Consider the following 57,671-nt stretch of genomic DNA (forward strand, 5'->3'; position numbering starts at 1 on the left):
ATATAGATAAATGATGAAAATAAATATCCAAAAATGATAACTTCATATTCCTAGCAAATAGGATAAATCATCAAGTGATGACATGCAGATTATGTCAATTACACAACTTTATGTTTATAATCTGTATGTAATATGCTTTAAAAAAAATAGCAATACTAATACTGGACTATGATTAACAATATCAATCAATAGCTAGTAGAAAAAAGTTGAGAAATATTATTTGTGTTGAGATGGATTGGCACTACTTATAATAGTGGTGATATATGCAATCTGTAGTGTGAAAAGGTTAAGATATCACCATAATTTGAAATATAAAGTAGCTATGCAAGCAGAATATCTGAAGCGTCGTCAGCAGTTGATGTCAAAACTTGGTAATGGTACGGCCATTTTTCGCAGTGCGCCAATGGCGGTGATGCACAATGATGTGGAGTACAATTATCGCCAAGATAGTGATTTCTTCTATTTGACTGGTTTTAATGAACCGCAAGCTGTAGCTGTGTTAGCGCCTCATCACGCAGAACATCAATTTGTGTTGTTTGTTCAACCCAAGGATCGGGAAAAGGAAGTTTGGACTGGTTACCGTTGTGGAGTGGAAGCAGCTAAAGAACTGTATGGTGCTGATGAAGCTTACCCGATCGCCGAATTGGATGAAAAACTACCCCAGTATTTAGAAAAAGCCGATCGCATTTTTTACCATTTGGGACGCGATCGCAGTTTTAATGACAAAGTTCTCAAACATTATCAAAGTTTACTCCGCACCTATCCTAAACGAGGTACAGGGCCGATCGCCATTGAAGATACCAGCCCTATTTTAGGTAGCATGAGATTAATCAAAAGTCAAGCCGAGTTGGAATTGATGCGCCAAGCAGCTGCGATCGCTACAGAAGCGCACAGTTTAGCACAGCAAGTAACTGCACCCGGACGTTATGAATATGAAATTCAAGCGGAAATTGAGCATATTTTTCGCTTGCGGGGAGCGATGGGGCCAGCTTATCCTTCAATAGTCGCGTCTGGTGTGAATGCTTGTGTGTTGCATTACATTGAAAACGATCGCCAAATGCAAGATGGTGAATTACTGCTGATTGATGCTGGTTGTGCATACAGCTATTACAATTCCGATATTACCAGGACATTTCCTGTTGGTGGGAAGTTTACAGCAGAACAAAAGATATTATATGAGATTGTCTTAGAAGCACAAAAACAAGCGATCGCTCAAGTTCAACCAGGTAATACCTTCAACTCAGTTCACGATAAAGCAGTGCGCGTTCTCACAGAGGGTTTAGTGGAAGTGGGTATTCTCAAAGGTGAAGTTGATAAACTAATTGAAGAAGAAAAATATAAACCATACTATATGCACCGTACCAGCCATTGGTTAGGCTTGGATGTACATGATGTCGGCGTATATCAGCATGGCGATAACCCACAGATTTTACAACCAGGACAAATACTCACCGTAGAACCAGGACTTTATATCGTACCAGATACCAAACTGGCAGAAGACCAGCCAGCAACTGATCCGCGTTGGGTGGGGATTGGAATTCGCATTGAAGATGATGTGTTAGTTACCAGCACCGGACATGAGGTGTTAACTGCTGGGGTTCCGAAAGAAGTGGATGAAGTGGAGAGACGATAATAATTCTCCAAACAAGCGTTACAGGAAATATGGTAGGGTGGGCAATGCCCACCATATCTGAGTTTTTGGGACATTTCATTTGTATAGGAATTTGTATAGGAATTTGTGTAGGAGTTGTGAAAAGTATTTTTTTAATGGAACCGCCTTCTCTGCGAGAGGCTTCCGCCAACGCGCAGCGTCTCGCAGAGAAGACGCCAAGGACGCAGAGGAAGAACGATAGAGAATTTTACGCATGATTTAGAAATGCTAGAGAGTTTCTAAATATTTGTACTCTTTGCATCTTTGCACCGATCTATTGACTCCTATAGCTCTAATTTGAATTTTGTCTAACTAAGTTAAATGATATTTATTGAACTTGTATTACAAAACTTTGGCCCCTATGCGGGGAAACAGGTCATCAATCTTGACCCAAGAAATCATGAAAATTCTCGTCCCATAATTCTTTTAGGTGGGATGAATGGCGGCGGAAAAACGACTTTAATGGATGCTATTCGGTTGGCGCTTTATGGTCATCGCGCTCAATGTTCTACCCGTGGTAATTTAAGTTATAGTGATTTTCTGACTCAATGTGTTAATAGTAAAACTGACCCAGTTGAAAAAACTCGGATTGAATTAGTTTTTGAACATGTTGAAAATGACCAGCCGATAAAATATCGGGTGGTGCGGACTTGGGAGAAAAATCCGAAAGATGGTAAAGACCATTTGGGAATTTTAGATGCTAATGAATGGTTGGATACGGCTTTAGTGAATATTTGGGATGAGTATATTGAAAATTTATTACCTTTAGGTATATCTAATTTATTTTTATTTGATGGCGAACAAGTTAAAGAACTAGCAGAACAGGAAACACCACCACCAATTGTAGTCGATGCAATTAGCGGACTTTTAGGATTAGAGTTAGCCGATAGATTAGCTGTTGATTTAGATATTTTAGTTAATCGCAGACGCAAGGAATTGGCTGACACTAAAGAATTAGCAAATTTGGTAGAAATTGAAGAGAAGTTACAAGGGTTACAAGAGACTTATAATCAAAAATTGCAATCTATAGCTTTTCTGCAAGATGAATTAAAAGCTGCTGAAATTCGGCAGCAAGAAGCTGTCAATAAATTTATTTCTGAAGGTGGTAAAATTGCGGGAGAACGCAGTCACTTAGAAAAGCAAAAGCATGAAAAAACTACAGCAGTGGAAACAGAACGTCAAGGAATGTGCGATTTAGCTGCTGATGTTTTACCCTTAGCCTTAATTACACCATTATTAAATGAATCTCTCAGTCAAGGAGAAGAAGAATTTCGGATTCAACAAATGCAGGTGGCTCACGATTTATTAGTAGAAAGAGAGCAGAAGTTACTTAATTTTATTAATCAATTAACGATTGCTGAATCAGAAGTTAATCAAATTCAAGAATTTATCAAAAAAGAGAATCAAGATTTAAATCAAGCAGTTACCGCCGAACCTTGGCTATTGGCTGATCGAGAAAGCCTGAATCAGTTAGATAATGTGATTCATCATTATCTAGGTTATGTGAAAACTCAGGCTAAAGATAAAATTAAATTTCTCCAGTCTCACGAAGAAGAAATTATCACTCTGGAACGACAAATTCAAACCGCAGCTTCACCCGAAGAATATCAAAGACTGGCTGATGAATTACAACAAGCACAACAGGAAGTTGCTGATGCTAAGGCGGCTTATGAATTAGCAAAACGCCGTTTAGTTGAATTAGAAACCGAGATTTACACTACCAAAAAAGATTTAGAAAGCTATACAGAAACAAGTCTAAAACGGCAAAATAAAGAACATATTATTGAATCGGCGGCGAGAGTGCAAGAAACACTCAAGGTTTTTCGCGAAAAATTAACTTTAAGAAAACTGAATAAATTAGAAGTTGAAGTTACAGAGTGCTTTCGTTACTTGCTCCATAAATCTGATTTAGTTCATCGCGTTGCTATCGATAGTAATACATTTAGCCTGTCGCTTTACGATTTAAAAGGTAAACCAGTCCCCAAACATCGCCTTTCTGCTGGGGAAAAACAACTATTAGCGATCGCTTTTTTATGGGGTTTAGCGAGAGTTTCCGGTCGTCGTTTACCAGTAGCAATTGATACGCCATTAGGTAGGCTTGATTCTTCGCACCGCAGTAACTTGGTAGAACGTTACTTTCCCTCCGCTAGCCATCAGGTAATTTTATTATCTACGGATACAGAGATTGGTAAACAAGAAGTACAAATATTGAGAGAAAATGAAGCGATCGCTCACGAATATCTTTTAAAATATGACTCTGTGACTCGGCAAACAACAGTATTAGAAAATCAATACTTTTGGTAAGTAGATTATTTTACATTTGATTTGTATCTATGCCCATACTGACCGTAGAAACTCTCTGCTTAGAAGCAGCAATATTTTCAGCATCCGAGTCTCAACACTCAGAATCTCTACTTTATGGAGTTACAGACGGTAAAGCAGTTGGAACATATCTGGAGCAAAAATTTAAGCTTTATCTAAAAGAAAAATATGAGTTTTTGCAGGGTAATTCAGCAAGCGGTATAGATTTTCCCGGATTATTAGTAGATGTTAAAGTGACCAGTATTAGACAACCACAATCGTCTTGTCCCTTCAAATCTGCACGACAGAAGATTTTCGGTCTTGGTTACTCACTAATTATTTTTGTTTATGACAAAACAGACAATAGTGAAAATCGCACCGCAACTTTGAGTATCCTACACACCATTTATGTCAGTGCTGAAAGGACAGCAGATTTCCAAATGACTCGGGGAATTCGCAATATCATAGAGAATGAGGGTAACAAAGATGATCTCATTGCTTTCATGCTAGATAAAAATCTACCTGTTGATGAAATTGAAGCAGGAAATATTGCGGATGAGATATTGATAAATCCACCAATTCAGGGATTATTAACTATTTCCAATGCCTTGCAATGGAGATTGCAATATAGCAGAGTTATCGATCGCGCTGGACAAGAAGACGGTGTAGTTGCTGTTTATAGGTTGATTTCATGACTCAAACTTTCAGGTCAAAAATAGAATATGGCGATTTTCAAACTCCTATAGAGTTAGCTGAAAAAATTTGCCATAAACTAGTTGAACTGGGTATTAAACCTGACATAATTATTGAGCCAACTTGCGGCTTAGGCAATTTTATTAAAGCTTCTACACATATATTTCCATCTGCAAGAAAAATTATTGGCATGGAAATTAATCAAAATTATATTAACGCGATTAACAATGAAGAATTGCTTTTAGCAGACAAAAGAATTAAAGTTCAGCAAGCAGATTTTTTTCAGTTTGATTGGCAGTCATTAATCAGAGAAAACCAAGAAAATATTTTAGCAATAGGTAACTTTCCTTGGGTTACTAACTCACGACAAGGAGTAATTCATGGTGTTAATTTACCCTTGAAAAGTAATTTTCAAAAGCTGAATGGATTAGATGCAATTACTGGCAAAAGCAATTTTGATGTTTCTGAATGGATGTTAATCCGTATAGTCCAATATTTACAAAAATACCATGCCTATCTTGCCATGTTGTGCAAAACTTCTGTCTCAAGGAAGTTACTGAATTATATTCATGCTCAAAAAATTTCTCTAGAATATTGTGCCACTTACAAAATAGATGCAAAAAAGTATTTTGGCGCAAATGTTGATGCTTGTTTACTATTATGTAAATTTGATTCAATTTCACATAATTATTTTTGTGATGTTTTTAATAACCTTAAAGATAAAAATTACCAGCGAATAGGCTATAAAGACAACATTCTAGTTAAAGATGTATTTGTTTTCAATAAGTTAAAAGATTTATATGCTCTAGACTCAGGAGAAAAATGGCGTTCTGGTATTAAACATGACTGCTCAGATGTAATGGAGCTATCTAAAATCAATGATATTTATATAAATGGATTAGGAGAAATTGTTGATATCGAAGAAAAATTTATTTTTCCTTTAATTAAAGGATCTAATGTTGCTCAAGGTCGAACGCAAGTTACCAATCGATATGTTTTAGTTACTCAAAGATTTATCGGTGAATCAACTGAATATATTAAAAATATAGCACCTAAAACTTGGAATTATTTAGAGTTTCATGCAAATTATTTAGATGGAAGAAAAAGTAAAATATATCATAATAACCCACGCTTCTCTATATTTGGTGTCGGAAATTACACATTTCTTCCTTGGAAAATAGCAATTTGTGGATTATATAAAAAACTTAACTTCCAACTCATTGGAACGATCGATAATAAACCTACTGTTTTTGATGATACTGTTTATTTTCTGGCTTTTGACAATGAGCAATCAGCCGAGCAAGCTTTAATTATTTTAACTTCTACCTTAGCTTCTGATTTCTACTCTTCACTGATTTTTTGGGACGAAAAACGCCCAATTAAGTCTAGTATATTGAATAAATTAAATCTATCTGCCTTAGCACAGAGATTGAACCTGGTGCAATCGCTTCAATAAATTAAAATGAAAAATGACAATCATTTAAAGAATGGCTCAGACCATTTAAACCTCAAAATCTACCCTGTTGCAGGGTGACACTATAAAAAGCTTGATAAATTTTAATTATGGAATCGCCAATAGAAAGAATAAAACTTTCCCAAACCGCTAAAGAGCAACTGGTCAAACTCCGCCGCAGCAGCAAAATTGACCAATGGAATATATTATGCAGATGGGCTTTTTGTCGTTCTCTCGCAGAACCAACCCCACCTTCCCCCGTACCCATTCCCCAAGATAGCAATGTGGAAATGACTTGGCGGGTATTTGGTGGCGAAATGTCAGATATCCTCCTTCTCGCACTCAAGCAAAGGTGTCACAACGACGGTTTCCCCACCGATAAAGAAACCCTCGCTAGTCAATTTCGCCTGCATTTACATCGGGGAATTGGCTACTTAGCTGGCGATCCAAATATCAAGAAAATTGAAGATTTAATTGTACTGGCACTGAAAGATTGAAAGGATATTAATTAACTGTTGACTGCGGTCACTGAAGCTCTGTCGAAGTGTTGACTGTTGACTAAATATTATGCCTGAAGCGTTAGAAATCGAACGTCATCGAGCTGCGATCGCTCGCACTGATATCTCTCGTCCGGTACGATTAGCTATAGAATGGGCAATTCTCAATCCTGAAACTACTTTTTTTGACTACGGTTGCGGCTATGGTGGTGATGTCCAGCGCGTAGCCAATTTAGGTTACAGCAGTGGCGGTTGGGATCCTTATTATTATCCTGATGCATCAATTACTACAGCCGATATTGTCAACTTGGGTTATGTTCTTAACGTCATCGAAGATCCCCAAGAAAGGCGAGAAAGCTTAATTAAAGCTTGGGAACTCACGCGCAAAGTTTTAATTGTTGCTGCGCAGGTTTTAATTAACGCACCCAGCAAAACCCAAATAGCTTACAGCGATGGAATTGTCACCCGACGCAATACGTTTCAGAAATATTACGAGCAAGAAGAACTAAAAAGTTACATTGATGAGGTGCTGAATGTCGATGCTGTACCTGTAGCTTTAGGTGTCTACTTTGTCTTTCGCGATGAAGCCGAAAAGGAAAGTTTCAAGGCTATTCGCTTTTTTACTCGCAGTTCTACGCCCAGAGTCCGCATTCCTAGCAAGCGATTTGAAGATTACCAAGAACTACTTGCACCATTGATGGCTTTTTTCACCCAACGGGGAAGACTACCAGTCAAAGGGGAATTAAGTAACGAACAGGAACTACTGAGTGAATTTGGTAACTTCCGCCGTGCTTTTGGCGTAGTATTACAAGCTACCGATGAAGCCGAATGGGATGCGATCGCTTATCGTCGCTCGCTTGATATTCAAGTTTACCTCGCCCTCACCCACTTTGAAAAACGTCCCTCATGGCATAAACTAGCACCAGAAATCCGCCACGATATCAAAGCCTTTTTTGGTAGCTATGAAGAAGCTTGTGGCGTTGCTGACCAAAAACTCTTTAGCCTCGGTCAACCCAGAGTCATCCAAAATGCTTGCGACAAAAGTAAAATCGGTAAACATACCCGTGGCGCTTTGTATGTCCATGTTTCCGCTTTAACAGAAATTGATGCTTTACTGCGAATTTATGAAGGCTGCGCTAGCCGTACCATCGGGCGTGTAGATGGTGCCACCTTAATTAAATATTGCACTGATAAACCGCAAATTTGCTATCTGTTTTATCCCGACTTCGACACCGACCCGCACCCAGCCTTAAAAGCCAGTATCATAATTGACTTCTTGACTTTAAAAATCACTCACCGCGACTACCAAACCAGAGACAATCCGCCAATATTGCATCGTAAAGAAACCTTTGTTAGGCCTAACTACCCACTCTACGAACAATTTGCCCAACTTACCCAACAAGAAGAAGAATTAGGACTCCTCCAGCAGAAAAACGAAATTGGTACCCGCGAAGGTTGGGAAAAATGTCTAGCTAGCCACAAAGTAGAAATTCGCGGACATCAGGTTTATCGGAATTAGTCAGTTGTCAGTTGTCAGTGGTTAAAAAGTCAACAGTCAACAGTCAACAGTCAACCATCAACAATTAACTTAACCCCAACTCCTGTTTTAATAACTCTGGCACATTCACCGCTTTCTCTAATCCCCGCACAGTCTCCCATTGTTGCTTTTCACCCCAGGTCATTTCTTTTAGGTTAGCTTCGGTGACATCAGCATTGCTGAGAATGGCACAACTGAGGTTAGTGTGGCTGAGATCTGCACCATTGAGCAAAGCACCGCTGAGATTACTACCGCTAAGATTAGCTTGATTGAGGTTGGCATAGCTCAGGTCAGTACCAAAGAGCATGGTATAACTCAAGTCAGCACCACTGAGGTCAGCATCACTCAGTAGGACACCACTGAGGTCAGCATCATTTAGTATCACTCCACTGAGGTCTACACCACTGAGATCGGCACCTAAAAACATTGCTCCGTTGAGTTTGGCATAGTTGAGTTTAGCCCCATTTAGCTTGGCATAGCTGAGGTCAGCAGCAACTAAAATCGCATCACTCAGATTTGTACTGAAGAGAATAGTGTCACTCAGGTTGGTGCCGTTAAGAATCCCATGACTTAAGTTAGCACCACTGAGGTCAGCGCGACACAGATCCGCATGACTTAGGTTCACACTACTGAGTTTGGCTTCGCTGAGGTTAGCACTGAAAAGAATTGCATGGCTGAGGTCAGCATTGTTGAGGTTAGCATCCTTAAGATTAGTACTACTGAGGTCAGCATGGCTGAGGTTGGCATTTTTAAGGTTAGCGCTGCTGATATCCGCATGGCTGAGGTTAGCGCGACTCAGGTCAGCGTGGCTAAAGTTAGCACCAGTGAGGTTGGCACTACTGAGGTCAGTACGGCTGAGGTTGGCATTTTGCAAATTAGCACCGCTGAGATTAGCATCGCCAAAGTTAGCACCACTGAGATCGGCATTACTAAAATTCACGCCTGTTAAATTGGCATCTCCTAGGTAAGCACCACTAAGGTTAGCACCGCTAAAGTTAGCACCGGTTAAGTTAGCATTACCCAAGTAAGCACCGCGAAAATTCCCACCCTTGAGGAATTCACCGACAATACTAGTGAAATTACCAATTTCAATGGCATCGCTATAGTTTATTATCCGCAGTAGTTCGGAGGTGAAAAAACTTTCTGTATCTGGTTGGCTAGATGGATAAAAAGTAATTAGCTGCTGAAGTTCCGCGCGCTCTTGGGCGTAGCGATGTAACTCCAGTAGTAAAATTAATACATTTAATCCAGTATATATATCTACTTGCCTCAGTCCGATATTGATATTTTGTGCTAACAGAGTTAACATTTTTTTCTGAGGTAAGTTATCATCAGGTGCAGCATCAAGAAACTCACCCTGACACCAGCGGCGATAAAATTCCTCTAGACGTTGGAATAAAAGCAGTGGATGAAATTTTTTCCGAGCAATTAGTAACTTTATTACCTGTTCAACTATGTCTGGTGTTAAGGCTGCATGACCAAGTAGATCGTAAATCTCTGCATAAAATTGGCGATGCTTGGGGGGTAGGTGGGGCGCGATTAGTCCGTACTTAGCTGATGGGATTTCACTTGTCAAAAGCGATAACCCATTACCTGATCTCCCCCATTCTTCTAAGCTTTTTTGCAATTTTTGAAGTAATAAAGAGTGTTGTAAATTATCTTGAACAGATCTAGGCTTTTTATCTAAATCTTGAGAAATTTTTGTACTAGGAAAAAGTTTTGCAGCCTCTACAGATTTTAACTGTGGCATATCTGTTAACTTTATACCCCTAGCATAATTGTTTAAACGCTTCCACATTTGTGACAAATATGACATTTTTTTATTTCGTATTACTATCTAGTTATTGATTTATGAGGGATAATCTAAAGGTTTTATTAACTCACATGCTTTGCGATCGCAAATACACTCGTATGTTTTTTAACTTTCTATAGCCAGGTATTTTTCAGTAGCAGCTTACTTGATTGCAGCCTGACTATTTTTCTCTATATAAATTGAAATTGCCAACTTGATCCGTTGTCTGTTTACCAGTAATTTCATTGATTTATTCCAGATTGTTATACTTTCTTATCAGCAAGTTTACTAGTCTGATGTCAGAATAATACGTACTGTAGGCTACAGATACAATTGTTAGCAAAAATACTACAGGAAAACTGGTCAATAGCATTGAAGAATAGTAACGATAACTTAACTGAAAAGTTTACTGCTGCATATCAGACAGCTAATAATATTTTTTAAGTTAGCTCAGTTAGATAACAGCAAAGCCAATTGACTTTGCCAATAATGAAAAATAGCTAATGATTGTTGTCGGGGGTAGATTTGATGAATAAATTAAGCCTTTATGTAATTTTGTTGTCTGGTTTGTGTTTTGGAGTAACAACTGCTAGTGCTAAGTCATCGTCTGTTAACAAACTAGATACTGAGTTACACAACCAACAAAAAGTAAATATGTTTGGTGTAACTACTGTTACCAAAGGAGTTACAGCGCCGTTTCCTAGTAGCAAGCCAACTTTAGAACCGTCAAAGAAAGTAAATAATTCTACTGGTAAACTTGCTTTACAAGCATCGCCGTTACCTAATGCTTTGGGTAAAAACTCAAAGCAAGTTTGGGTGATTAATCAAAATCAACCGCCACAGCAGCAACCATTTAATTGGATAGTTCCCAATCCTCAAGAAGTGGGAAAACAACCGTTATTAGTAGCGCAAAAAACACCAGAAAAGCCAAACACAAAGCCAAACACATCGAGTAAACCACCGAAAAAAGACGATCTAGAAGCGTTTGATGAAGTCATCAAAGATACAGAAAAGCAACAAGGACTATTTACTCTTTATCGCCAAAAAGAAAAAAATAAAATTTATTTAGAAATTCAGCCAGAGCAACTAAATAAAAATTATCTAGCTACGTCAACCTTGGAATCGGGGATTGGCGAACAAGGTATTTATAGTGGGATGCCTTTGCAGGACTTTTTATTTTATTTCAAACGCATAGACAATAACTTACAATTTACTGTACGAAATGTTAATTTTCGTACCAAAGAAGGAGATCCCCAGGCGCGATCGCTCGCCCGGTCTTTTAGCGATTCTATACTGTATACTATTCCCATTAAAAGCATCCATCCAGAACGGAAAACCCTGCTGATTGACTTAGGCGATTTGTTACTGACAGACTTAGCTGGCTTATCTTTAAGTTTGGGTATTCCTGGCGGGACAGATCAATCTTATTTTGGTAATGCCAAAGCCTTTCCAGAAAATATAGAAGTGCAGACAGTGTTAAATTTTTCTGGTGGTGGTAGTAGTAGTAGTCGAGAGAGTGAGATGCTGAATTTTGAGTCACTCGCAGACAGTCGTGGCTTCACTTTACGCATCCACTATAGTCTTTCTCAACTGCCAAATAACAAATATCAACCACGCCTAGCAGACGAGCGCGTTGGCTATTTTATCACGGCCTATCAAGACTTATCAAAAGACGATCGCGGCGACCCATTTGTCCGCTATATCAATCGCTGGAATTTGGAAAAAGAAGACCCCCAAGCGCCCATATCTCGACCGAAAAAACCAATTGTTTTTTGGATAGATAATGCTGTCCCTTATGAGTACCGCGATGCGATTAAAGAAGGGATATTAATGTGGAATAAAGCATTTTTGAAAGCAGGATTCAAAGATGCCATCGAAGCCCGGCAAATGCCAGATAATGCCACTTGGGACCCTGCGGATATTCGCTACAATACAATTCGCTGGATTAATACTATAGATGGCTTTTTTGCTAGGGGGCCATCCCGCGTTAATCCCTTGACTGGGGAAATTTTGGATGCAGATATTTTAGTAGATGGCAGTTTTGTCCGTGTACTGAAAAATGAATATCGACAAATAGTACAACCCAATCAAGTACAAGGACGTACTTCTTTGACGGCGTTGATGCAAGGTCATGCACTTTGTGCCAATAAATTAAGTAAAAAAGCTGAAAATAATCCTCAGCAGCAGCAAAAGCCGATGTTAAGGCGTTTAGCTAAAATGGCTGGAGAGTCAGATTTGTGCTACGGGATCGAAGCAGCTAACCAGTTTGCTTTGGGTGCAATGGCGATGACTCTTTTAGAAGACACCACAACTACCAAAGAACAGCTTAAAGAGTACATCCATCAATACTTACGCTTAATTATTGCCCATGAAGTAGGGCATACTTTAGGATTACGCCACAACTTCCGGGGTAGTAACTTGCTCCAACCAGAAGAAATGAACGATAAGCAGATTACCACTAATAAAGGTCTGACTGCTTCGGTGATGGATTATATTCCCCCCAATATTGCACCCCAAGGTACCAAGCAAGGCGATTATTTTCCCAGTATGGTGGGGCCTTATGATGATTGGGCAATTCAGTATGGCTATATGCCAACTCAAGCTTCAACTCCCATAGCCGAAAAGCCGATTTTGGACGAAATTGCTAGTCAATCCGATCGCCCAGAACTAAGTTACTCTACAGATGAGGATCGCTATGACCTTGATCCCACAGCCAACGCTTGGGATAATAGCAATAATGTCCTCCGCTATGCCCAATGGCAGTTAGATAACTCTCGCGTTATGTGGGATCGTCTAAACAAACGTTATCCAGTGGCGGGTGAGAGTTATAGCGATCTCAGCGATCGCTTTGGCTCCGTATTGGGTAACTATTTTCAAAATATATTTTATACCACTAAATATATCGGTGGTCAGTCCTTTTACCGCGTCCATGCTGGAGAACTCCCAAGCAAAGCAGGTGTTCGCCAACGCAGGTTACCATTTGAGCCTGTACCCGTAGAAAAACAACGCCAAGCCTTAGAAACTTTGCAAAAGTACGTGTTTGCTGAAGATGCGTTCAACTTTTCACCAGAACTGCTGAATAAATTAGCCCCTTCCCGTTGGTATCATTGGGGCAGCTATCCCTTGATTGGGCGTTTAGATTACCCCATTCACGATTTGGTTTTGACCTTGCAAAGTGCCGTATTGGTGGATTTACTTTCAGGTGATCGCCTTTCTCGTCTCAAGGACATCGAACTCAAGAGTCCCCAAGGTAAAGCTTTGAGTCTGCCAGAATTATTTGATACCTTGCAAAATGGCATTTGGACAGAAGTACTCAAACCCCAAGGCAAAACCCTAAAGATTTCTAGCCTGCGCCGTGGCTTGCAGCGCGAGTACGTAAATATTCTAAGTGATATTGTATTACGTAGAGAATACGTACCAGAAGATGCACGTACCTTAGCCTGGTACAAAATTCGCCAACTCAACGAGAAATTAGCAGGAGTAAATTCTGATGATGAGTATACGAAAGCGCATATTCTCGAAACACGCGATCGCATTGAAAAAATCTTGAATGCGCCGTTAAGGAGTAATTAAAAGGGCATTGGGCATTGGGCATTGGGCATTGCTCAGTGTCCTTGTCTTTGCTTGTACAGTAGTTTGCGAAATACAGTAGATTGCCAGTTTGTGAGGTACAGATGATTGTTGATTGTAGGGGCACTGGCAATGCCATGACCTCTAGAATAGATTAATGTGCCACAAAGGTTGTTTGATTTCTTCTTAATCAGAAAGCAATATTTGCAATTAAAACATAGGGAAAATTGCTAGGGCACAACATTGTTGTGCCCATATTTTTTAACTACTTAAAGCCTTTAAAAACCGTTGTAAACCCTTAAGTACACTGGGCTTTTTCGCGGGTGCAGTATCGGTTGCTGTTTGCGGCTGTCCTTTCATCAGGATGAGATCTAAGTCATCACCAGATGGCTTTTTCGGTAGTTCGGCAATTTTTTCATACTCGTCACCCTTTTCTACCCAAACTGACCACTGTTCCGGATAGCAACGAAAGACGGCAGTTTGGTCATCTACTGGGCGTAAGTAGTAGCAAGATTCTATGTTGCCAATAAAACGCTGACGCACTTGTCTGGCTGCATAACCCAAGCCGACAACACCGTAATCTTCTAAGCGAGGATTTAAGAAGATGGCGGGGCGATCGCCAATTTCTGCCATTAACTTTTCCATTTGCGGTACTTCTACAGAAGTTGGCGCAATAAACAGAAAAATTTCATCGTCTGGTTTAATTTTGGTACTAGGTGCATTAGCTCTACCCGTACCAATATCTGTAATTTTAAATGCAGCGTCTTTCCATTGGTTGCGCGCCAAAGCAGCCGCACCCGCATCAGCAAAGAAAACCTTCAAGCCTGAACCATATTCAGCAAATACAGGTAGATAATCTTCCGCTACTAGCATAAATTTGAGTTCAGGAAACAAAAACTCAACTTGTAGGCGAGTTTGTCCATCTGCTAGGGCTGCTTGGGTAGCTACGCGAGATTGGGCGATCGCTTCTTCAAGACTTTTAGGAAGTTCACTCATAGTCTGGCTCTTACTCTGGCTCTTAATTTGGTGTCTACTTTCATTGTTTCAGGATTAGCGATCCAAGTTAGCAACCCTTTGTTGCTAAATGTAGTTCAAATTTGTCACCCTGAAGCTTAAAAATTGAGTCAGTCTTGAGGATAGTTAGATATACAGCCTATAGGAAGATTAAATCTGCAAAATTTTTGACTAAATTAATCTGGGATGTCTGTTTAAGCACCAGGATATAACAAGGCTTGGCTCAATGCTGGGCCTTTTTTTTATTGGTCATTGGTCGTTCTTACAAAGTTGAGGCAGTCCGTTGGCGGGGGAACCCCGCTCAGACTTTGCGCTTTGTCATTTGTGATTCGTAATAGAGTTAGTTAATTAAGAAAGGCTGACTTAATATAGGCGATCGCACATCTTGCATCTCAGTATTTATATTTAGCTAATAATTTTTTAATAAACATTTTATTTTAGCAATAACATGAAAAATCAAGTTTATTAGCCTGCGGAGGCAGGCTTTGTTTGTATAGCCTCACCCTTATAGGGTGTAGGTGTAAGATAAGTAGAACGGCGCAAAAAAACAGAAGTATATAACAAAAAGTTAAATTACCTAAAAACCGCTTCCCAAGGTCATGGGGGCTTCCCCCATAACCGTGCTGACTCACCTTCTGCTCTCAGCATAGCTGCCTTTTCATCAAGACAATTTTTAACACCGACTTACTTATCTAAACAGTGGTTGGTTGTGAGAAAAGTTTCTCCCAGTCAATGACAGCGGGTCTTGTCCCTTTACTGATCAATTCATAAATTTGTCTTGCAGTGACTGGCTGAAAAAGGCATTCCACACAAGCTGAAGCCACATCAATTCGGCTGCTATCACCTGCAAGTTTATCACCTTGAGCAATGACCACACCGAACTTACCGTCTGTTTTGGCTTTGAGAAGAGTGTTAAGGTCGTATGAGGTATAAGGGCCATCAATCAAACGTCCGGGACGAATAATTGTGTAAGGTAATCCGGAATTAATTACTGCTTCTTCACCTTTTTGTTTTGCATCCAGCACACCAAAGCTATTAAGAATATTTAAAGGGAACTCATTTTTACGTGTAGTACCGCAAGAAGAAAGTAAAACAAACCGCTGAAGATTGCGAGGTGCTGCTGCTACTAAGTTACTCACACCTTGAGCATCAACTTTTTCGGGGCTGTTCTTAGCTCTAGATTCACGCAACTTCGGATCGAGCAAAAGCTGCACCCATTCAATCCAACTAGGACTGGGGTCAAACTCCCATCTACTAGAAGGAAAAGCACTAGTACCAGTACAAGAGATAATATGAGTAACATTCGCCATTGCAGCGGCTAGTTTAGCGGCGTCGCGAATATCACTAACAGCAATTTCCACGCGATCGTTAAACATCTTTTGAGCTTTTGCGGAATTCCTTGTGAGGATGCGAACCCCTAAGCCTTTCTCTAGTAGTTCACCTACTACCAATTGTCCTACTCCACCAGTGGCACCAGCAACCAGCACCAAATCTTTGACAGAAGAAGTCATAATAGCCCCCAATATCTTTTCTATTGCTTAATTTAATTAAAAATGTTGTGTAGGCCATCGCTCGCAAGGCATTACTCAAGCATTACTAAATTATTGCAATTCTTAGCCCATTTATTTTTGTCTAATTTTTTATCGTTGTTTATTGACGTTTTCTCAATCTTCGCGCCACCAAAACCCGAACAAATCCGCCCCATCAATCAACTTGCAGCTTAACTCTATGAAGTTCATCGATCAATGAGTAACCCTTGAAAATATTGACTTTTATTCTCAAAAGTTCTAGATTGCTTTAAGGATTTACTTGCAACTAATTTGCAAAATTTTTGAGAAAAGTTCTTAATGGAGAGTGAGCAATGAGTGTGAGGAAAAAGGGCTTGTTGGCTGCTGGGGCTGCACTAACTGCCCTTGCAGGTGTATTATTCAGCGCATCTGGGGGATTAGAGGCAATTACTACTAATTCCATTCTTAATCAACAAGCACCTACTTTGCTTGCCCAAAAAATTAATTCCTTGACAGTAGTTTTTCCTAGCAGATCTGATTCCACTGATTTGCAAAATAAAGCAAACGCGGTAGGCGCATTTTTATCTAGAGAATTGGGAATACCAGTTAAAGCACAAGTAGGGGATGATACAGCTGCGGTAGAAGCATTAAGAGCTAATCGCGCTGATGTAGCTTTCTTGAGTAGCCGTCCAGCGTTGAAAGCCGAACAATTAGCCAATGCTCGCTTGTATCTAGCTGAGGTGCGTGATAACTATTCTGGAAGACACACGTATAGCTCAGTATTTGTAGTGCCCAAAAATAGCCCCTTAAAAAGTAGAAATAACGCCAAAGGCACCCTAGAACAATTGCGGGGTAAAAGAATGGCGTTTACTTCTCCTACTTCTGGTTCTGGGTTTATTTTCCCCACTAGCGAATTAGTTAAACAAGGATTTGTACCTGATAAAGACCGTTTAAATGGTTTTTTCGGTCAAGTTAGCTATGGTGGTAATTACAGCAAAGCACTGCAAGCTGTTCTGCGCGGACAAGCGGATGTGGCTGTTGTCTCAGAATATGCGTTAAATCCTCCGTATATTACCGCAGAAGAAAAAAATCAGTTGCGCGTACTGCATAGAATTGCTGGCGTACCTGCTCACGGTATCGCCATTGACGATGATGTTCCCGCACCCATGCGCGAAAAAATTATTAATTCCCTACTCAAGTTAAATCAATCACAAAACAATCAGCTACTACGTAATTTATATAACTCGACAGAATTGGTGAGAGTAGATCACAATCGCCACCTAGCACCAGTTCGGGATGCACTGACACGCATTGGTATTGAACCGTAGTTGATAAAGGGCATGAGGCAGAGGGGGACAAGGAGGACAAGGAGGACAAGGAATTTTAGATTTTAGATTTGCGATTTTGGATTCCAATCTAAAATTTAAAATCCAAAATCCAAAATTGTTTCAATGCCCAATGCCCCATGCCCCATGCCCATTTTGATAACCTTAGATACTGGTGGAATTAATTTCGGGATGAACGATTATGTAATTGAGTGCCATAACTTAGAGACAGCTTATGTAAATTCTCTGAATCGCCCTATTCTTAATGGCATTAATTGTCAAATTAAACGGGGCGAATTTGTCGTGTTGTTGGGACTTAATGGCGCTGGTAAATCTACTCTACTGCGATCGCTTGTAGGATTAGTACCCTTAGTTAAGGGTGAAATTCAAATTAATGGTGTCACCATGACACCCCGCACATTACCAGCAATCAGGCGTGATGTGTCGATGCTATTTCAAGGTGGCGGGTTAATTCGCCAGTTATCTGCTATCGAAAATGTGCTTTGTGGACGCTTGGGTACAAAGACAACTTGGCAAACTTTATTTGGCTTTGGGCGACGCGATCGCCTTTTGGCATTAGATTTATTAGAACAGTTAGGTTTAAAAGATTTAGCTGAACAAAAAACCAGCCAACTCAGTGGGGGACAACAGCAACGAGTGGCGATCGCTCGTGCTTTAATTCAGTCACCACACATTCTCTTAGCTGATGAACCCATCACCGGCTTGGATGTTATCGCTTGTCAACAAGTGATGCAGACTTTATCAGAATTGCATTCTCAAAAAGGCATGACAATTGTGACGGTTTTGCACGATCTGGGGATAGCAGCAGAATATGCCCAAAGAGCGATCGTTGTCGATAGCGGATGTATTGTTTATGAGGGTGCTTGCGACAACCTGCAAGCAAAATTTGCCCAATTATCCCAAGTGTAGAGTATAAGCGCGCAAATATACATTATGAATTACTTATTTAATTCCAATCCTCTCCGGCGCTACCCTTGGGTAAGTTATTTCATCTTTCTGTTAATAGCTGTTGTAATTTATACTTGGGCATTACAAGGACTCAAAGTCGATTTTGCCTTAGTTAGCAACAGCTGGCCTTATATTACTGATTTTATCTCCCGATTATTTCCGCCAGATATAACAGTTTTAGATATAGCGATTCAAGCACTAATTGAAACTGTACAAATGTCACTGTGGGGAACCACTATCGGGGCAATTATTTCCGTACCAATTGCTGTAGCTAGCGCCAACAACGTAGCGCCAAAATGGTTGCAATGGCTAGCAAATTTACTCCAAAATGCCGTCCGTTCAGTTCCTTCAATTATTTTGGGGTTAATTTTTGTCGCCGCAACTGGATTAGGCGCACCAGCCGGTACTTTAGCTTTGGGAATTTATACTATCGGCTACCTGGCTAAATTTTATCAACAAGCGATTGAAGCCGTTAACCCCCGATCTATAGAATCTTTAGAAGTCATTGGTGCATCTAAATTACAAATTGCCCAATACGGGATTTTACCCCAAGTACTACCTTTGGGATTAGGTTATACATTTTGGATGTTTGAATATAATATCCGCGCCGCTTCTGTTTTGGGTGTAGTCGGTGCAGGTGGTATTGGCTTTCAGTTGAAAAGTTACATTGACGGTTTTGAGTACAACAAGGCTACAACCATGATGCTAGTACTTTTAGTAGTAGTCACAGTTATTGATGCGTTTAGTAGCCAACTCCGCCGTCGCCTTGATTCTATGTAGAAATTCGCGATAGAAAGCTTCGCTTTGACATTAAAATAATGTTTGCGAAACATAAATTATTTTTAAGGGCACAACAATGTTTGATGGTTGTGCCCTTACTTATATCTTTGGCATTGTTTTTTCAAATTGTGATTACTCCCAACATTGATTGACACAAGTACTAGTTTTGCAAATATTTCGCAAAAAATTTGCAAAACTATAGTACCCAAAATAAAAAGGAAACACTAAAAAATTTCTTGTAATATATTCTCATTAACGAGTGGCAATTCCACTAGCTATAGATTGTATTGGAATAGGTACTTCTGTGACTTCTTCTAATTGGCGTTCTGTATTGCGATCGCCAAAATGTTTATCCATGATATTGGAGACTTGTGCTGCACTAATGCGAGTGTAACGGGTTTTATCGGGCATAACTACGTTAGGGCCTGCTTTGCAGTTTTTCATACAGCCAGTACCTTTGATGGTAACTTGGTCTTCTAAACCGCGATCGCTCAAAGCAGCTTCCAAAGCTTGACAAACGCCCTTACCACCGCGCTTCATACAGTCAGATTTTTGACATACCAAAATCGTACTTTTCCCCTTACTTGGCTTAGCGCTAGCTTCCGTAATTGATGACGGTTTCGGTGGATGAGAGATAGGTGAAGGGATACCCATCTGTGTAATTGTCTCATTTGCCACATCTTGGCGCGCCGCCATCACCCGTTCAGCTTTAAATGTGACTTCACCTGTTGCTAATTGGTGCTTTTTCTTACCCACAATTTGCAGCCAAGTACCTCGTGGTAAGCGCAAATCAAAAGCAAATCTTAAATGTTTCGCCAATTTTATATAACATTCACCCTCGGCAGTCCATATCTGCAAGCCTTTAAGCTTATACCCATCTTTAATCACAAAGTCCATAAACCTGCCCTCAAGGCAAAAATCTGATACTTGCTGATTGTGGGATTCACTCATGTTTTTCACCTCATTATGTTGATTAGGACATAGTATTCAACGGGAAATCTTCAGCGGTAGCGACTTTGCCAGCATTTCTCTAGACTCCAAACCAGGTCTTGACGCTTAAGTGTAAATTGACGCATCAAACTCCAAAGTTGAACAGCGGCTAGGGAATTGCTGATTTCAACTTTCAACGGCTGGTTAGGCTCACACCAACAAGGAATATCTAGTTCCTGTAAACGTTGATACACCTGCCAGCGGTCTACCCAATTCACCTCTAAAACATGCTTGCTTTCGACTTCTGAACTAGACGGTTTCAAGAAATGTACCCTCAAAGTGCAACAAACTTGCAGTAACTACCGAGCTTTAATTCGCTGCTGTTTCCCATTTTTGGGAGTTCAGCCTCTTAAACCAGGATAACTTAAGTGCAAACAATTCTCATTTATTTTAGATAAGAATCTCAAATACTTGCAATGACCTGCCATTAAATAGGCAGGTGAGTAGGAAGCAGGGGCGACAAGAAAGACAACTGTACGGGCGGGTTCACAGATATCTTCGTCGATCAACGACGATCTAAATAAACCCGCCCCTACTGAATAATGACTATCAACACACTTTACGTAATGAATAATTTTAATGAGAAAAATTTAAAATTCCATGAAAATTATTGAAATTGCGTTTAATTTTTAGAGTGTTAATATGTAGAAACTCAGCAGTTAAACCTAACTGATAAAAGCGAGGAGAACCATGTCTGAAACCACAACAGTATTACGAAACTTTGGTGATGTTTATGACAATCCTGTATTGTTAGATCGCAGTGTAACTGCACCTGTTACAGAAGGATTTAACGTTGTTTTAGCTAGTTTTCAAGCACTTTCATTGCAGTATCAAAAACATCATTTTGTCGTTGAAGGTGCAGAATTTTACTCATTACATGAGTTTTTTAATGACAGCTACAAAGAAATCCAAGATCATATTCATGAAATTGGCGAGCGCTTAGATGGATTAGGCGGTGTACCAGTTGCTACCTTCAGCAAATTGGCCGAATTAACTTGTTTTACGCAAGAGCCAGATGGCGTATATTCTTCGCGTCAAATGGTAGAAAATGACCTGGCCGCAGAACAAGCTATTATTGGCGTGATTCGTCGCCAAGCTGCTCAGGCAGAGAGTTTGGGAGACCGGGGTACACGCTATCTCTACGAAAAAATTCTGTTAAAAACTGAAGAGCGGGCTTATCATTTGTCTCACTTCTTGGCTAAAGACAGCTTAACCCTAGGTTTTGTTCAACCTGCTCAAAACTAAAACTCTCATAATTTTCATCAGTTGCTTTTAACAGCATAAAAACTAGGCAGAAATAAGTCTTAAGAAAATATTAATTTTTGCAGAGAGTAGAATTACTACATCTCTGCAATTTTTAATTATGTATACCGATTAACAAAAGATTTAAAATTATAAAATATTCTTAATTAGCTACTTAGGAATATTTTTATTTAATGTTACCGTAATTTAATTACTTATCAACTATATATTATGTACAAACTTCAGAATCTTTTGCTAAAAATTGTCATTTTCCATAAAAATTAGTCATTAGTCATTGGTCAATAGTCAATAGTCAGTAGGGGCGGGTTTATTTGGATCTTTGTTAATAAATGAGGATATTGGTGAACCCGCCCCTACAGTCGTCATTTGTCTCCCTTGTCCCCCTGCCTCCTACACACCCTCCCTGTCATCAAACTTAGAAAACTTGATAATAAAAGGCGTGACCAGGGATAAACAATCTTAAAATAATCAGGATTTGTATTCTCTTACTCCATCCCAACGACTATGCCCCGCCGTCAAGATCTCCGGAAGATACTGCTTTTAGGTTCTGGCCCGATTGTTATCGGACAAGCCTGTGAATTTGACTATTCTGGTACTCAAGCTTGTAAAGCTTTACGTGAAGAAGGTTATGAAGTGGTGCTGGTGAACTCTAACCCAGCAACTATTATGACTGACCCGGAAACAGCCGATCGCACTTATATTGAACCGCTTACACCGGAATTAGTTGCCAAAGTTATCGCTAAAGAGCGACCTGACGCTTTACTACCCACTATGGGCGGACAAACGGCGCTGAACATTGCTGTAGCTTTGGCGAAAAATGGTGTTTTAGACGAGTATGGTGTGGAGTTAATTGGCGCGAAACTCCCAGCTATCGAAAAAGCGGAAGATAGAAAACTCTTCAATGATGCAATGGCGAAAATTGGGGTGAGTGTCTGTCCCAGTGGTACAGCTTCATCTTTGGAAGAATCTAAAGCGATCGCTCGTCGCATTGGGACTTATCCTTTAATTATCCGTCCTGCTTTCACAATGGGTGGTACGGGTGGCGGTATTGCTTACAACCAAGAAGAATTTGAAGAAATGGCGCAGGTTGGTATCGATGCTAGCCCAGTTTCCCAAATTCTCATTGACCAATCTTTACTTGGTTGGAAAGAGTACGAATTGGAAGTCATGCGAGATTTAGCAGATAACGTGGTAATTATCTGCTCCATCGAAAACCTTGACCCGATGGGTATCCACACCGGCGACTCGATTACCGTAGCACCAGCCCAAACCCTCACCGATAAAGAATATCAACGGCTGCGGGATATGGCAATTAAAATTATCCGCGAAATCGGTGTAGAAACTGGCGGTTCTAATATCCAGTTTGCCGTGAATCCAGTCAACGGGGATGTGGTTGTCATCGAAATGAACCCCCGTGTATCTCGCAGTTCCGCCCTAGCGTCTAAAGCTACCGGCTTTCCCATCGCCAAAATGGCGGCGAAGTTAGCTGTCGGCTATACCTTGGATGAAATTAAAAACGATATCACCAAAAAAACCCCGGCATCCTTTGAACCGACAATTGACTATGTAGTTACCAAAGTTCCCCGGTTTGCGTTTGAAAAGTTCCCCGGTTCGGAAGCGGTGTTAACTACGCAAATGAAATCCGTCGGCGAAGCCATGTCAATCGGGCGGACTTTCAACGAATCTTTTCAAAAAGCCCTGCGTTCCTTAGAAACCGGGCGCGCTGGCTGGGGTTGCGACAAAGCCGAAAAATTACCCAGTGGCGAACAAATTCGCGCCCAATTACGCACGCCGAACCCTGAGCGGATTTTTGCTTTGCGTCATGCTTTATTACTAGGGCTAACTAATGACGAAATCTACGAATTAACAGGAATTGATCCTTGGTTCCTCGATAAATTGCAACAAATTCTCGAAGTTGAGAAATTCCTCAAACGCACGCCGTTGCAGCAATTGACAAAAGAGCAGATGTATGCAGTAAAACGTGAGGGATTTAGCGATCGCCAAATTGCCTTTGCGACCAAAACCACCGAAGATGAGGTGCGGACATATCGCCAACAGTTAGGAGTCATCCCGGTTTACAAAACTGTAGATACCTGCGCCGCCGAATTTGAAGCGTTTACGCCTTATTACTATTCCACCTACGAAGACGAAACGGAAGTTTTACCCACCACCAAGCCAAAAGTGATGATTTTAGGTGGAGGCCCCAACCGCATCGGCCAGGGAATTGAGTTTGATTACTGCTGTTGTCACGCCGCCTATGCCCTCAAAGGTGCGGGGTATGAGACGATTATGGTCAACTCTAACCCAGAGACAGTCTCTACAGATTATGACACCAGCGATCGCCTGTACTTTGAGCCATTAACCAAAGAAGATGTCCTCAACATCATCGAAGCTGAGAACCCTGTAGGCATCATCATCCAATTTGGCGGGCAAACACCCTTGAAATTAGCTGTACCTTTACAAAAGTATTTGCAGCAGCTAGAAGCCGGGGAAAATTCTGTCATTCCTAAAATTTGGGGAACATCGCCAGATTCCATTGATATGGCAGAAGATAGGGAAAGATTTGAGAAAATTCTCAACCAGTTAAATATTGCTCAACCACCTAACGGAACCGCCCGCAATTACGAAGACGCGCTGATTGTCGCTAAACGCATTGGTTATCCAGTGGTAGTACGTCCCAGCTATGTATTGGGGGGAAGGGCGATGGAAATTGTCTACTCCGATACAGAATTAGAACGCTACATGACCTTTGCCGTACAGGTAGAACCAGATCACCCGATTTTGATTGATAAATTCTTAGAAAATGCCATCGAAGTTGATGTAGATGCGATCGCCGACCACACTGGCCGCGTTGTGATTGGTGGTATTATGGAACACATCGAACAGGCGGGGATTCATTCTGGTGATTCTGCTTGCTCCTTACCTTCCATTTCCCTTCCCCCAGCAGTGCTAAATCAAATCCGCACTTGGACAGTACAGCTAGCACAGGCGCTTTCAGTAGTTGGGCTGATGAATATTCAGTTTGCTGTTGTTGGTGCTAGTAGCTATTCGCCGCAAATTTACATTCTCGAAGCCAACCCCCGCGCTTCTCGTACCGTGCCCTTTGTATCTAAAGCCACAGGTGTGCAGTTGGCAAAACTGGCATCCTTAATTATGTCCGGTAAAACCTTAGAAGAGCTAAGCTTTACCCAAGAAGTGATTCCCCGTCACATAGCAGTTAAAGAAGCCGTACTGCCATTTAATAAATTCCCCGGTACCGATACCATATTGGGGCCAGAAATGCGCTCCACAGGTGAAGTTATGGGAATTGACAGCGACTTTGGCCGCGCCTATGCTAAAGCCGAAATTGGTGCAGGGGAACGGTTACCCTTATCAGGAACCGTCTTCGTCTCCATGAACGATCGCGACAAAGCCCCAGCCGTTAACGTCATCAAAGAATTTATCGATTTAGGCTTTACCGTCATGGCGACATTTGGGACACGCAAAGTCCTTCAGGAACATGGCTTAGATGTGGAATTAGTCTTGAAACTCCATGAAGGTCGTCCTCACGTTCTCGATGCCATCAAAAACCAGAAAATCCAACTGATTATCAACACCCCATCGGGAGAAGAAGCCCATACTGATGCTAGGTTAATCCGCCGCACAGCCTTGGCTTATAAAATCCCCATCATTACTACCATCGCCGGTGCCAAAGCCACCGTCGCCGCCATTCGTTCTCTGCAATCTACCACTTTAGATGTAAAAGTCCTGCAAGATTATTGTGCTTAAGTAGGGCATAGGGTGTTGGGCATGGGGCATGGGGCATTGGGCATTGGGCAAAAGTCAAATAGAATTCTTAATTTTGAATTTTGCGGAAAGTCTGATCGCCGGAAGCCGGCGCTCAGAACTTTCCAAGAGAGAATTTTGAATTGTTTGTCCCCCTAGCCCCTAGCCCCCCCAGCCCCAAGCAAAAATTAAGCAATTGTTATAGATGATTCTTTATAGAAACCATTGAGTTATTTTAAGAAATATGAGAAATCATCACTGCCGGAAGACAGGCTAAGCCTGAGCTACTAAACGGTATCTAGATATATAACTGCGTTACATAAACTGGAACCGCCTGTAACCTTGAGGCAAATCAATGATCCGATTTTTCTCATAAATGTTACAATTATTAATGATGAAATAATCTAAAAAATGTTCTACTTATTACCGTTTATCTAACTCTAGATACTTGTGCAACCTGGTGAATAACTGTAACGTCTAGAACAGTTAAGAACCAAACTAGATTAATATGACCAGCCGAGCTTCTCGGACAAGTAAATCGCCAACTATAGCATGGGTTCTCCTTTCGACTGGGTAGCACCCTGGTAGAGCATCTATCACTTAATCACCCCACTGTCAAATCCAATAATTAGCAATGAGTAGCGCCATGAAGACCGCTCAGACAGCCACGGACCTCGTGCGGACTTACCTGCGTGAGATTGGCCGTGTGCCACTCCTGACCCACGAAGAAGAGATTTTTTATGGCAAACAGGTGCAGCGTTCAACTGCTTTGCATGACTTAAGAGAGGAGCTAGCCACCCAGTTAGGTCGTCAGCCCTCCTTAGAAGAATGGGCTAAGGCCACACAGCTAGAATTGGCTGAATTAAATGAAGTGATCGCTGAAGGTGAGTATGCCAAGCGCAAGATGGTAGAAGCTAACTTGCGGCTAGTGGTATCTGTCGCCAAAAAATATATTAAGCGCAACGTCGATCTACTTGATTTGATTCAAGAAGGTAGTATCGGGATGCAGCGGGGTGTGGAGAAATTTGACCCCACAAAAGGCTATAGATTTTCAACTTATGCTTATTGGTGGATTAGACAAGCGATTACAAGAGCGATCGCCGAAAAAGCGCGGACAATTCGCTTACCAATCCACATCACCGAAAAACTCAATAAAATTAAAAAAGCTCAACGACAATTATCGCAAAAACTAGGACGTGCCCCTTCAGCCGCCGAACTAGCGCAAGAATTAGATTTGACACCGAAACAGGTACGCGAGTATCTCGAAAAAGCCCGTCTACCCCTATCACTAGATTTGCGCTTGGGAGACAACTACGATACCGAACTCGGAGAAATGCTAGAAGATCCCGGTGCTTCTCCAGAAGAGTTTGTTATGCAATCTTCCCTATCTTTGGACTTAGAACGCCTGATGGGAGATCTCACACCCCAACAGAAAGAAGTGATTACACTCCGCTTTGGGTTAATCGATGGACAGGCTTTAACATTAGCGCGAATTGGCGAAATCCTCAACATTAGCCGCGAACGAGTTAGACAAATTGAACGGGAAGCCTTAACCAAACTGCGCAAATCCAAAGCCAACATGGATGAGTATTTGGCGAGTTAGTCAATTGTCAGTTGTCAATCGTCACAGACGCGATTAATCGCGTTTGTACACTTGTTATTTGTCTTCTCTCACAAAGCCTGATCTAAGACAGCCTTAGTTCAGGCTTTGCCTTTTATGATATTACAAATACCCAATCCTCAATGCCCCATGCCTAATAGGTGAGAAAACACCAATGCTTTTGGTACGGTTACACCGACTGACTATAAATATATAACTTGTTACATTAGTTGACAGGAACAGGAAAGAACTAGCTAAGGTCAATCAAGGGTAGGCGTTGATTCGGAAAATTCATCAACACCGCAGCTAGTAATATTAGTCAAGGAGTTGAAACGTGAGTAACCCATCCAATCGAGTCTCAGAATTTTTTAACAGTGAGTCAGAAACTAACGATGCACTCTGGCAATATGTTAAGTCTTTGAGTCCAGAGACAGTCTCCCAGCTATCTAAACCTACTTCTGGAGAAGTGCTTCAGGTAATGGAACGCAATATAGTAGGGCTTTTGGGTAATCTCCCTTCAGAACACTTTGGCGTTACCATCACTACTAGCCGAGAAAGTCTCGGTCGGCTTTTAGCTTCAGCAATGATCAGCGGTTACTTTTTGCGTAATGCTGAACAAAGAATGAACTTTGAAATGGCCTTACAAGGCACAGAAACCAACGATAGCGAACATGAATAACAATGCTGTTGAGTTTATCTCTAGACTCAGCCAAGCTGATATCAGTGAAAAATATTTCTCTGCAAAATCCTGATATTTTCCTAATAATTTACCCCTAATTCATAGATGGAAATAATAGCTATGATTGGGGGTTAATCATGTAAAAAATAGCATCCTCAAAGAAAATACTCATAATCAAGAATTAAAGCAACAACAATAGGTAGAATAAGTAGGCGCATAAACTCGGCAAATATACATTTAAATTGCCGAGTTATGTTTTTGAAATGCATGTATGCTTTCATAATGTAAATAAGCAGCCCTACTAATTTTTGATTTCCCCATTAATTATGAGTGAAACCATTTCTCTCCTACCCCACAAAATTATCGGTGTTGCCGTAATTTGGAATGACCAAGAGCAAATTTTAATTGATCGTCGGCGTGCTGGGGGAGCAATGGGTGGTTTATGGGAGTTCCCAGGCGGAAAAATTGAGCCGGGTGAAACTATAGAGGAATGTATTCAACGGGAAATTTATGAAGAACTAGGAATAGAAATTGCTGTAGAGGAACATCTCATTACCATTGACCACACTTATACAGAGTTGCGCGTTACTCTGACAGTACATCACTGTCGCCATCTAGCAGGTGTTCCCCAAGCCCTAGAATGTGATGAAATCCGTTGGGTAAGTTTAGCAGAATTAGAAAATTTTGCTTTCCCCAAAGCCAATGTAGAAATTATTGCCGCGCTCAAGCAGGGTTTAGGGGCTAGGGGCTAGGGACTATGGACTAGGGACTAGGGACTAGAGTGTAGGGGAAGAGAGCAGGGAGCTGAGGGGACAAGGAAGACAACTGACAAATGCCCAATGCCCAATGCCCCATGCCCAATGCCCCATGCCCAAGTAACGATGTATTAACTGCATCTGGTTACGTCCCGCAATTTTTTAAAATAAACGCAGAGACTTTGATATAAGGTTTTAGTAAACAAATGCCTAAGACAGTTGCCGACGTAATGAGCCATGACCCAGTTGTTGTTCGCTCAGAAACTCCGCTGAAGGAAGCCATTCAAATTCTGGCAGAAAGACGCATTAGCGGTCTACCTGTTGTAGATGATGTTGGTAAATTGGTAGGCATTATCTCAGAAACCGATCTGATGTGGCAAGAAACAGGTGTGACTCCTCCGGCTTACATCATGTTTCTCGATAGTGTTATCTATTTACAAAATCCCGGTGATTATGAACGTGACTTGCACAAAGCACTAGGCCAAACTGTCGGGGATGTGATGAGCAAGAACCCGATTACTATTACCCCTGATAAAACTTTAAAGGAAGCAGCCAGAATTATGCACGATCGCAGCGTTCACCGTCTACCGGTACTTGACAGCGCGGGTCAAGTAATTGGTATCCTCACCCGTGGTGACGTTATTCGCGCAATGGCTGCAAGCCAAGATTAGTCAACAGTCAACACTTCGACTTCGCTCAGTGACCATAGTCAACAGTCAAAAATCAACAATTTCTTGACCAATGACTAATGACTATTTTAAACGTTTGGAAAAGTTAGGATAATTAAATGAGTATTACTCCTGAGTCGGTGAAGCAATTGCTCAGTTCTGAAGATTTGGGCGATCGCTTACGAGCTGTGAATCAAATTCGCGAATTAGAAAGAGCGATCGCTTTTGAGTTAATTCAAACTGCGGTTGGCGATAGCAATGCTCGTGTCCGTTACTCAGCAGTTAGTCAGCTTGATGTACTCGGCACGCAAGATTTACAGTTGTCATTGAATATACTCCGGGAACTTCTCAACGATCCCGAACCTGATGTCCAAGCCGCCGCAGCCGATTGTTTAGGCGCTCTCAAACTCGAAGAAGCTTTTGATGATTTGCAGCAACTTTACAATGCAACCCCTGAATGGCTAGTGAAATTTAGCATTATTGCTACCTTGGGTGAGTTAGGCGATCCGCGCGGTTTTGATTTGCTCAAGCTGGCACTGGATACTGAGAATGATTTAATTAAAACTGCGGCGATTAGTTCCTTTGGTGAGTTGGGAAATCTTGATGCAGTACCATTGTTAATACCCTATGCGCAAAATCCAGATTGGCAAGTCCGCTATAGAGTTTTGCTGGCTTTGAGCCGTTTGGGTGGTGCAGATGCTAGAGCTGTCTTAGAAACTTTGGCTAGTGATGAAGTAGAAGCGATCGCCAATGAAGCTAAAAAATCTTTACAGTCAGTATCCTGATAATAGCAAAATCTAATTCTCAATAATCCTTGGGCACAAGATTTTTGTGCCCTAAAAAATATATTGATATGTCACTAACATGAGATTTTTTACCTATATAAAAAAATTCGTAGTAATTATTTTACAAACTACTACGAAATGAAAGCTATAACACTTATTGCTAACCGAAGATATTTAGGTAATTTTTAATGATTATTGCTCTTGATAATAGATGTACCTCCTTAATTTTAGACAATTTATCTTGCAGCTAATTCTCAAGAACTAACTTGAGTTTTGCGACGACGAGACACACCCATGATGATACCTATGGCGCTCAAACCTAATAATGTAGTAGGTTCAGGAACAGTAGCAAATGCACCACCAGAAAAGCTCAAGTTACTAATTGAGCCGCCGCTAGCAAGAGTTGAATTTACCTGAGTAACAGTCTGATTATTGACTTGGAAAGTTAAGTTTCCTGCACCCTTAGATTTCTCTCCTGTTGCACTGGTGAAGAAACCCCAAAGTTGAACATCTATAGCAACGTTGGCTCCACTTTGGGCTATTGAATAATCAGCAGATTCTAAACTAAAAGTATTGAAGCCATCTGTGATGGAGGTAGTATTTTCTCCAGGGAGAATTACCCCAGGTATATTCAGGTTACCAAAGTCCATAAATGGATTGTCGGCAATATCGGATGCAAAGGAAATAATATTACCTATGTTACCTGTGTTGAAAGCTCCAAAACTTCCTGTATTCGCAGTAATACCAATGGGAGTAATAGGCTGAGGCGTAAAGTTTAATTTATCTTTTGATAATGTGATTAAACTAGTTGCAGATGGATTAGCAGTAAAACCACCTTGAAATTGAAATTCTCCAGTTAATGCAGCTGCTTGAGCAGAAGCAGCAAAGGTGAAAGTTCCAGCAGTAGCTAAAGGGATTACAGCAGTAGCGGCTAAAGTTGCATTGATTAGTCGAGATTTAAAACTAAACATTGTAAATTTAAGACTCCTATAAAAGAATTTATGAGACAGCTTGTGTTATTGCTACGCAGGAATATTGAAACTACTTAATGAATGCCAGCAATACTTAAAAAATAAGGTATTAATGCATCTTGCATTCATAATTTATGTGATATTGCAGGCTCAAACTTAGAGTTATATTAATTACTCTTTTTGTGATTGCTTGCTGATTGATTTGTTACTTTTACAGAATTACATAGCTATTTACGAATAGGCAAGTACAACTTATCTAACTTGATAGAATCTTCATAAGCTATATAGTGTTATCTCTTAATGGCAAAAGTTAAAAGTATTTAAAGCAACTAAATCCTTCCTAATTTTGTTTTTCGTTGCGTAAGTAAATCTACTAATTTTTAAATATTGATTTTCTCAAAAAAGTTACATGTTTTTTGAGAAAAAATGCACTAATTTTTTAAAATGAAAATGTTAATTTTTAGATAAATGATATTTGAATTTTTTATTAACTTAATATCAACAAACAATAAATTGAAATTAAAGATTTGTATAGTTATGGCATAAAAACTAAGTAGGGGCTAGTTTACCAATATCATCGTTGATATCTGTAAACCTACCCCTACTTGTGTACCTAGTAAATTTCGGAAATCGAATTTCCCTAAAAAAATGCTAATTCGACATCAAAATTTAACTAGGAAATACTTGAGGCCAAGTTGTCACGAGGAAAACTATCACTGCGGCGATCGCTAAAATACCTTGCAGTAAATTTCCGACTACTGTCCCCACAACAATACCGATACCGGCTTTGATAGCAACTCCCAATTGGCGCTGATAAAGGTACTCACCGATAATTGCGCCTAATAATGGCCCGATTAAAATACCTAATAGAGGCCCGCCAAAAGGTAAAGCTGGTAATAAGCCAAAGAATCCTAAAAGTAAGCCGACAAATGCGCCTATTTGTCCCCACTTACTAGCACCGGCTTGTTTTGCACCTATGTAGCCAGCTAAAAAATCTACGCCAATACTCAGCAGCAAGACAACAACAGTAACGATTAATGGTATTTTAATTGCAGCAAAGGAACTGCTCACAACTCCCCAGATAATAATTGCAATTAAGATTAAACTGGTTCCAGGAATGGCAGGAACTACAGCACCGATGATACCTACAACCATTACTGCAACCAGTAACCAATAGATAATTTGCATACAATTTTAATTGTCTAATTTAACTGTCTGATGCGACTTGCAAATAAGAACTGAGAGTTACAGCTAATTTATCAGCAATTCCGGCTACCCAATTTTCATCTTGTTTGGTGTAACTACGAGGTGCATTTGCTCCTAAAATTAATACACCTTCATTGCCAATTGGTTGACAAATTACCCCTTGAGTATTTTCAGGCAAATAATCAAATTCAATTCGCCCTGGATAGACTTTTAAGGCAACTAAATAAACTGGCTTTTTTGTTTCTAAGACCCTTTTTAAAATTGGCCCTGGTACTACTTCCGATTTAGGAGCCAGAATACCGCGACGTAACAAAACCTTACCTTGATAAAAAACTAGCAGCGATCGCGTGACGGTGTTAGTTAATAATAAATGTGATGCCCAAGCTAGTTCTGTTTTCACGGCTTCTGGTAAATCGTCAGCCAAGACAAAACCTTCCTCCCCAATCAGTTGTACAGTTTCAGGCGATCGCGGTTGTACTTGCTGCCAAATTAAACCAGTTAAAATTAAAACTGCACTCAAAATCACACCCAACACATCCCCCCGCGCTTGGGATTCAGTTATTTCTGGTGTCAATAAGCGATTAATTAGCAACAGTACAGCGCCTAAACAACCAACTACTATTGGTAGACGGCGTAAAACTAGATTGGGATCGGGTTTAGTCATTTGTTATTGGGCATTGGGCATTGGGCATTGGGCATTGGGCAAGAAAGTAATAGGTAATAGGTAATAGTCATTTGTCTCCCCTGTATCCCTCATCCCCCTCATCTTACCTACTCCTCGCCTGGTTCAATTATCCGTTGGAATAAATAACCAGTACCTCGTGCGGTGAGGATTAATTCTGGGTTGCTGGGATCGTCTTCTAATTTTGCTCGCAGACGGGAGATATGTACGTCTACTACGCGGGTGTCTACATGACGTTCTGGTGTATAACCCCACACTTCTTGCAAAATTTCCGAACGGGAAAAAGCTTCGCCGGAGCGGCTAACTAATAACTCTAGTAAGCTAAACTCCATACCAGTTAAGCGAATGCGCTCGTCGCCTTTGTAAACTTGTCGCTTATTCGTATCAATTTTGATATTAGCAACATGGATCACCCCAGAACTGGGAATTCCCGAAGCACTGGTTTTGTCTACTCGTCTTAGTACCGAGCGAATCCGCGCTTCTAACTCTTTGGGGGAAAACGGCTTGACTACATAGTCATCTGCGCCTAACTCTAATCCGGTAATGCGATCGGCTACGTCCCCTAAGGCTGTTAGCATAATGATAGGGACATCTGACTCCTTACGTAGTTCTTGGCAAACGCCGTAACCATCGAGTTTTGGCATCATGACATCCAAAACTACCAGGTCGGGGTCAGCTTTGCGAAAAGTTTCCAAAGCTTCTTCTCCATCACCCGCAGTCACTACATCGTAGCCAATCATGGAAAGGCGCGTTTCCAAAATCCGGCGAATGCTGGCTTCGTCGTCTACCACCAGGATTTTTTCTTTATGACTTTCCAAGTTTCTCAACGCTCCTTAACTAAAATTTTTGATGATTAATTTTTAATACCATAATATTAAGATATCATTCCATCAATTACATGAAAAAAAGCTGTAACTACTACTATTATTGAACTTTTCTTTTCTCCAAGAATTAAGGAAAAATTAAGATTATTTAATTAGATTTAAGAATGGCAAAGTCCAAAACCTTTTACATTTGTAACGATTGTGGAGCAGAATCTTCGCAATGGTTTGGTAAGTGTCCTGCTTGCGGCACTTACAATTCCTTAGAAGAGCAAATTTCTATCCAATCATCAGTTGATATACCCAGCCGGGGGGGTGTGAGTGGTTGGCAATCAGCACAAAATAATGGCAAATCTCATAATAAACCAGCAAAACCGCGCTCTTCTTTAACATTCGATCAAATTAGCGATCGCCAAATTGCGCGTTGGGAATCTGGCTATGGCGAATTAGATCGGGTTTTGGGCGGTGGTGTTGTTCCTGGTTCGATGGTGCTAATTGGTGGCGATCCGGGAATTGGGAAATCAACTCTACTGCTTCAAGTATCCAATCAATTAGCGCAGAGATACCGCATCCTTTATGTCACAGGGGAAGAATCAGGTCAACAGGTAAAATTAAGAGCATCCCGCTTAGGAGTATCAAAAAGCGTCAATGTTGTAGGTGATGAGAATACAGTTGTAGAGGAAGTAACACCTGTTCCCATAGACCCTAAAAGTGAAGTCATACCTGTTCCCATAGACCCTAAAAGTATAAACCCTGACAACATAGGTGCAGATTTATATATATTGCCAGAAACAGATTTAGAAGAAATTCTCCGGGAAATAGACTCTCTCAAACCAAATGTGGCAGTAATTGATAGTATCCAAACAGTGTTCTTTCCAGCACTGACATCTGCACCTGGTTCCGTAGCGCAAGTTCGGGAATGTACAGCCGCACTGATGAAAGTGGCAAAGCACGAAGACGTGACAATGTTAATTGTGGGACACGTAACTAAAGAAGGAGCGATCGCGGGGCCGAAAGTTTTAGAACACTTAGTAGATACCGTATTGTATTTTGAAGGCGATCGCTTTGCTTCCCATCGCTTATTACGGACAGTGAAAAATCGCTTCGGTGCAACTCACGAAATCGGTATTTTTGAGATGGTATCTCATGGATTGCGTGAAGTTCCTAACCCTTCAGAGCTATTTTTAGGTAATCGTGACGATCCCGCACCAGGTACGGCGATAGTTGTCGCTTGCGAAGGAACTCGCCCCATCGTTGTCGAATTGCAAGCTTTAGTCAGCCCCACCAGCTACCCCTCACCACGACGCGCAGCTACAGGGATAGACTATAACCGCCTGGTGCAAATTTTAGCGGTGTTAGAAAAACGGGTTGGGATTCCCATGTCAAAGTTAGATTCCTACGTCGCTTCAGCTGGGGGATTGAACGTAGAAGAACCAGCCGTAGATTTAGGAATTGCGATCGCCATTGTTGCCAGTTTCCGCGATCGCATAGTCGATCCAGGTACAGTTTTAATTGGCGAAGTCGGGTTAGGGGGACAAGTGCGATCGGTTTCCCAGATGGAACTGCGGTTAAAAGAAGCTGCGAAGCTGGGATTTAAAAGAGCGATCGTCCCCAAAGGACAAAAATTCCCAGATTTTGGTATCGAAGTTTTACCAGTTTCCAAAGTAATAGATGCAATTATCGCCGCTATCCCCCATCAAGAACTTACAGAGGACGATTTAATTCCCGATGAAGAAGAACCCCCACTATGACAACCCGCACCCGGAACTACCGAATCACTTGGGAAAAACTCCCCGATGATTACAAACTCCCAGACGATCCAGTGGATAACATCAACCAACCAGCTTTAGCGGCTGCGCTGAAAGATTAGCAGCACAATTGCGGGCGGCGGGAATTGAACCGCAAGATTAGACGTTTTTCAAATAAATTAGTTTTTGTGTATTTACTATATTCATGTCAAAGAAGATTGTAATAACTGGCGCATAGATTGAGCTTGTGCATGATTAGGGAAAATGCTTAAAAAGTCATTGAGGTCTTGAATAGCATCACGTTTACTGTCTAAGGAAGCACCTTGAGATAGCGCAGAATTATACAAATCTTCTGCGGGTTTGGGATATTCAACGGCTAAATAATAGATGGCTAGATTAAAGGTATTACGCCAGTTTTTAGGATCTTTTTCGTAACTTTGTTTAGCAAGCTTAATGGCAAGTGCTAAATCAGCTTGTACTTTGTCTTTTTGCTGAAGAGCTTTATATGCTAAAGCACGGTTATACAAATGCCAATCATTATTAATATCTAAATTGATGGCACGGTCGAAATCTTGCAGTGCTTCCTGATAACGCTGCATTAAGAGATAAGTTTTACCTCGGCTTGCGATCGCCAAATCGGATTTAGGGTTAAGTTCAATGGCACGGTCGAAATCTTGCAGTGCTTCCTGGTAACGCTGCATTAAGAGATAAGTTTTACCTCGACGTGTGATCGCCCAATTGGATTTGAGATTAAGTTCAATGGCGTGGTCAAAATCTTGCAGTGCTTCCTGATAACGCTTCATCAAGCGGTAAGTTTCACCCCTTTGTGCGATCGCCAATTCATATTTAGGATTAAGTTCAATGGCGCGGTCAAAATCTTGTAGTGCTTCCTGATAATGTTCCATTAATCGGTAAGTTTGTCCTCGACGCGCGATCGCCCAATGATATTTGGGATTAAGGTGAATCGCACGGTCGAAATCTTGCAGTGCTTCTTGATAACGCTCCATTAAGCGATAAGTTTCACCTCTAGCTGTGATTGCCCAATCGGATTTAGGATTAAGTTCAATGGCGCGGTCAAAATCAAGCAGTGCTTCTTGATAACACTCCATTAATCGGTAAGTTTTGCCTCGATATGATAAACCTTCAGGTTCATTCGGAGTTAAAGTTACAGCTTCCGTCAGATCTGCTAAAGCTTTTAAGTATTGGTTAGATTGAGCGTAAATATCACCACGTCGATATAAAGCTACTGCACGCCATTCGTTTTCAAGAACGGTACTGCTCAACAGCGCTGTGAACATTTCAGCAGCAATTTCATACTGTTTCTCCTCGTAGGCTATTAAACCGTCGCTTAACTGTTCACCCCAATGCTGAATATCAGCTACATCTGTGTCTTTAGCTGCCTGTATCATTCTTTCTGCCCAGCGTTTGGCAAAGCTACGTTGATTTTTAAATGCAGCGAGGAATTCATTTAAAGCAGCAGCTAAACTTCTGTGTGGTGACTGACATAAACCGTGATACAAAACATTGAGGGTGTAATTTTGCCAAACAGGATCGCGCTGTTTTTTGTCTTCCTCCAGGTGTAAATTATTTCGCAAGGTGTCGTAGTAGTCGGCTAACTTCCCATGCAATTCAGCCCAACTTTGGGGTGATAAAAGCCGCTTGTGGCGTAGCATTTGAGTTTTGACGACATCATGATAAGCCCAACCATCAGTGCGTTCGTCAATAAATGGCATCTCTTTGAGCCAGCTAAATAAACCGTCTGCTTCTTCTTCTCCTCGCAATTTAGCCAAGACATCTCGATTTAAAGACAGAGGAAGTGCAGCATCTACGGCTAATTGTCGCCGCTTGGGGTCATCAATCCATTTTAAAAAGCGTTCCACTGCTGTACCGCTAGGATCGCCTACTTGACTAGGATCGCTAGGAGTTTCAGCTGCTAATGTGGCGACTAATAAGGGTAAATATCCAGAAAGGCGTAAAATTACTTCAATAACCCGACTGTTAGTAATTCCTTTACGGGTGAGATATTGTTGGGCTTCTTCTTCTGTAAATGGTTCTAAGGGGAAACGAACTATTAACCCCTCATAAAGCGCCCAATGGTTTTTATCTAATTCTTGCCGACCAGCAATAATTATCAATATATTTAGAGGTACTTCACCGTGGCGACCATCTATAATTTCCCTTAGCCAGCTATCTAGAAATTCGGCGCTACGTTCATAAGTATCGAAGAACAACGTAATACCGGACTTTTGGGCAATTTTAGAAATATCTTCTAAAAATAAAGGAGTCAAGACTTCCACCGGTTCTTGGACTAAGAGAATTTCGTCTTTATTGGTTAATTTTTTGGCAACATAAGCCGCCCATTCTCCGGCTTGGGTAGTAATAGCATCTTCATTGATTAAGCCAAATACAGCACCAGCACCTGGAACTTGTTTAGCCATGCCCATTCCGGCTTTCGCTACAGTTTTGCCCACAAAAGCCGAGAAACCTTGCGGTGCTTCGGGATCGGTTTCTAATTCCTGGCGCTTCTGACGATAAACTTTGTAGCGTTCAGTAAACTGTGCCAGCTTATAACCTTGCTGTTCCAACTGTTCCGCCAGACGACCCATAACTTCTGGTACACTTTTTTCACCTTCATCAGTGAGAGCCGTGATAATTTTTGCTGCTGAGGCAATTTGGCGAAACTGACGCAGTAATGTACTTTTACCTACTCCCCCTTGACCCCAAACATTAAATAAAAAGTGCCGACGAGAGTCTTCTAAAGGCAATTCTAGATTTTGGCGAAATATGTTGACTTGTTCTTCACGACCAACAAAACTTGATTGCTGACGTTGTTTGAGAATATCCTGTAAACTCTTGGGCTTATTCTGGGGATTCATTACAAGATGCAGGTGTAAGCTCTAATACATATAAGATAACTACTCAGTACATCTGACCCATTTCGGATTTAGAAAGGTTTAATTCTCATTTTTTGCCAAAATTCAGGATAGAGATCCCCGATTTTTCTAAAAAGTTGGGGATCTCTTGGCTCATTAGCTCAGTAATAACCGATATGATTCCCGACATTCTCCTGCCAAACTCTCACTGTGGAACGCTAAACGAAAGGCTTTTAACTTAAAACCAGAAAGTTCTCGTTTGAAACCAGAACATTCTCACTTCAACCCAAAACGTTCTCGTTTGAAACCAGAACATTCTCACTTCAACCCAAAATGTTCTCATTTGAAACCAGAACATTCTCACTGACAATCGCAAAATTTAAGCTTCTGACTCGGAGTTTTTCACTTAAAACTGAAATACCCAAGTTCAGAAGCTCAAAATTTATGTTTTTATCTAGAAACGTCGAGTAGATTTCTCAAATTACGAGGTTTGCGGTTGCACTTTTTTCGCTTTCCGGGCAAATCTTCGCCCCAAATCATCAACCATCGAATCTAAACCAGCGCCTTTACCACTAGCTTTGGCATAGTTATATACCAACAAACCCGCCGCATAAGCTTCACTGCCAACAGCCACAGAAGTATCATCCACCAGTTCTTGCAATTGTGTCAACGACAGCAAAATCGGATACAAAGCTTCAAATAATTCAATATCTCGCCGCATTTCATCCACATCAAAAGAACGCGGTAAAAAATCAGGATTTTGTGCAGCTATTTCCAACGCCTTACTCACAAACGCCCGACTCTTATCCCCCAGCTTTGGTAAAGCTTTACGTTCCTCAGTAGACAAATCAATCAAAAACGGTAACTTTTGCCGAATCGTACCTATAGCTTCCATCACCGCTTCCCTATCTGCTGCGGAAAGTTTTGCACTGACTTGAGTATCTGCCATTTTACATACACCTTGATTAGGACTAAATTTCAGTATTCCCCAAGATATTTAGGCAAATATAGTTGTTTATTACTAATTTAGACAAAGTTTTTTATACTAGCACCTAAGTGATATCTCAGAATCACCAGCCTGAGAAAAGTTATGCGATCGCAAGTCAGTGGCGTTTGACGCCAGGAATCCCAACAGATAGAGATAATAGCCGTAGCGAAAATATCAAAATTTGGCATTAACGGATCTGAGAGTAGGCGTAGCCCATCGTAGACATAGCACTTCGCCGCTAGTTGTAGAATAATAGCGTCAAAATAGTATTAGGACTTGCCAATAATTCATCAAACACCACAAAAATGCTAGAAATCACTAAAAATTATGTCATGGATGAACATCAGCAACCTATTGCTGTACAAATTTCTATAGCTGACTTTGAAAAAATTGAAGAAATATTAGAAAACTACGGCTTGGTACAGCTAATGGCAGAATCGGAAGATAATGAACGCCTTTCTAAAGATGAAGCAGTGAAATATTACAAATCTTTGAAGAATAAAAATGTGGAAAGTTGAATATACTAAAAGGTTTTTAAAAGATTTGGCAGATTTACCAGAAGATGTTCAGTCCAGAATAGAACCAATAGTGTTTCAAGAACTAGAGTCAGAAAATCCCTTTGAATTAGGCTATTTACAAAAAATGCAGGGCTACGATGATAAATATAAGATTCGCGTAGGGAATTACAGAATAGGTATTGCTCTTGACAAAGAAACACAAACATTAATTTGTCAACGAGTCGCACATCATAAAGATATTTACAGGATTTTTCTTTAATCTGCACTTTATTCCTTGACAATTTATGACCACCTTCCCTAAATATATCCCCCAATCCGATCCGCCCCTTCCGCCTTGGGAAACCCTACCCACAATGTATGATTTACCCAGCGATAACCCAGAGGAGCCAGGTTTGCCAGACTATTTTCACTTTTTACAGCCTTTACTTTTATATTTAACTTTTCAACCAATAAATTGGAATCCTGAACTAGTTTTCAGCGCTGCTGACCTCAATCTTTACTACGATCTACAACATCCTTTATGGTATAAACGCCCAGATTGGTTTGGTGTTGTCGGCGTGCAAAAACTCTACAAAGGTGAAGATTTGCGTTTAAGTTATGTGACTTGGCAAGAACCAGCAAATCCTTTTGTAGTTGTAGAATTATTATCCCCAGGTACAGAAGATGAAGATTTAGGTAATAAACAAAATACAACAGATAAACCTCCTAGCAAATGGGAAGTTTACGAACGAATTTTGCGAATTCCCTACTATATTGTTTTTAGCCGTTACACAAATGAACTCAGAGCATTTCAATTAGTAGGCGGTCATTATGAACCGATGACTTTAACAGATGGACGCTTAATCATGCCAGAGATAAATTTAAGTTTAGGCTTATGGCAAGGTTCATTTCGAGATATTGAAAGATTGTGGTTAAGGTGGTTCACTTTAGCAGGAGAATTGATTCCTGAACCCGCAGAAGAAGCGGCTGCTGCTAATGAACGAGCTATGATTGCAGAACAAGAAGCTGAAGAAGCAAAAAGAAAAGCTGCACAACTAGCTGAACGTTTGCGGCAATTAGGCGTAAATCCTGATGATTTAGAAGAATTATTGTAATTTTAAATAACTTAATAGACCTGTAGATAGAATTGCGATCGCCTGAAAATTGTCACAATTAATGACGACATGCGTTATTTTGGGGCAATCATCATGGCATTTGGTATTGGCGATTTATTCTGGATTTTCCTTCTCCTCTCTTCTCTACAACCCATCTGGCAAAAGCGTCAAATCGAATATCGCCGTGTGCGCGCTTTACAAGAATTTGAGCGAGAACGTAACAGCAGGGTAATTTTCCTCATTCACCGACAAGAATCTATCAGCTTACTAGGGATACCCATATCACGATACATTACAATTGAAGACTCAGAACAGATACTGCGGGCAATTCGCCTCACACCCCCAGAAATCCCCATTGACTTGATTTTGCATACTCCTGGTGGTTTAGTACTAGCTACCGAACAAATCGCTAGAGCATTAATTCGCCATCCGTCAAAAGTTACCGTGTTTGTCCCTCACTATGCAATGAGTGGCGGTACTATGCTGGCCCTAGCTGCTGATGAAATTGTCATGGATGCAAATGCTGTCTTAGGGCCAGTTGATCCCCAATTGGGTAACTTCCCCGCAGCAAGTATTCTGAAGGTGGTGAAAGATAAACCCATCAGCGAAGTTGATGATCAAACTTTAATCATGGCAGACTTGTCAGCTAAAGCCATTCAACAGGTGCAGCGGTTTGTACGGACTTTGCTTAAAGACAGTATCCCCAAACAAAAAGTCAGCCCAGAAAATATTGAACCAATTATTGAAGCTTTAACAACTGGACGTGTTACTCACGACTATCCAATTACCGTAGAGGAAGCAACAGAAATGGGGCTACCCGTGACAGTTGGATTGCCCCATTCTATTTATGAACTCATGGATCTGTATCCTCAACCACAAGGAGGCAGACCCAGCGTTCAGTATATTCCCATACCTTATGATGATCGTCGGCCAATTTTACCAGCACCTAAAGGTAGACCTTTAGAAGAACCAACTCAAAAAAGTTGAAATTGGTCAAGTATAAAAAAGTCTAGGGTGTAGGTGAAGGTGTTGGCGATGGCGATGGTGATGGGGATACTGTCGGTGATGGCGATGGTGATGGGGATAATGTCGGTGATGGTGATGGTGATGGCGATGGGGATACTGTCGGGGTAGGCGATGGCGATGGTGATGCTGTCGGTGTAGGCGATGGTGATGGTGATGGTGTTGTCGTCCTGGGTTTAGTCGTTGGTTTAGCCGTGGGTGTCGCCGTCGGTGTAGGCGATGGCTTGACTTGTGAACCACCGATAGCTGACTTAGCCTCTGCATTCAGCTTTTGACGGAATGCTAAATCAGCAATACCAGTTTCTTGTAACTGGAATTTTTTCTGAGCTTCCTTTACCGCCGCTTCTGTCTGAGGCCCATAAAATTGATCGCGGGGTAGGAGTTTTGTTGGCTTCACTACTACATTTAAATTTGCTTGCAAAATTTGCAAAATTTGCGCCGCCCAATCTTGAGTTTTTGGCCCGGCTATGCCATCTACACCTAACTTGTAACCTTTCTGAAATTCACGGATTGCTTGGATTGCTTCCTTATCGGTTAAGGGTGAATTGTTGACCGTTATCTTATAGCCTAAACCGCGCAACACAGAACGAAATTCCTGTGGCGTATAGTTACGCTGGCGAGCAGCAAAAGAGACACTTGAAGATGCCACAGTTGCAGTTATGAGGCAAGCAGTCACAATGCTAACGCTTGATTTTCCAAAGCCACACCACATAAATTGAAACTCCTTTGGTTGAAATCAGCAGAATCTAAGAGGCGTACAGATGCATTTTAAGTTTCTTTAACATCTGTTTTGACTATGATTAATGATTTTTGATTAAAAATACTTTGATAGGTTAATTTATTTAATAAATTATGAATATATTTTCATCCTTCGCGAGAAAGATTTTTTAACAGTTGCGCTGAACTCTAAAAAGTCCTAAAACTATAGAAGCTAAAATTTTATACACAATTAGAGTATAATTAAATACTTAAAAATGGTAGATTCTAAACCTTTAAAGCGATCGCAACTGTATTTTGAAAGATTGATGGCAGTTACTGCCACTGTAAATTTATGCTTAGTTTTGTTTGATTTAAGTTACGTACCTTGGCGTGATTTTTATTTACGAAAAGTACCGCAAATTACCCAAATTTACGACCCAATTAAGGGAATTGAACCTCATCGAGAAACCAATAATTATCTTAAAGCCGTAGACGCATTAGAAGAACAGGTAAGTCAGACAGGGTTACAGTCACCTCAGGTAAAAACCAAACTAGAAGAAATTAGCTCTCTTAGCATCGAGATAATTGAAAGCAATCCCTTTGCTGGAGTGGGTAAAAGCGGTACTTTAGAAAAAATTAAAAACCGAATGCGCGATCGCGTCGCCCAAGAATCCGCCAAACAAGCATTTAGAACTTTTTGGAGTCAGGCTTATCTATCGCAAAAGGGGTGGAATTCAGAAATTATTTTTTTCAAGCAAAATATCCGTCCCTTAATAGCCACGAACTACTATCGCCGCATTGGTGAAGATGGAGATTTACTTGATAATTTTTGGCTCATTGACATACCCTTTATCGCTTTATTTGCTTTCGAGTTATTAGTCCGCAGCTTTTTAATCAAACGCAGTCATCCTGGTTTTAACTGGTTAGATGCTGTATTGTGGCGTTGGTACGATTTATTATTATTGCTACCATTTTGGCGATGGTTGCGAGCGATCCCCGTGGTGATTCGTTTAGATCAAGCACGGTTAGTAAATTTACGTCCAGTGTGGCGACAAATTAATCAAGGAATCGTCGCCAATTTTGCCGAAGAAATCACAGAAATTGTAGTGATCCGGGTAATTAACCAAATTCAGGGATCGATTCAGCGAGGTGAATTTACAAATTGGCTCAAGCAACAAGAAAATTTGCGTCCGTATATAGATATAAATAATATTAATGAGATAGAAGCGATCGCCGGAATTTTAGTCCAAACCGTCGTTTATCAAGTACTACCGCAAATTCAACCAGAAATTACCGCCATTTTACGCCACAACATCAACACAGCCTTCCAGCAAGTACCCATGTACCGTAACTTGCAAATGCTCCCCGGCGTAGGACAAACCCAAACCCAACTCAGCGAGCAACTAGCCACGCAAATCACCACTAGTTTATATAATGCCCTAGTCAGCGCTGTCGAAGATCCCGTAGGCGCAAAACTCACCAGCAAACTTGTAGAACGCTTCAGCCAAGCCTTAGGTTCAGAAGTCCAGAAAAAACAAGTACTCACAGAACTGCAAAGTTTGCTATTTGACTTTTTAGAAGAAGTCAAACTGAACTACGTTCAGCGCCTATCCCAAGAAGACATAGACCAAATCGTCGAGCAAACCAGACAATTACGCACCAGAGTTCCCTTTACACCCGCAGTGGAAAGTAGTGCGCTAGCCAAGAGAGATAAGTAAGGGAACAGGGAAGGAGGACGAGAAAGAAAAACAAATGACCAATGACAAATGACCATTGACCATTGACTCTTGACTACCTTCAAAAGAAATGCGCTAAACTCAAATTAGAGTCGAACTATTTTGAGTTCGGCACAAGACTTCTTGGAAGATATCCCTATCGCAGGAAGTGGGTCGAAGCCCACTTTTTTTATTGGATTTTTGCATGACTCATCCCTTAGTCCCACAAATTATAGAATTGGCGACACCAGTAGCAGAAGAACTGGGATTGGAAATTGTTGGCGTGGTTTTTCATACTAATCAACGTCCACCAATTTTACGGGTAGATATTCGCAATCCCCAGCAAGATACTGGATTAGATGATTGCGAACGCATGAGCCGTGCTTTAGAAGCTTCCTTAGATGCGGTAGAGATCATTCCAGATACTTATGTCTTGGAAGTATCTAGTCCCGGTATTTCGCGACAACTGGTGACAGACAGGGAGTTTATTTCTTTCAAAGGATTTCCTGTAATCGTTTCCACTTCTCCACCCCACGACGGACAGCAAGAGTGGACAGGTCAGTTGATTCGCCGGGATGAGCAAACGGTTTATTTAAACCAAAAAGGTCGTGTAGTCGAAATTAAGCGCACCCTCATTACTAGGGTGCAGCTGGATGAGCGCCGATAACCAAGGGGGATAGAGGCTAGAGACTAGAGGCTAGGGACTAGAGTAAAAGTTTTCTCTAATCCTTAGTCTCTAAGTCTCTAATATGTAGTTTTCACTACATATTATCTACTCTCTAATCTTTAGTCCCTAATCCCTCATCTCTAATCCCTAATTTCTACCCCCTAGTCCCTAATCCCTAATCCCTAGCCCCTAGTCCCTATTCCTTAATTTTTAAAGGAGATTATTTTATGTCAATGGTTAGTTTACCTGGATTAAAAGATTTAATTGAAAGTATCAGTCGCGAACGTAATTTACCCCGGCTTGCAGTTCAATCAGCAATCAGAGAAGCCTTACTCAAAGGTTACGAACGCTACCGTCGTGCTCAAAATTTAGAGCGCAAACAATTTGATGAAGATTACTTTGATAATTTTGAAGTTGAACTGGATATTGAAGGAGAAGGTTTTCGCGTTCTTTCTACTAAAACTATAGTTGAAGAAGTTAGTAATACCGATCACCAAATATCCTTAGATGAGGTGCAACAAGTAGCACCAGAGGCGCAGTTAGGCGATTCTGTAGTTTTAGATGTCACCCCAGACCAAGGTGAGTTTGGGCGGATGGCGGCGATGCAGACCAAGCAGGTACTGGCGCAAAAACTGCGGGATCAACAGCGCCAGATGGTGCAAGAAGAATTCCAAGATTTAGAAAGTACAGTTTTACAAGCTAGAGTATTGCGCTTTGAGCGTCAATCAGTAATTTTGGCTGTGAGTAGCGGTTTTGGTCAACCGGAAGTAGAAGCAGAATTACCGAAACGCGAACAATTACCTAATGATAATTACCGAGCCAACGCTACGTTTAAGGTATATCTCAAAAAAGTTTCTCAAGGACAGCAGAGAGGCCCGCAATTATTGGTATCGCGTGCTGATGCGGGTTTAGTCGTTTATTTATTCGCTAACGAAGTCCCCGAAATTGAAGATGAAGTCGTGCGAATTGTTGCCGTAGCGCGAGAAGCTAATCCCCCTTCCCGTTACGTAGGCCCTCGGACTAAAATTGCTGTTGATACCCTTGATCGCGATGTCGATCCAGTCGGTGCTTGTATTGGCGCGCGGGGATCGCGGATTCAAGTGGTAGTCAACGAATTACGAGGTGAAAAAATCGATGTCATCCGCTGGTCTCCAGACCCAGCCACCTACATTGCCAATGCTCTTAGTCCAGCAAGGGTGGACGAAGTACGCCTCATGGATCCAGAAACTCGGCAAACACATGTACTAGTAGCTGAAGATCAACTCAGCTTGGCAATTGGTAAAGAAGGGCAAAATGTCCGTTTGGCAGCACGGTTGACTGGTTGGAAAATTGACATCAAAGATAAAGCAAAATACGACCAAGCCGCAGAAGATGCTAAATTTTTGGCATCTCGTGCTAAATATCAAGCAGAACTAGATGAATTAGAGGATGAAGAAGAATTAGATGAACTAGAAGAGTTAGAAAGATTAGAAGAATTAGATGAACTAGAAGATTTAGAAGATGATGAAAATCAGGAAGAATTAGAATTAGAAGATGACTCTTTTGACAAAAATGATGACGAGTAGTTTAGTAAATTTATTGAGTTTTGGTAAGATTTTTTACGGAGAATTTACAAAAATTACCTGAGATTTAGCAACTTGGTCAAAGCAAATAATAGACGGGTAACCCCTATTTTCTAAGCCAAACTGCTAAAGTGAGGTAGCACAAAATTAATGAAACCAAATTATCGGCGATGTATAAGCTGTCGCCGAGTAGCACTAAAAGAAGAGTTTTGGCGGATTGTCCGCGTCTTTGAGTCGAGAACGGTACAATTAGATGAGGGCATGGGGCGTTCTGCCTATATTTGTCCGCAAACCAGCTGCCTGCAAGCGGCTCAGAAAAAAAATCGACTAGGGCGATCGCTACATGCAACAGTGCCAGAAACACTGTATCAAACATTGTGGCAGCGTCTAACCAAAAGCAATCACCATTCATCAAATTCTCTGTAAAGAAATTTGTGGCGGTAATCCCTAGATGATTGTGCCAACAGCCGAATAAAGGCTAGCAACAATAATCTATCTAGAATGCTTGGGTTAGTGCCAAAATAGTAAAGGGGTGTAGTTGAGAAACGGCTCTCATACAATCAAGAGAGGTGGAGCAATACTCCCAACAAGTTTTACTCGATTGTGTTGTGGAAGACTCAGAATCAGCAAAACAAAAAACTACAGAATGGCAACCTGGTAGCGCTCAGGCGCAGTTCGGCATCCAGCATCCTTGTTGGTGGGGATGCCAAGATTAACCCGAGACATCTCTCTTTCCTAATTGGAGGCACCGCAAAAATCTAAACGGCAACCAAAAAACAGTAATCAAAGGATGGAGATGTCACAAACCAGGCAACCATCCGCTAAAACTGTAAATTAAAGGGGAAGAGTGCATGAACAACGGCAAAGTTAGAATCTATGACTTATCAAAGGAATTAAATTTGGATAACAAAGAGCTATTAGCAATATGCGACCAGCTCAACATCGCGGTCAAAAGCCATAGCAGTACAATTTCAGATTCGGAAGCAGAACGTATTCGCTCAGCTGCGGAAAAACTCGCAACTACGAATGGTTCCCCAAAAAAAGAAACAGGTATATCCAATCATCCCAACGGTTCACAAGCTGGTTCAAAAAATCGACCAGCTGCACCTCACAAACAACAAATTTTGGAAATTCGTAAACCCAAAATATTGAGAAATCCTACATCCAACGCCTCAGAGGCGTCAGTTGCTATCAGTAACCAAGTTGCTTCTTCTGAAGCCAATCCTCCCTCAGCCCCCAGGCCTTTCGCTACACCAGTCTCACCCATGCAGCCGACGGCACCAACTAAACCTGTACCCCGGAATGTGTCTGAGACACCACAGCAACCAGCTGTCACAGACGCGGATCACAAGCCTCAGCCTCAGTCTACAGAAAAAATAGCAGCGGAAAAACCGGAAAAACCGGAAAAGCCGACTACATCGCGAGCAAGACCAGAAAAACCCCAAAAACCACAACTGGTAGCCCCGCCAGCAAGACCTTTGGCTGAAGCAGCACCAGCGCTAGAGCCACTCAATCAGGCAGATAAACCGATCCTCAAGCGCGAACGCCAGCAACGACGGGACGACGAACGCGAGCAAATTAAGCCCAAAGCGGCAAAGCCAGCAAGTGACCAATCTCCACAATCACTGCCACAAAAACAGTCTCGTCCGACGCCAGCACCAGTCAAGTCAGAAAACCGAGGCAATCGACCGCCAGCAGCACCAGGACAATTTGGTGATGCACCGCAACGACCAAGCAGACCAGTACGTCCTAGTGAAGCTGTAGCAGCAATGCCAGTGGCTACCCCACCCAGACCGATGCAAGGCGGTGGTGGTAAAGCAGCGGCGATCGCCGATGAAGTAGTCCCACCAGACCTGCTGGACTTGAAACGCCCGACTCCACCACGCCCAGCGAAAGGTGGGAAAAAGTGGCAGGAAGAAGAAATTATTGATGAAATCAAGGAGAAAGCTGGAAAGGCAGGCGTTAAAGGCAAGCGTATCAAGCCCGTCCTCGACGATGACTTTGAGGATGAAGATTTACTGGATGAAGAAGGTCTGGAAATACCAGCTACCATCCAAGTTAGCCTTTCTATTGCTCGTCCTCCCAAACCAAAAGCAGCTCGTCCAACACAGCAACCAGCTGTAGCGATCGCCGGGCCCACAGCCAAAGGAAAAAAACCTCCTGCCAACCGCGAGCAAAATCGCCGCCAAGAAGTAGAAGTCAAGCGCGATCGCCCAGAAAAAGTTATAGTCACCGGGCCCTTGACAGTACAAGAACTGGCAGACCTCTTGGTTGTGGCTGATACAGAGATTGTGAAAATCCTGTTCATGAAAGGCATGGCAGTGAGTATCACCCAAAATCTGGATATTCCCACCATTACTTTGGTAGCCAAAGAGCTAGAAGTAGAAGTGGAAACTGCCGAGCCAGAAGCAGAAGCCCGGAAAGTCACAGAAATGCTGGATGTGGAAGACATGGGAAATCTCCATCGTCGTCCGCCAGTAGTGACAATTATGGGTCACGTAGACCACGGTAAAACTACCCTGCTGGATTCAATTCGCAAAACCAAAGTCGCAGCTGGCGAAGCTGGTGGGATCACCCAGCACATTGGTGCATACCATGTTGATATCGAACATGAAGGTCAGCCACATCAAATCGTCTTCCTAGATACTCCCGGTCACGAAGCCTTTACCGCAATGCGGGCCAGAGGAGCTAGGGTGACAGATATTGCCGTATTGGTAGTAGCGGCTGATGATGGCGTGCGTCCTCAAACTATCGAAGCTATTAGCCATGCTCAAGCTGCCGAAGTGCCAATTGTCGTCGCTATTAACAAGATTGACAAAGAAGGTGCACAACCAGAGCGGGTGAAACAAGAATTGACCAACTACGGTCTCACCGCCGAAGATTGGGGTGGTGAAACAATCATGGTTCCCGTGAGTGCCATCAAGGGCGAAAACCTAGATACACTCTTAGAAATGATTCTGTTGGTAGCAGAAGTCGGCGAACTCTCTGCTAACCCAGATCGTCCTGCCAAAGGCACCGTCATTGAAGCTCATTTGGATAAGGCGAAGGGAGCAGTTGCTACCTTGTTGATCCAAAATGGTACCCTCAAAGTAGGAGATATGTTAGTCGCAGGCTCGGCATTTGGTAAAGTGCGGGCAATGGTAGATGACCGAGGTAAGAGAGTTGAAGCTGGTAGCCCTTCCTTTGCAGTGGAAGTACTGGGTTTAAGCGACGTTCCCGCAGCAGGTGATGAATTTGAGGTCTTCGAGAACGAGAAAGAAGCTCGTACCTTAGCCGGCGATCGCGCCGACAAACAGCGTCAATCACGCTTACTCCAGGGACGCGTTACCTTGACAACCCTATCGGCTCAAGCTCAAGAAGGCGAGTTGAAAGAACTCAACTTGATCCTCAAAGCCGACGTGCAAGGTTCAGTGGAAGCTATTGTGGGATCGCTCAGACAAATCCCGCAAAACGAAGTCCAAATTCGGATGCTGTTAGCTACCGCTGGGGAAATCACCGAAACAGACATCGACTTAGCTGCTGCAAGTAACGCTGTAATTATTGGCTTCAACACCACCTACGCCAGTGGTGCGAGACAAGCCGCCGATGAAGCAGGTGTAGATGTCCGGGAATACAACATCATCTACAAACTCCTAGAAGATATTCAAGGAGCTTTAGAAGGTCTGTTGGAACCAGAATTGGTGGAAGAAGCCTTGGGACAAACCGAAGTCCGCGCCGTCTTCCCAGTTGGTCGTGGCGCTGTGGCTGGTTGTTATGTCCAATCCGGCAAACTCGTCCGCAACTGCAAGCTGCGGGTACGTCGTGGCAGTAAGATAGTTTACGAAGGTGTTCTTGATTCTCTCAAACGGATGAAAGAAGATGCCCGGGAAGTCAATGCCGGTTATGAATGCGGTATTGGCGTTGATAAATTCCATGATTGGGCTGAAGGTGACATCATCGAAGCTTATCAAATGGTTACCAAGCGTCGCACTCTGACTTTGACAAAGTAGTGTTGAGTCCACTAGTGCTGAGTTCTAAGTCAAGTTTTGAGTTTTGAGTTCATCCTCAAAACTCCAACTTCTAACTTACAACTCAGTACTAATAACTCAGAAGGCATGAATTAAACTATGGCCTCATTTCGCTCTGAACCTATTTTGTGGATTCATCTCGCCGGGTTGGCGACACTGCCGATTTTTTTGTTTTTATGTGTGTTGTTCCTATCCATAGGTGAGCCAGTCTTACCCGTATGGATGGAACTCTTTTTAGTAGCGGCTATCGGCGTCCTACCACTGCTGTGGATGCAGTTGAGTCGTCCTTTTTACATATTTGCTATTTTGGGCGTTGCCCTCAAGCCAGAAAATCTGACTGAAGAGCAACGCAAAATGCTTTGTTTAATTAATACAAATTTAAATCGCTTTCTGGCCGTTTTAGCCGCAATATTATTAGTAGGGGTGCTGTGGCAGATATATCAAATTACTCCACTGGTAGCAAACATTGCTAGTTTTCTACCCCAATGGCGGAGTGTGGGATTACTGCTCGCTGCTTTAGCTTTTTTAGCCAGCAATCTGTTTTTGCAAATTCCCGTGAGTGTAGCCAGACTTTTGGTGACGAATGACACAGAATTTGCAGCCATAAAACCATTACCTTTAGAAAAGATTCAGCAGGATTTCACCATCGTAGGGGTACGGGTAAATCAAATATTGCCCCAGTTATTTCACTCCTTATTGGGGATGAAAAAAGGCACAAAAGCACCCCAAGAACACAACCCCGATGAACATTAGGCAGATTTAAACTGTCTCCTGCGGACGGTTGTCTGAAGATGAAAACTGCGATAAATTTTGAACTGAAAATTGAGGAATGAGAAATTATGGCTCAAATTCCAACATCTAGCGATCGCCCATTTACTAATGATAGTGAAATTTGGCACAGCCTCAAATACGCGATCGCCGCTAGTTCTGGCTTCCAACGCTGGCAATTAGAACGTCATGTCCAATTACAAGGACTACATTTAGAACAACAAGTACAGCGCTATTTGCGTGAAACTTTAGAAACACTCGCTTACTAATAATTAATCCCATATTCTCAGTTGGCTAGCAAATAATGAAGTTGACAGTAGCCACTCTTCTTCAGCTTCCACTTCAAATACAGAAGAATTTAAAATTATTTTCTAGAGACTGCCAATACAAAATATATCGTTAATAGGGCGCGTTAATAAAATGTAACGCGCCCTATTGGCTTGAATCATCATCTTTCATCTATTGATTCTGCAAGTTTAATACTTATTTACAAAATAAAAAAAGTTTTTTACTTACGTATTTCAGAATTTAGCTGATCATTCGCTAACAATCCGGTATAGTTTTGCATGGGTTTGGTAGCTAGATAGCTGCTACCTATAACCTTGTTTAAGGTAACCTAATTCAGCACTTCACAGACTTAAAAAATGAAATATCGGGGTTTTGAAATTTTTTCCGCCAAGTATCTTCGCTATGTTTTTGGCAGTAGTCTCACATCTCATCTACCATTGCGAGCCGGATTGACTACTGTATTCGTTGTTTCCACTGGTTTAACACTATTACCTAATGTGGTAAATGCCGATTCCAGCCAGCACAAAGCGATCGCTCCCACTCTCACAGCCCAAGCTCCCGCCACTGCAACTGTAATTTACGTGAACCCTAGCACTGGTGCAGATACAGCTGGTGCTGGAACCCAAACTGCGCCTTTCAAAACTATTACCTTTGCGCTGAGTCAAGCCCAAGCAGGGACAGTCATTCAACTGGCTCCGGGAACTTATAATCAGCAAAGTGGAGAAACTTTCCCTTTATTAACGAAATCAGGAGTAACGCTGCGCGGTGATGAAGCCAGCAAAGGGCAGACAGTAGTCATTACAGGTGGCGGCTTCTATACCAGTCGCACCTTTGCCAGACAGGATATTACAATTCTGGCTGAAAATAATACAACGATCGCAGGTTTAACTGTTACCAATCCCAATACACGGGGTACAGCTGTGTGGGTAGAGTCCACTAACCCAACGATCGCAAATAACACTTTTACTAAAAGTGTTAGAGACGGAGTGTTTGTGACAGGTACAGGAAATCCGAAAATCGAAAACAATATCTTTGTGCAGAACACGGGTAATGGGGTTTCCGTAACTAGATCTGCCCAAGGTGAAATTCGCAATAATTTATTTCAGGATACTGGTTTTGGGATTGCGATCGGTGGAGCTTCGACTCCTTTAGTTGTAGAAAACCAAATTATCCAAAACCAAGATGGTCTTTTTATCTCTGAAACTGCTAAACCTGTCCTCCGTAAGAATATCATTCAGAACAATAAACGGGATGGAGTAATAGCGACTATTGATGCCTTACCAGACTTAGGTACTACTGAAAATCCCGGTGGTAATCTTATCCGAAATAACACTCGTTATGATGTTTACAATGCCACCAAAACTAATAGGATTCTCGCCATTGGTAATGATATCGATCAAAAGCGCATCTCTGGTTTAGTAGATTTTCAGCCCGCCGATGTTGGTGGTGCTACTGCCTTTAATGATGTGCCAACAGGTTACTGGGCTAAGGCTTATATCGAAGCCTTATCGGCGCAAAAAATTATTGCTGGTTTTCCTGACGGCACCTTTAAACCGAACGATCCCGTAACCCGCGCTCAATTCGCTGCCATTATTACCAAAGCTTTCACACCGCCAACCAAACGCCCAGCCATTCAATTTAAGGATGTCAAAAGCGATTTTTGGGCTTTTGCAGCAATTCAATCTGCTTACCAAAGTCAGTTTGTTTCTGGTTACCCTGATGGTACATTTAAACCACAGCAACAAATTCCCAGAGTACAAGCTTTAGTAGCTTTAGCTAGTGGTCTAAATTTAACGGCTGACAATCAAAATATCCTCAGCTTTTACACTGACGCTGCCCAAATTCCCAAATATGCCCTAAATCAAATTGCGGCGGCGACAGCAAGGCAATTAGTGATTAACTATCCTACAGTTAAGCAACTTAATCCTAATCGCGATGCAACCAGAGCGGAAGTTGCAGCCTTTGTCTATCAAGCACTAGTCAATGCTGGACGTGCGCCAGCCATTCCATCAGCTTATTTAGTTACAGCTCAGTAAGCAGTAGTTACGACTATTGTCCACATCTCAAAAACCGGAAATTAGAGAGGGCAATAGTCTGAAAAATTCTCAACATCAATAAGGAGAGGTAAGCTAAATTTACCTCTCCCTCTACTATTTGAGCGTTTTGATCGTTCTCAAATTAGAGTTCATCCTCTAATTTGAGTTGCTGTGAGAAAATTAAGCCTCCAATCTCTTACCTCAAGAGGGATTAGACGAACACAAACTGAGTTGTGTTGGTGAGGTTCAATTGGCCAAAAGCAGCACCTACGGTAACGCCTTGAACAAGAGCAATTAGATCATCATCTGTAGTACTGGCGGTTGAATTTCTGTCATAAATACCCACACCTGTGAATCCTCCCACAACCAGACTACTTACTAACCGATAGTCAGCAGCTGTACCTCTGAGCTGGATTCTATCTACTTCAGTTGCTGGTTCCCCAACAAAATCAATCAAATCAAAATCAGTAATGCGAGCAAAATCAGCATTACCAGCAGAGTCATAGAGAACAGAGCCAGATATACCGCCAGTACCCAGTACGAAGGTATCTCGATCGAACAAACTACCACTGGTTAAGACATCGATTTGACCGTCTCCACCACCAGTTAAGATGTCATTACCGGTGCCGCCAATAAGTGAGTCGTTACCTGTACCACCGTTAATGATGTCGTTACCAGCACCGCCATTAATCGTATCGTTGCCAGCATTACCATTGAGGACGTTATTTGCGCTGGAGCCAATGATTGTCTCGCCACCTTGGCTACCTTCCACATTCTCAAAGTTGAGAATAGTTTCCGTATTTCCACCAGTAACGCTAGTTAACCCTGTTGCCAAGTTGATTGTGACTCCAGACGCAAAGCTCACACCAGAGTAATCAATGGTATCGATACCGTCGCCACCGTTGTGAACATCAAAGCTAACAGCATCATCATCAATTACGCGATCGCTACCGGCTCCGCCATTTACAGTATCTCTACCAGTACCACCGTTGAGGATATCGTTACCTGCACCACCGTTAATGATGTCGTTACCAGCACCGCCATTAATCGTATCGTTGCCAGCATTACCATTGAGGACGTTATTTAGACTAGAGCCGATGATTGTTTCAGCACCTTGGCTACCTTCCACATTCTCGAAGTTGAGAATAGTTTCCGTATTTCCACCAGCAACGCTAGTTAACCCTGTTGCCAAGTTAATTGTGACTGTGCCACCAAAGCTCACACTAGAGTAATCAATGGTATCGATACCGTCGCCACCGTTGTGAACATCAAAGCTAACAGCATCATCATCAATTACGCGATCGTTGCCGGCTCCGCCATTTACAGTATCTCTACCAGTACCACCGTTGAGGATATCGTTACCTGTACCACCGTTAATGATGTCGTTACCAGCACCGCCATTAATCGTATCGTTGCCAGCATTACCATTAAGGACGTTATTCACACTGGAGCCAACGATTGTTTCAGCACCTTGGCTACCTTCCACATTCTCAAAGTTGAGAATAGTTTCCGTATTTCCACCAGCAACGCTAGTTAACCCTGTTGCCAAGTTAATTGTGACTGTACCACCAAAGCTCACACTAGAGTAATCAATGGTATCGATACCGTCGCCACCGTTGTGAACATCAAAGCTAACAGCATCATCATCAATTACGCGATCGTTGCCGGCTCCGCCATTTACCCTATCTCTACCCGTTCCACCGTTGAGGGTGTCGTTAGTGCCACGAGCAGTAATAGTGTCGTTAGCGCCAAAGCCGTTAATGATATCAGGTTGATCTATCAATGTGGGAAATAAAGGATCAAATACACCTACCAAGTTATTGGGGTTGTTGTTACCGTTAATAGTTGCCATAATGAGTATTTCCTTCAATGAAAGGATAAATACACTAACTCGTTACTTGCTGATGAAGAAACGAGGTGTATCACTGAGAAAGTTTAACTTTCAGTGTTTTTACTCTATTAGGCAAAAGAGTAGTATGTGTAGTACCCCGAAGGGTACCTTTTTATGGAAACCTATAAGTTTTGGATACAGGACTAATTATTTATCATTCGTACAACATAAAGCGCCAAGCTAACAAATTGTTAGTCTTGGCGCTTTAAAAATCGCTAATTTTATTAAATCGGTACTCATCAGGGTCTCATACTACAACGAGAGAAACCAGCGCAACGTAGTGGCTCCCTAATGCCCCATGCCCAATGCCCAATGCCCTATTGTAAAATCTGTGATAAAGCAGCCCGTAAATTCGGATATTGATACTCAAAGCCAGCTGCCATAGTGCGCTTAGGGAGAACTTCTTGCCCTTCTAACACTACTTTTGCCCCGTCTCCCAATAGGGCTTCTAGGGCAAAACTGGGAACAGGTAACCAGGAAGGGCGATTCATAATTTGCCCCATAGTTTGGCTTAAATCTGTCATGCGGACAGGCTGAGGAGCAGTAGCATTATATACACCTTTTAAATCTGAATTTGTTAAAGCTTGCACAATGAGATTAACTAAATCGTCTAAGTGAATCCAAGAGAACCACTGCCTACCGCTACCAATGGGGCCACCAGCAAATAGTTTGAAAGGAGTAATCATTTTCGCTAAAGCGCCACCCATTCCCAAGACAATACCTAAACGCAGAATTACTAATCGCACCCCAGCATCTTTAACTTTATTTGCTTCTGCTTCCCAAGCTTGACAAACTTCAGCCAAAAAATCATTTCCCGATTGGCTGGTTTCATCAAAAGTAGCAGTTTCACTAGTACCGTAGAAGCCGATAGCTGAAGCATTAACTAACACCTTTGGTTGAGGGTTCGCCTTCACTATTGCTTCCACAATTGTCTGTGTACCTAGTTTGCGGCTATTGAGAATTTTCTGCTTGTGTTCTGTTGTCCAGCGTTCCTCAGCAATCGGTTCACCAGCAAGGTTAACAACACCATCACAGCCAGCAATGGTATCTTGCCAAGAACCTGATGCAATAGGTTGATAAACAACTATTTCCAAATTAGGAAAAGCTTGAGCGGGAAAAAGCTTTTGGGCAAAGCTAGCATTACGTGTTAAGACCAATACTCTATGACCTTCCTGATGCAGCCGTTGTACTAAACGACTTCCCACAAATCCTGTTGCTCCAGTAATTGCTACTTTCATCATGCACTCCTTTCCCAAACTCTTATTTTAGAGTTTTTTATCAAGTTTTCTGCTTTTAGCCCCTGCCTTTTTGGGTAAAAGAGATTTGACTTTAGAGTTTCCACTGGAATTGTTTAATGAATTTATAAAGACTTGCGGTTTACATACTTCGGTATTATAGGATGGACGGAGTGTTGCAAGGCGTGGGGCTATTATGGCTCGCTATACCTGTTCATTTATTGTTTCTGTGCCGATTGAGCATCTTCAGCCTTTGCTTGTAGATCTGCTACAAGACTTGGAATTAGATGTTCAATACTACAATGCCGATTACATTATGGCGCGTGAGATTCCCGGTACTGTTCCTTATTCCAAGCTAGTTAAGGTAGAAGTATTGATTGATAAATCCACAGCGACGGAAACAGAAACTAGGTTGAGTATTGTGGTTAAAAATGAGGAATTGCCACTCCAACTTGATAATCACTGCCGACAAGTATTTGAATATGTGAAACAGGCGATTGAACACAGTCGCCATTGGCATCTCATTGAAAGTCTGGCAGGGTAACTTTTGCTGTTAGTTGTTTAGGCGTCCGTTGCAGCTAGCTTCATCCCAAAGCTAGCTTAAGCAACTAGCCAAAACCCTACAGGAATTCAAAATTCAAAATTTGAAATTCAAAAAGCCTAACATAGTAAGGTTTTAGGAACCCTGACTCTGGATTTTGATATTGCTTAAGCAAGAAACTGGAAATTAATCATATGGGGGTGATTAAATTTCCTCGATATCGTCAGTCATTCCAGGATTGATGAGTGTAATATCATACTCACTGGCATCTGTCTGTCCAGATCGCTGAGAGTTGCGTAGCAAGTAATAAATAGCACGTACCTGAGGTCCGAAAATAATTTCGTCTTCATTTTTCAGATCGTGGGATGGGATCTTGCGTCCGTTAATCATCAGACCGTTAGAACTGAGCTTACCTTTAGCATCACCATCTACTATTCGGTAATAGAAGCTTTGACTATTGTGTTCTCTTGGTAATCTCACTAATGTTGCATGGCGACGAGAGACAAACTGCGACACCAAGCGGATATTGCAATCACGGTCTCTACCGATGGAGTAGACGGGGTTTTCCAGCGTAAATTCCTTACGACCTTGATCGTCTTCAATAATCAGAAGATGACTTTCATTGGTTTCTGCTGCCATTGATGCATCGTTGCTAACATCGGTTGAACTGTGACTTACCAAGAATTGTTTAATATAGTTTCCTGCCATTCTCACTTATTACAGGCTATGGTACTGCTTTAATC

The 57,671-nt window shown here is 41.7% G+C and carries 47 protein-coding genes and 1 pseudogene; 33 read left to right on the forward strand and 15 right to left on the reverse strand.

The window, feature by feature from the left end:
- The first annotated feature begins 322 nt into the window (after nucleotides 1-322).
- The 6 genes from H6G41_RS05580 (at nucleotide 323) to H6G41_RS05605 (ending at nucleotide 8,114) form a co-directional block, all read left to right on the forward strand.
- The gene (locus H6G41_RS05580) at nucleotides 323-1,633 is read left to right on the forward strand and encodes an aminopeptidase P N-terminal domain-containing protein (RefSeq protein WP_190744385.1); all 1,311 of its coding nucleotides are present in this window, start codon (nucleotides 323-325) and stop codon (nucleotides 1,631-1,633) included.
- A 339-nt stretch (nucleotides 1,634-1,972) separates the two neighbouring features.
- Nucleotides 1,973-3,955 carry a DNA sulfur modification protein DndD gene (gene dndD, locus H6G41_RS05585; protein ID WP_190744386.1) on the forward strand — a complete coding sequence of 661 codons (1,983 nt, stop codon included), beginning with the start codon at nucleotides 1,973-1,975 and terminating at the stop codon, nucleotides 3,953-3,955.
- Nucleotides 3,956-3,984: 29 nt separating this feature from the next.
- Nucleotides 3,985-4,647, forward strand: coding sequence for a restriction endonuclease (locus H6G41_RS05590; protein WP_190744388.1), 663 nt, complete (start codon nucleotides 3,985-3,987; stop codon nucleotides 4,645-4,647).
- Nucleotides 4,644-6,101: an SAM-dependent methyltransferase gene (locus H6G41_RS05595; RefSeq protein ID WP_190744390.1), complete on the forward strand. Its 1,458-nt coding sequence runs from the start codon at nucleotides 4,644-4,646 to the stop codon at nucleotides 6,099-6,101. Before H6G41_RS05590 ends, H6G41_RS05595 begins: the two co-directional genes overlap by 4 nt.
- A 107-nt stretch (nucleotides 6,102-6,208) precedes the next feature.
- Nucleotides 6,209-6,595 carry a DNA sulfur modification protein DndE gene (gene dndE / locus H6G41_RS05600; protein ID WP_190744392.1) on the forward strand — a complete coding sequence of 129 codons (387 nt, stop codon included), beginning with the start codon at nucleotides 6,209-6,211 and terminating at the stop codon, nucleotides 6,593-6,595.
- A gap of 70 nt (nucleotides 6,596-6,665) precedes the next feature.
- Nucleotides 6,666-8,114, forward strand: a complete 1,449-nt coding sequence (locus tag H6G41_RS05605) for a DNA phosphorothioation-associated putative methyltransferase (RefSeq protein WP_190744394.1) — start codon at nucleotides 6,666-6,668, stop codon at nucleotides 8,112-8,114.
- Nucleotides 8,115-8,178: 64 nt separating this feature from the next.
- Here the strand turns inward: H6G41_RS05605 and H6G41_RS05610 are convergent, their stop codons facing one another.
- Nucleotides 8,179-9,948: a pentapeptide repeat-containing protein gene (locus tag H6G41_RS05610; protein ID WP_190744396.1), complete on the reverse strand. Its 1,770-nt coding sequence runs from the start codon at nucleotides 9,946-9,948 to the stop codon at nucleotides 8,179-8,181.
- Between the two features lie 504 nt (nucleotides 9,949-10,452).
- On the opposite strand from H6G41_RS05610, the gene H6G41_RS05615 reads away from it, so the two are divergent.
- Nucleotides 10,453-13,497, forward strand: a complete 3,045-nt coding sequence (locus H6G41_RS05615) for a zinc-dependent metalloprotease (RefSeq protein ID WP_190744398.1) — start codon at nucleotides 10,453-10,455, stop codon at nucleotides 13,495-13,497.
- 258 nt (nucleotides 13,498-13,755) lie between these two features.
- Here H6G41_RS05615 and H6G41_RS05620 read toward each other — a convergent pair whose 3' ends face one another.
- Together H6G41_RS05620 and H6G41_RS05625 are read right to left on the reverse strand one after the other, a co-directional pair.
- Complete coding sequence (locus tag H6G41_RS05620) at nucleotides 13,756-14,490, reverse strand: DUF1995 family protein (protein ID WP_190744400.1); 735 nt, start codon at nucleotides 14,488-14,490, stop codon at nucleotides 13,756-13,758.
- A gap of 710 nt (nucleotides 14,491-15,200) precedes the next feature.
- A complete protein-coding gene (locus tag H6G41_RS05625; protein WP_190744402.1) occupies nucleotides 15,201-16,019 on the reverse strand; it encodes an SDR family oxidoreductase in 819 nt (272 codons plus the stop codon).
- A 350-nt stretch (nucleotides 16,020-16,369) separates the two neighbouring features.
- Between H6G41_RS05625 and H6G41_RS05630 the strand changes: the two genes are divergently transcribed.
- From H6G41_RS05630 to phnE, 3 genes are all read left to right on the forward strand, one after another.
- Nucleotides 16,370-17,344 carry a phosphate/phosphite/phosphonate ABC transporter substrate-binding protein gene (locus H6G41_RS05630; RefSeq protein WP_190744404.1) on the forward strand — a complete coding sequence of 325 codons (975 nt, stop codon included), beginning with the start codon at nucleotides 16,370-16,372 and terminating at the stop codon, nucleotides 17,342-17,344.
- A 189-nt stretch (nucleotides 17,345-17,533) separates the two neighbouring features.
- Nucleotides 17,534-18,271 carry a phosphonate ABC transporter ATP-binding protein gene (locus H6G41_RS05635; protein WP_190744515.1) on the forward strand — a complete coding sequence of 246 codons (738 nt, stop codon included), beginning with the start codon at nucleotides 17,534-17,536 and terminating at the stop codon, nucleotides 18,269-18,271.
- A gap of 24 nt (nucleotides 18,272-18,295) precedes the next feature.
- Nucleotides 18,296-19,090, forward strand: coding sequence for a phosphonate ABC transporter, permease protein PhnE (phnE, locus tag H6G41_RS05640; protein WP_190744406.1), 795 nt, complete (start codon nucleotides 18,296-18,298; stop codon nucleotides 19,088-19,090).
- A gap of 252 nt (nucleotides 19,091-19,342) precedes the next feature.
- Here phnE and H6G41_RS05645 read toward each other — a convergent pair whose 3' ends face one another.
- Nucleotides 19,343-20,041 carry a (2Fe-2S) ferredoxin domain-containing protein gene (locus tag H6G41_RS05645; RefSeq protein ID WP_190744408.1) on the reverse strand — a complete coding sequence of 233 codons (699 nt, stop codon included), beginning with the start codon at nucleotides 20,039-20,041 and terminating at the stop codon, nucleotides 19,343-19,345.
- 50 nt (nucleotides 20,042-20,091) lie between these two features.
- Entirely contained in the window at nucleotides 20,092-20,343 is a 252-nt protein-coding gene (locus H6G41_RS05650) for an Asr1405/Asl0597 family protein (RefSeq protein ID WP_190744410.1), read from the reverse strand.
- A gap of 427 nt (nucleotides 20,344-20,770) precedes the next feature.
- Here H6G41_RS05650 and H6G41_RS05655 point away from each other — a divergent pair, with 427 nt between their 5' ends.
- The 7 genes from H6G41_RS05655 to nblB all read left to right on the forward strand — a co-directional run bounded on the left by H6G41_RS05655 (nucleotide 20,771) and on the right by nblB (nucleotide 29,595).
- Nucleotides 20,771-21,325, forward strand: coding sequence for a Dps family protein (locus H6G41_RS05655; RefSeq protein WP_096644702.1), 555 nt, complete (start codon nucleotides 20,771-20,773; stop codon nucleotides 21,323-21,325).
- A 522-nt stretch (nucleotides 21,326-21,847) separates the two neighbouring features.
- Nucleotides 21,848-25,111 carry a carbamoyl-phosphate synthase large subunit gene (carB, locus tag H6G41_RS05660; protein ID WP_190744412.1) on the forward strand — a complete coding sequence of 1,088 codons (3,264 nt, stop codon included), beginning with the start codon at nucleotides 21,848-21,850 and terminating at the stop codon, nucleotides 25,109-25,111.
- 643 nt (nucleotides 25,112-25,754) lie between these two features.
- The gene (locus H6G41_RS05665) at nucleotides 25,755-26,711 is read left to right on the forward strand and encodes an RNA polymerase sigma factor, RpoD/SigA family (protein ID WP_190744517.1); all 957 of its coding nucleotides are present in this window, start codon (nucleotides 25,755-25,757) and stop codon (nucleotides 26,709-26,711) included.
- Between the two features lie 331 nt (nucleotides 26,712-27,042).
- The gene (locus H6G41_RS05670) at nucleotides 27,043-27,387 is read left to right on the forward strand and encodes a DUF760 domain-containing protein (RefSeq protein WP_190744414.1); all 345 of its coding nucleotides are present in this window, start codon (nucleotides 27,043-27,045) and stop codon (nucleotides 27,385-27,387) included.
- A 326-nt stretch (nucleotides 27,388-27,713) separates the two neighbouring features.
- Nucleotides 27,714-28,139: an 8-oxo-dGTP diphosphatase MutT gene (gene mutT, locus H6G41_RS05675; RefSeq protein ID WP_190744416.1), complete on the forward strand. Its 426-nt coding sequence runs from the start codon at nucleotides 27,714-27,716 to the stop codon at nucleotides 28,137-28,139.
- Between the two features lie 209 nt (nucleotides 28,140-28,348).
- A complete protein-coding gene (locus H6G41_RS05680) occupies nucleotides 28,349-28,813 on the forward strand; it encodes a CBS domain-containing protein (protein ID WP_190744418.1) in 465 nt (154 codons plus the stop codon).
- 116 nt (nucleotides 28,814-28,929) lie between these two features.
- Nucleotides 28,930-29,595 carry a phycobilisome degradation protein NblB gene (gene nblB / locus H6G41_RS05685; protein ID WP_190744420.1) on the forward strand — a complete coding sequence of 222 codons (666 nt, stop codon included), beginning with the start codon at nucleotides 28,930-28,932 and terminating at the stop codon, nucleotides 29,593-29,595.
- Nucleotides 29,596-29,849: 254 nt separating this feature from the next.
- On the opposite strand, the gene H6G41_RS05690 is transcribed toward nblB, so the two are convergent.
- From H6G41_RS05690 to rpaB, 4 genes are all read right to left on the reverse strand, one after another.
- Complete coding sequence (locus tag H6G41_RS05690) at nucleotides 29,850-30,566, reverse strand: PEP-CTERM sorting domain-containing protein (RefSeq protein WP_190744422.1); 717 nt, start codon at nucleotides 30,564-30,566, stop codon at nucleotides 29,850-29,852.
- 669 nt (nucleotides 30,567-31,235) lie between these two features.
- Nucleotides 31,236-31,754, reverse strand: a complete 519-nt coding sequence (locus H6G41_RS05695; protein WP_190744424.1) for a DUF456 domain-containing protein — start codon at nucleotides 31,752-31,754, stop codon at nucleotides 31,236-31,238.
- A gap of 19 nt (nucleotides 31,755-31,773) precedes the next feature.
- Nucleotides 31,774-32,436 (reverse strand): cofactor assembly of complex C subunit B, encoded by a 663-nt coding sequence (locus H6G41_RS05700; protein ID WP_190744425.1) that lies wholly within the window; start codon nucleotides 32,434-32,436, stop codon nucleotides 31,774-31,776.
- Between the two features lie 107 nt (nucleotides 32,437-32,543).
- The gene (gene rpaB, locus H6G41_RS05705; RefSeq protein ID WP_045868271.1) at nucleotides 32,544-33,272 is read right to left on the reverse strand and encodes a response regulator transcription factor RpaB; all 729 of its coding nucleotides are present in this window, start codon (nucleotides 33,270-33,272) and stop codon (nucleotides 32,544-32,546) included.
- A gap of 170 nt (nucleotides 33,273-33,442) precedes the next feature.
- Between rpaB and radA the strand changes: the two genes are divergently transcribed.
- Together radA and H6G41_RS05715 are read left to right on the forward strand one after the other, a co-directional pair.
- A complete protein-coding gene (gene radA, locus H6G41_RS05710; protein ID WP_190744426.1) occupies nucleotides 33,443-35,026 on the forward strand; it encodes a DNA repair protein RadA in 1,584 nt (527 codons plus the stop codon).
- Nucleotides 35,023-35,142, forward strand: a pseudogene (locus tag H6G41_RS05715) (Uma2 family endonuclease); the annotation flags it as partial. The gene radA and the pseudogene H6G41_RS05715, both read left to right, overlap by 4 nt.
- Before the next feature lie 84 nt (nucleotides 35,143-35,226).
- Here H6G41_RS05715 and H6G41_RS05720 read toward each other — a convergent pair.
- Complete coding sequence (locus H6G41_RS05720) at nucleotides 35,227-37,899, reverse strand: tetratricopeptide repeat protein (protein WP_190744427.1); 2,673 nt, start codon at nucleotides 37,897-37,899, stop codon at nucleotides 35,227-35,229.
- Between the two features lie 478 nt (nucleotides 37,900-38,377).
- Nucleotides 38,378-38,845 (reverse strand): hypothetical protein, encoded by a 468-nt coding sequence (locus H6G41_RS05725; protein ID WP_190744437.1) that lies wholly within the window; start codon nucleotides 38,843-38,845, stop codon nucleotides 38,378-38,380.
- A gap of 344 nt (nucleotides 38,846-39,189) precedes the next feature.
- On the opposite strand from H6G41_RS05725, the gene H6G41_RS05730 reads away from it, so the two are divergent.
- The 4 genes from H6G41_RS05730 to H6G41_RS05745 all read left to right on the forward strand — a co-directional run bounded on the left by H6G41_RS05730 (nucleotide 39,190) and on the right by H6G41_RS05745 (nucleotide 41,483).
- Nucleotides 39,190-39,402 (forward strand): hypothetical protein, encoded by a 213-nt coding sequence (locus H6G41_RS05730; RefSeq protein WP_190744439.1) that lies wholly within the window; start codon nucleotides 39,190-39,192, stop codon nucleotides 39,400-39,402.
- On the forward strand, nucleotides 39,389-39,661 hold the full coding sequence (locus H6G41_RS05735) for a type II toxin-antitoxin system RelE/ParE family toxin (RefSeq protein WP_190744441.1): 273 nt from the start codon (nucleotides 39,389-39,391) through the stop codon (nucleotides 39,659-39,661). Before H6G41_RS05730 ends, H6G41_RS05735 begins: the two co-directional genes overlap by 14 nt.
- A gap of 25 nt (nucleotides 39,662-39,686) precedes the next feature.
- On the forward strand, nucleotides 39,687-40,496 hold the full coding sequence (locus tag H6G41_RS05740) for a Uma2 family endonuclease (RefSeq protein ID WP_190744443.1): 810 nt from the start codon (nucleotides 39,687-39,689) through the stop codon (nucleotides 40,494-40,496).
- Nucleotides 40,497-40,589: 93 nt separating this feature from the next.
- Nucleotides 40,590-41,483 carry a hypothetical protein gene (locus H6G41_RS05745; protein WP_190744445.1) on the forward strand — a complete coding sequence of 298 codons (894 nt, stop codon included), beginning with the start codon at nucleotides 40,590-40,592 and terminating at the stop codon, nucleotides 41,481-41,483.
- Nucleotides 41,484-41,505: 22 nt separating this feature from the next.
- On the opposite strand, the gene H6G41_RS05750 is transcribed toward H6G41_RS05745, so the two are convergent.
- A complete protein-coding gene (locus H6G41_RS05750) occupies nucleotides 41,506-42,231 on the reverse strand; it encodes a peptidoglycan-binding protein (protein ID WP_190744452.1) in 726 nt (241 codons plus the stop codon).
- 262 nt (nucleotides 42,232-42,493) lie between these two features.
- Between H6G41_RS05750 and H6G41_RS05755 the strand changes: the two genes are divergently transcribed.
- The 9 genes from H6G41_RS05755 (at nucleotide 42,494) to H6G41_RS05795 (ending at nucleotide 53,261) form a co-directional block, all read left to right on the forward strand.
- Entirely contained in the window at nucleotides 42,494-43,936 is a 1,443-nt protein-coding gene (locus H6G41_RS05755; RefSeq protein ID WP_190744454.1) for a hypothetical protein, read from the forward strand.
- A gap of 202 nt (nucleotides 43,937-44,138) precedes the next feature.
- Complete coding sequence (gene rimP, locus H6G41_RS05760; protein WP_190744456.1) at nucleotides 44,139-44,600, forward strand: ribosome maturation factor RimP; 462 nt, start codon at nucleotides 44,139-44,141, stop codon at nucleotides 44,598-44,600.
- A 227-nt stretch (nucleotides 44,601-44,827) separates the two neighbouring features.
- Nucleotides 44,828-46,165 (forward strand): transcription termination factor NusA, encoded by a 1,338-nt coding sequence (nusA, locus tag H6G41_RS05765; protein WP_190744458.1) that lies wholly within the window; start codon nucleotides 44,828-44,830, stop codon nucleotides 46,163-46,165.
- A 147-nt stretch (nucleotides 46,166-46,312) separates the two neighbouring features.
- Nucleotides 46,313-46,588: a YlxR family protein gene (locus H6G41_RS05770; RefSeq protein ID WP_190744460.1), complete on the forward strand. Its 276-nt coding sequence runs from the start codon at nucleotides 46,313-46,315 to the stop codon at nucleotides 46,586-46,588.
- 143 nt (nucleotides 46,589-46,731) lie between these two features.
- Nucleotides 46,732-46,878 carry a hypothetical protein gene (locus H6G41_RS05775; RefSeq protein ID WP_190744524.1) on the forward strand — a complete coding sequence of 49 codons (147 nt, stop codon included), beginning with the start codon at nucleotides 46,732-46,734 and terminating at the stop codon, nucleotides 46,876-46,878.
- Between the two features lie 135 nt (nucleotides 46,879-47,013).
- The gene (gene infB, locus H6G41_RS05780; RefSeq protein WP_190744462.1) at nucleotides 47,014-50,151 is read left to right on the forward strand and encodes a translation initiation factor IF-2; all 3,138 of its coding nucleotides are present in this window, start codon (nucleotides 47,014-47,016) and stop codon (nucleotides 50,149-50,151) included.
- Nucleotides 50,152-50,268: 117 nt separating this feature from the next.
- Nucleotides 50,269-50,922, forward strand: a complete 654-nt coding sequence (locus tag H6G41_RS05785) for a low-complexity tail membrane protein (RefSeq protein ID WP_190744464.1) — start codon at nucleotides 50,269-50,271, stop codon at nucleotides 50,920-50,922.
- 86 nt (nucleotides 50,923-51,008) lie between these two features.
- Nucleotides 51,009-51,206 carry a hypothetical protein gene (locus tag H6G41_RS05790; RefSeq protein ID WP_190744466.1) on the forward strand — a complete coding sequence of 66 codons (198 nt, stop codon included), beginning with the start codon at nucleotides 51,009-51,011 and terminating at the stop codon, nucleotides 51,204-51,206.
- A 375-nt stretch (nucleotides 51,207-51,581) separates the two neighbouring features.
- Nucleotides 51,582-53,261 (forward strand): DUF1565 domain-containing protein, encoded by a 1,680-nt coding sequence (locus H6G41_RS05795; protein ID WP_190744468.1) that lies wholly within the window; start codon nucleotides 51,582-51,584, stop codon nucleotides 53,259-53,261.
- Between the two features lie 211 nt (nucleotides 53,262-53,472).
- Here H6G41_RS05795 and H6G41_RS05800 read toward each other — a convergent pair whose 3' ends face one another.
- Together H6G41_RS05800 and H6G41_RS05805 are read right to left on the reverse strand one after the other, a co-directional pair.
- On the reverse strand, nucleotides 53,473-55,113 hold the full coding sequence (locus H6G41_RS05800; protein WP_190744470.1) for a calcium-binding protein: 1,641 nt from the start codon (nucleotides 55,111-55,113) through the stop codon (nucleotides 53,473-53,475).
- 356 nt (nucleotides 55,114-55,469) lie between these two features.
- The gene (locus H6G41_RS05805; protein ID WP_190744519.1) at nucleotides 55,470-56,390 is read right to left on the reverse strand and encodes a TIGR01777 family oxidoreductase; all 921 of its coding nucleotides are present in this window, start codon (nucleotides 56,388-56,390) and stop codon (nucleotides 55,470-55,472) included.
- A gap of 193 nt (nucleotides 56,391-56,583) precedes the next feature.
- Between H6G41_RS05805 and H6G41_RS05810 the strand changes: the two genes are divergently transcribed.
- Entirely contained in the window at nucleotides 56,584-56,931 is a 348-nt protein-coding gene (locus H6G41_RS05810; protein WP_190744471.1) for a hypothetical protein, read from the forward strand.
- 201 nt (nucleotides 56,932-57,132) lie between these two features.
- On the opposite strand, the gene H6G41_RS05815 is transcribed toward H6G41_RS05810, so the two are convergent.
- Complete coding sequence (locus tag H6G41_RS05815; protein WP_190744473.1) at nucleotides 57,133-57,636, reverse strand: FHA domain-containing protein; 504 nt, start codon at nucleotides 57,634-57,636, stop codon at nucleotides 57,133-57,135.
- Between the last annotated feature and the right edge of the window lie 35 nt (nucleotides 57,637-57,671).

It is taken from the genome of Tolypothrix sp. FACHB-123 (assembly GCF_014697075.1).
In the GTDB taxonomy this organism is placed as follows: domain Bacteria; phylum Cyanobacteriota; class Cyanobacteriia; order Cyanobacteriales; family Nostocaceae; genus Aulosira.

Excerpts from the sequence above, each read along its gene's own strand:
- phnE (WP_190744406.1), top strand. The coding sequence starts at position 18,296 with ATGAATTACTTATTTAATTCCAATCCTCTCCGGCGCTACCCTTGGGTA.
- H6G41_RS05750 (WP_190744452.1), bottom strand. The coding sequence starts at position 42,231 with ATGTGGTGTGGCTTTGGAAAATCAAGCGTTAGCATTGTGACTGCTTGC.
- radA (WP_190744426.1), top strand. The coding sequence starts at position 33,443 with ATGGCAAAGTCCAAAACCTTTTACATTTGTAACGATTGTGGAGCAGAA.
- H6G41_RS05595 (WP_190744390.1), top strand. The coding sequence starts at position 4,644 with ATGACTCAAACTTTCAGGTCAAAAATAGAATATGGCGATTTTCAAACT.
- H6G41_RS05785 (WP_190744464.1), top strand. The coding sequence starts at position 50,269 with ATGGCCTCATTTCGCTCTGAACCTATTTTGTGGATTCATCTCGCCGGG.
- dndE (WP_190744392.1), top strand. The coding sequence starts at position 6,209 with ATGGAATCGCCAATAGAAAGAATAAAACTTTCCCAAACCGCTAAAGAG.
- H6G41_RS05800 (WP_190744470.1), bottom strand. The coding sequence starts at position 55,113 with ATGGCAACTATTAACGGTAACAACAACCCCAATAACTTGGTAGGTGTA.
- H6G41_RS05645 (WP_190744408.1), bottom strand. The coding sequence starts at position 20,041 with ATGAGTGAATCCCACAATCAGCAAGTATCAGATTTTTGCCTTGAGGGC.
- nusA (WP_190744458.1), top strand. The coding sequence starts at position 44,828 with ATGTCAATGGTTAGTTTACCTGGATTAAAAGATTTAATTGAAAGTATC.
- H6G41_RS05815 (WP_190744473.1), bottom strand. The coding sequence starts at position 57,636 with ATGGCAGGAAACTATATTAAACAATTCTTGGTAAGTCACAGTTCAACC.
- H6G41_RS05610 (WP_190744396.1), bottom strand. The coding sequence starts at position 9,948 with ATGTCATATTTGTCACAAATGTGGAAGCGTTTAAACAATTATGCTAGG.
- H6G41_RS05590 (WP_190744388.1), top strand. The coding sequence starts at position 3,985 with ATGCCCATACTGACCGTAGAAACTCTCTGCTTAGAAGCAGCAATATTT.
- H6G41_RS05690 (WP_190744422.1), bottom strand. The coding sequence starts at position 30,566 with ATGTTTAGTTTTAAATCTCGACTAATCAATGCAACTTTAGCCGCTACT.
- H6G41_RS05580 (WP_190744385.1), top strand. The coding sequence starts at position 323 with ATGCAAGCAGAATATCTGAAGCGTCGTCAGCAGTTGATGTCAAAACTT.
- H6G41_RS05810 (WP_190744471.1), top strand. The coding sequence starts at position 56,584 with ATGGCTCGCTATACCTGTTCATTTATTGTTTCTGTGCCGATTGAGCAT.
- H6G41_RS05635 (WP_190744515.1), top strand. The coding sequence starts at position 17,534 with ATGAACGATTATGTAATTGAGTGCCATAACTTAGAGACAGCTTATGTA.
- H6G41_RS05745 (WP_190744445.1), top strand. The coding sequence starts at position 40,590 with ATGGCATTTGGTATTGGCGATTTATTCTGGATTTTCCTTCTCCTCTCT.
- H6G41_RS05695 (WP_190744424.1), bottom strand. The coding sequence starts at position 31,754 with ATGCAAATTATCTATTGGTTACTGGTTGCAGTAATGGTTGTAGGTATC.
- H6G41_RS05720 (WP_190744427.1), bottom strand. The coding sequence starts at position 37,899 with ATGAATCCCCAGAATAAGCCCAAGAGTTTACAGGATATTCTCAAACAA.
- H6G41_RS05805 (WP_190744519.1), bottom strand. The coding sequence starts at position 56,390 with ATGAAAGTAGCAATTACTGGAGCAACAGGATTTGTGGGAAGTCGTTTA.
- H6G41_RS05665 (WP_190744517.1), top strand. The coding sequence starts at position 25,755 with ATGAAGACCGCTCAGACAGCCACGGACCTCGTGCGGACTTACCTGCGT.
- dndD (WP_190744386.1), top strand. The coding sequence starts at position 1,973 with ATGATATTTATTGAACTTGTATTACAAAACTTTGGCCCCTATGCGGGG.
- H6G41_RS05790 (WP_190744466.1), top strand. The coding sequence starts at position 51,009 with ATGGCTCAAATTCCAACATCTAGCGATCGCCCATTTACTAATGATAGT.
- infB (WP_190744462.1), top strand. The coding sequence starts at position 47,014 with ATGAACAACGGCAAAGTTAGAATCTATGACTTATCAAAGGAATTAAAT.
- H6G41_RS05605 (WP_190744394.1), top strand. The coding sequence starts at position 6,666 with ATGCCTGAAGCGTTAGAAATCGAACGTCATCGAGCTGCGATCGCTCGC.
- H6G41_RS05755 (WP_190744454.1), top strand. The coding sequence starts at position 42,494 with ATGGTAGATTCTAAACCTTTAAAGCGATCGCAACTGTATTTTGAAAGA.
- nblB (WP_190744420.1), top strand. The coding sequence starts at position 28,930 with ATGAGTATTACTCCTGAGTCGGTGAAGCAATTGCTCAGTTCTGAAGAT.
- H6G41_RS05740 (WP_190744443.1), top strand. The coding sequence starts at position 39,687 with ATGACCACCTTCCCTAAATATATCCCCCAATCCGATCCGCCCCTTCCG.
- H6G41_RS05625 (WP_190744402.1), bottom strand. The coding sequence starts at position 16,019 with ATGACTTCTTCTGTCAAAGATTTGGTGCTGGTTGCTGGTGCCACTGGT.
- H6G41_RS05620 (WP_190744400.1), bottom strand. The coding sequence starts at position 14,490 with ATGAGTGAACTTCCTAAAAGTCTTGAAGAAGCGATCGCCCAATCTCGC.
- H6G41_RS05655 (WP_096644702.1), top strand. The coding sequence starts at position 20,771 with ATGTCTGAAACCACAACAGTATTACGAAACTTTGGTGATGTTTATGAC.
- H6G41_RS05725 (WP_190744437.1), bottom strand. The coding sequence starts at position 38,845 with ATGGCAGATACTCAAGTCAGTGCAAAACTTTCCGCAGCAGATAGGGAA.
- H6G41_RS05735 (WP_190744441.1), top strand. The coding sequence starts at position 39,389 with ATGTGGAAAGTTGAATATACTAAAAGGTTTTTAAAAGATTTGGCAGAT.
- carB (WP_190744412.1), top strand. The coding sequence starts at position 21,848 with ATGCCCCGCCGTCAAGATCTCCGGAAGATACTGCTTTTAGGTTCTGGC.
- H6G41_RS05615 (WP_190744398.1), top strand. The coding sequence starts at position 10,453 with ATGAATAAATTAAGCCTTTATGTAATTTTGTTGTCTGGTTTGTGTTTT.
- H6G41_RS05630 (WP_190744404.1), top strand. The coding sequence starts at position 16,370 with ATGAGTGTGAGGAAAAAGGGCTTGTTGGCTGCTGGGGCTGCACTAACT.
- H6G41_RS05680 (WP_190744418.1), top strand. The coding sequence starts at position 28,349 with ATGCCTAAGACAGTTGCCGACGTAATGAGCCATGACCCAGTTGTTGTT.
- H6G41_RS05730 (WP_190744439.1), top strand. The coding sequence starts at position 39,190 with ATGCTAGAAATCACTAAAAATTATGTCATGGATGAACATCAGCAACCT.
- H6G41_RS05770 (WP_190744460.1), top strand. The coding sequence starts at position 46,313 with ATGAAACCAAATTATCGGCGATGTATAAGCTGTCGCCGAGTAGCACTA.
- H6G41_RS05700 (WP_190744425.1), bottom strand. The coding sequence starts at position 32,436 with ATGACTAAACCCGATCCCAATCTAGTTTTACGCCGTCTACCAATAGTA.
- mutT (WP_190744416.1), top strand. The coding sequence starts at position 27,714 with ATGAGTGAAACCATTTCTCTCCTACCCCACAAAATTATCGGTGTTGCC.
- H6G41_RS05795 (WP_190744468.1), top strand. The coding sequence starts at position 51,582 with ATGAAATATCGGGGTTTTGAAATTTTTTCCGCCAAGTATCTTCGCTAT.
- rimP (WP_190744456.1), top strand. The coding sequence starts at position 44,139 with ATGACTCATCCCTTAGTCCCACAAATTATAGAATTGGCGACACCAGTA.